Raw genomic sequence first — 56,075 nt, forward strand, 5'->3', positions numbered from 1 at the left:
TCCGGGCGCCCAGGCGCCCCCGTCGGCATCCTGCAGACGGTCGATGAACGCCGCATCCGACAGGACAGGCTTGCCCCCCGCCCCTGATGCCATCGCGGCCAGTTCCGCCATCGTGATGGCATGGGCCCCAGCCCCTATGCCGCACAGCACGCACATGCCCGCCCCCATCGCCCGAACCCCAAAAAAGGTAGCAGCCGGTGGCCGGCAGCAACAGCAACCGAAAGGATGTCCGCATCCTTTTTCAACCGCCGTCCGCGAAATCAGCAATCCCGACACGGCCCTTGTCTGCTAAATAGCCCCCGTGCAGCCACGGGAGACCTTACGCGCCATGACCAAGCCCGTCCTTTACCGCAACGCCCGCATCATCGACCCGGCCAGCGGCCTGGATCAGGTGGGCGACCTGCTGACGGTCGGCACCCGTGTCGCCGCCCTGGGACCCGATGCCACCGCCAACGGCGTGCCGGACGGGGCGGAGACCGTGGATGCCACGGGCCTGGTGCTGGCCCCCGGCCTGGTCGACCTGCGGGTGCAGGTGGGCGAACCGGGGCTGGAGCATAATGAGACGATCCTGACGGCCAGCCGCAGTGCGGCGGCCGGCGGCATCACCGCGCTGGCCACCCTGCCCAATACCGACCCCGTCATCGATGACGTGGCCGGGCTGGAATTCATCGCACGGCGGGCGCGGGAAACGCGGCTGGTCAAGATTTTCGCCTATGGCGCCGTGACGCGGGAAACCGCCGGCAAGGAACTCAGCGAGATCGGCCTGCTGGAGGAAGCCGGGGCCGTCGGCTTCACCGATGGCGGCCCCATTGCCGACCCGGCCCTGATGCGCCGTGCCCTGGCCTATGCCAACGGGTTCGGCCAGACCATCTTCCAGCATCCCAGCGAGCCACGTCTGGCCGGCGGCGTGATGAATGCCGGGGAGATCGCCACCCGCCTGGGACTGGCCGGCATCCCACCCATGGCCGAGGTGATCATGCTGGAACGCGACCTGCGGCTGGTGGAGATGACGGGCGGGCGCTATCACGCGGCCAACATCTCCACCGCGGAATCCGTGGCCGTCATCCGCCGGGCCAAGCAGCGCGGGCTGAAAATCACCTGCGACACGGCCCCGCCCTATTTCGCGCTGACCGAAGCCGACATCGGGGATTATCGCACCTTCTTCAAGCTGGCGCCGCCGCTGCGCAGCGAAACGGACCGGCGCGCCATCGTGGACGGGCTGGCCGACGGCACGATCGATGCCATCACGTCCGACCACCAGCCACATGACCAGGACAGCAAGCGCGTACCCTTCGCCCAGGCGGCTTTCGGCGCCGTCGGGCTGGAAACGCTGCTGCCGCTGACCCTGGAACTGGTCCATAAGGGCGCATTGCCGCTCGTCCGCGCGTTGGCGGCCCTGACCAGCATCCCGGCCGCCATCCTGGGCCGCGGCACGCTGGGCCGGCTGTTCGCCGGCGGCCCGGCGGACATCGTCCTGTTCGACGAGGGACGCCCCTGGAGGGTGGAGGCGGAAAAGCTGGTATCGAAATCGAAGAACAGTTGTTTCGACCGGCGACCGGTGCAGGGGCTGGTCTTGCGCACGATCGTGGATGGGCGCACGGTGTTCGCCCGCACCTGATACGCGCGCCAGTCGGCGCGGATACCGGGATCAGGATTTCCCGACCCCGGTATGACACGCATCCAGCCGACCAGACCGCCAGCCAACAAGAAGAACCATGCCCATGGCCGATCTATCCCTGCTCTCCTTGTCAATCGCTGCCATCGGCGGCTATCTGCTGGGCTCCATCCCCTTCGGCCTGGTGCTGACGCGGCTGGCCGGATATGGCGACATCCGCCAGATCGGCAGTGGCAATATCGGGGCCACCAACGTCCTGCGCACGGGCAACAAGCTGCTGGCGCTGGCCACACTGGTGCTGGACAGCGGAAAGGGCGCCATCGCCACGCTGGCGGCCTTGTGGCTGGGCGGGGTGGAAGCGGGGATCGCGGCGGCGGCCGGGTCCATGCTGGGCCACAGCTTCCCCGTCTGGCTGGGCTTCAAGGGTGGAAAGGGTGTCGCCACCTCGCTGGGCGTGCTGCTGGCCATTTCCTGGCCCGTGGGACTGGCGGCCTGCGCCACCTGGCTGCTGGCCGCCGCGATCTTCCGCATCTCGTCCCTGTCGGCCCTGATCGCCGTCGGGGCCAGCCCCGTGGTCGGCTGGTTCCTGGCCGGGCCGGCCATCGCGGGACTCTGCCTGTTCATCGCGGCACTGGTCTTCATCCGCCATCACGAGAACATCGCCCGGCTGCTGAAGGGTACCGAACCGCGCATCGGCGCCAGGAAGAAGGAAGCGGCCTGAACGGCTTCCCCCTACCTCCGGCGCCGGCCCCTCATCCCTTCGGCGTGCGATGGACGGACAAGGCCCCCGGCCCCTGGGTCGTGGGCATGATCTCTACCCGATTGACATTGAAGTGCGGCGGCAACGTCGCAACCCATGTCACTGTTTCAGCAACATCTTCTGGCGTCAGCGGCACCGTGTCGGCGTAGACCTTCGCCGCCCGTTCCGCATCCCCCTTGAACCGGACCAGGCTGAAATCGGTCTGGACCATGCCCGGTTCCACCGACGTGACACGCACGCCCGTGCCGGTCAGGTCCGCCCGCAGCGACAGGCTGAACTGGGTCACAAAGGCCTTGGACGCGCAGTAGACATGGCCGCCGGGATAGGGATAAGTGCCGGCAATGGAACTGAGATTGACGATATGGCCGGCACCACGGGCCACCATGCCGGGCAGCACCAGGCCGGTAATGATGGCCAGCGCCTTGTCGTTGGTGTCGATCATCACCTCCCAATCGTCCAGGTCGGCCTTGAAGGCCGGGTCGGCGCCCAGCGCCAGACCGGCATTATTGACCAGCAGGTCGATATCCGTGAAATCGGGCGGCAGGGCGGCCAGCGCCGCCTCCACCGCCTTGCGGTCGCGGACATCGAACTGCATCAGGTGGACCGGCACAGTCAGTTCGTCCAGCAAGCTGTTGAACTTGCTCAAATCCCGCGCCGTCAGGATCAGGCGGGAGCCCAGGGCCGCAAAGCGGCGGGCGAAGGCATGGCCGAAGGCGCCGCTGGCGCCGGTGATCATCACCACCTTCGGGGCATAGGGCACGCTGGTCATTCGGCTGTTCTCCATCTCTGCTGATGCGGCGGTCAGGCGCCGCGCTCGGCCTTCTTGGCCTGCCCCCACAACGCCTCCATCTCGTCCAGACTGGATGCTTCGGGGGTTTTTCCTTTTTCTGCAAGGGCCTGCTCGACGAAGCGGAACCTTCTGTCGAACTTAAAATTGGTGCCACGCAGGGCCGTTTCGGGATCGATGTCCAGATGGCGGGCCAGATTGACCAGCGCGAACAGCAGGTCGCCCAGTTCATCCTGCACACGGGCCTTCTCGGGCCGGGATGCCTTCATCTCGGCCCGCAATTCGCCGATCTCCTCCTCGATCTTGTCCAGGATCTCGTCGGCGCGGGCCCAGTCGAACCCCACGCGGGCGGCGCGCTTTTGCAGCTTCACGGCACGGGTCAGGGCTGGCAGGCCGGGGGTGATGCCGTCCAGGGCCGACGGGGGGATACCGCTGGCCGCGGCCTTTGCGGCCCGTTCCCTGGCCTTCAGTTCCTCCCAATGCCGGGTCTGGTCGTCGGCGGTCTGCACCGACACCTCTGCGAACACATGGGGATGGCGGCTGATCATCTTGTCGGCCGTGTGGGCGGCGATGGCGTCGAAATCGAACAACCCGCGCTCCTTGCCCATCTGGGCATAGAACACGGTCTGGAACAGCAGGTCGCCCAGCTCGTCCTTCACGGCCATCATGTCACCGGACAGGATGGCATCTGCCACCTCATAGGCTTCCTCGATCGTGTGGGGGGCGATGGTGGCGAAATCCTGCTCCAGGTCCCAGGGACAGCCGCCATCGGGATCGCGCAGCCTGGCCATGATGCCCAGCAGCCGGTTGGTATTCTCGGTCATCGCCCTTGCTCCCTCATCCATCCGCGGGATGTCAGGCGGCGACCTTATCGGACGGGGCGCGACGATGCCAGGATTGAACAGGGCATGAAATTCAACGGGGAACGCATGGGACAGGCATATCGCACGCATGGGCCGCGCGCACGGCCACCCCTTTGCGTTCGCCCTCTGTTCCGCCATAGTGCGCCCATGGAACCGCAGCCGACCGCGCCATCCGAAGACGACCTGATCCCCCCCGCCATCGCCGGCTGGTTCCGGGCGCAGGGCTGGGCGCCGCGCCCGCATCAGATCGGCATGGTGGCGGCGGCGCGCGACGGGATGCATGCGCTGCTGATCGCACCGACGGGGGCGGGGAAGACGCTGGCCGGCTTCCTGCCCACCCTGATCGATCTGGCCGAACGCCCGCGCGAGGGGCTGCACACGCTCTATATCTCGCCCCTGAAGGCGCTCGCCGTCGATATCCAGCGCAATCTGGAAGCGCCCATCGCCAGCCTTCGGCTGCCCATCCGGGCGGAGACGCGCACGGGCGACACGCCGGAGGCCAAGCGTGCCCGGCAACGCGCACGACCGCCGCACATCCTGATGACCACGGTGGAAAGCCTGGCGCTCATGCTTTCATACCCCGAGGCGGCGGAGATTTTCCGGCCCCTGCGTCGCATCGTGATCGATGAGCTGCATGCGCTGGCCGGCACCAAGCGGGGTGATCTGCTGGCCCTGGGGCTGGCACGCCTGTCGGGGCTGGCACCACACGCCCTGCGGGCCGGATTGTCGGCCACCGTGGCCGATCCCGACGCGCTGACAGCCTGGCTGTCGCCCACGGGTCGGCTGCATGATGATGAGGGTGAACTGGCGCCCGTGCGCGTGGTCCGCGGCCGGCCGGGCGCCCCGCCGCGGGTGGAAATCCTGGCCACCCGCGAGCATCTGCCCTGGGCCGGACATATGGCCCTGCACGCCATGGCGGAAATATATGATCGCATCCGCCGTCACGGCGTCACGCTGGTCTTCGTGAACACCCGCGCCCAGGCCGAACTGGCGTTTCAGGAACTGTGGCGCCTGAATGCCGACAACCTGCCCATCGCCCTGCACCATGGCAGTCTTGCCGTGGAACAGCGGCGCAAGGTGGAAGCGGCCATGGCGGCGGGCCGCCTGCGGGCCGTGGTGGCCACGTCGTCGCTGGATCTGGGCATCGACTGGGCGGAAATCGATCTGGTGGTGCAGGTGGGTGCGCCCAAGGGCGTGTCCCGCCTGTTGCAGCGCATCGGCCGCGCCAACCATCGGCTGGACGAGGCATCGCAGGCCCTGCTGGTGCCCGGCAACCGGTTCGAGGTCCTGGAATGCGCGGCGGCAGTCGCCGCCATCAAGGCCGGCACGCTGGATGGCGACCGCCCGCGTCCCGGCGCGCTGGACGTGCTGGCCCAGCACGTGACGGGCGTTGCCTGCTCTGCCCCGTTCAATGCTGATACGCTTTATGCCGAAGTGGTCCGGGCCGCGCCCTATGCCGATCTGTCGCGCGACGAATTCGATGATATATTCGATTTCGTGGCCCATGGCGGCTACGCGCTGGCGGCCTATGAACGGTTCAAGCGACTGGTCCAGGACCCGGAAACGGGCCTGTGGCAGGCCGCCAGCGGCATGGTGCAACGGCAATATCGCCTGAATGTCGGCACCATCGTGGAAGAGGTGATGCTGAATGTCCGGCTGAACCGGGGTGCCGTGCTGGGACGGGTGGAGGAATATTTCGTCAACGGCCTGGTGCCGGGCGACAGTTTCGTGTTCGCCGGCCAATTGCTGAAATTCGTCGGGATTCGCGACAATGACGTGATCGTGGCCAAGGGTGGGGACGGCACGCCCAAGGTGCCGGCCTATGCCGGCGGGCGGCTGCCGCTTTCCACCCACCTGGCCGACCGGGTACGCGCGCTTCTGGCCGACCCGGCCCATTGGGACGGGTTTCCCGATGCTGTACAGGAATGGCTGCGGCTGCAACAATACCGCTCCGTCCTGCCCGACCGGGCCGGGCTGCTGGTGGAAAGCTTTCCGCGGAACGGAAAGGAATATCTGGTCGCCTATTGCTTCGAGGGCCGCAACGCACATCAGACACTGGGCATGCTGCTGACCCGCCGGATGGAGCGGGCGGGCCTGCACCCGCTGGGCTTCGTGGCCACCGACTATGTGCTGGCCGTCTGGTCGCTGAAACCGGTGCAGGACCTGGAGGGGTTGTTCGACCAGGACATGCTGGGCGATGATCTGGAAGCATGGATGGAGGAATCATCCATGCTGAAGCGGCTGTTCCGCAATGTGGCCATCATCGCCGGCCTGATCGAACGACGTCACCCGGGACTGGAAAAGACGGGACGGCAGGTGATGTTCAGCGCCGACCTGATCTATGACGTGTTGCGCCGGCACGAACCGGGCCATGTGCTGCTGCGGGCCACCCGGGCCGATGCGGCGGCCGGCCTGACCGATGTGCGCCGGGTGGCCGACATGCTGGCCCGTGTCCGGGGACATATACGCCATCGCCGGCTGGACCGCATTTCCCCGCTGGCGGTGCCCGTCATCCTGGAAATCGGGCGGGAACAGGTGCAGGGCAGCGCCATCGACGCCCTGCTGGACGAGGCCGTGAACGAGATCCTGGAAGAGGCCGTGCCCGAACTGGTCGCCCCCGGCCCGAACGGCCCCTTCCAGGGGCGCCTTCTATAGAGGCGGGGTGATGCGCATCACAGGTGATGCTGCGACCGCATAACTGTTCTGCACTTGAAATCTGCGCAGTGTGGCGACGATCACAGGCATAATTGCGGCAGTGCATCATAAAGGATCACATGAAGTGGCGCGATGGCGCCCTTTCCCGCATGTGAAGAGAAAAGCGATGAGATCGATACTGACACTCGGCGCCATTCTTCTGGCGACCGCCCTTTCCATTCCGGCCCAGGCCGCCCCGGCCGATGATCTGGCCGCCCGTATCGACCGCGCCTGCGTTGCGCCGCTGGCTACTCCCGGCAGCCTGTCACTGACAGACCATGCAAGGGCCGTGGAAAGCTTCGCCGGCCGTACCGACGCCTACCAGAACTGCCTCTATGGCGAACTGAACCGCAACCGCGCGGCCCTGAGCCAGAGCGAGCAGGAAGTGATCGCCGCACGGCTGAGCCGTTCCAGCTACGCACTGCACGCCGCCCGCACGCAATATGCCTCCGCCCTGCGCGCCGCGCGCCTGCCGATGCAGGTGGCGGACAATTCCTGATCCTTTCCCAATCAATCTCCTTTCCCCATCGATCCACCGGGGGGAATGTAAAGGCCGGGTCCCGCGACAGGACCCGGCCTTTTTTCTTTATCGGCAAAGGGCGCCCAAGGGGCCACCCTTCTTCCGCGTCAGCCCAGCACGCTTTCAGCTGACACGACCCGGCCCAAATGCGCGATGCCGGCATGGGTCAGTTCGCCCTTGGCCACGTTCAGCCCGTTGCGCAGATGCACATCATCCTTCAGTGCCTGCACCCAGCCCTTGTCGGCCAGAGCCAGCACGAAGGGGGCCGTCGCGTTGTTCAGCGCGAAGGTGGATGTACGGGCGACAGCGCCCGGCATGTTGGCCACGCAATAATGGATCACGCCATCCACGACATAGGTGGGGTCGGCATGGGTGGTGGCGTGGCTGGTCTCGAAACAACCGCCCTGGTCGATGGCGACATCCACCAGCACGGCACCCTGCTTCATCCGCGCGACCAGATCGCGGCTGACCACCTTCGGCGCCTCCGCACCCGGCACCAGCACGGCGCCGATCACCAGATCGGCCTCCAGCACGGCCTGCTCGATCGTGTCCACATTGGCATAGACGGTGTTCAGGCGGCGCCCGAACTGCTGGTCCAGCTGGCGCAACCGGTCCAGGGACTTGTCCAGCACCGTGACATGGGCTTCCAGGCCCATGGCCATACGGGCGGCATTGGTGCCGACCACGCCGCCACCGATGATGGCAACCTTGGCCGGGGGCGTGCCGGGCACGCCGCCCAGCAGAATGCCGATGCCGCCATAGGATTTCTCCAGGCAATGCGCGCCGGCCTGGATGGACATGCGCCCGGCCACCTCCGACATGGGCGCCAGCAGGGGCAGTCCGCCATTGCGGTCGGTCACGGTTTCATAAGCGATGCAGATCGCACCCGACGCCTGCAACAGCTTGGTCTGTTCCGGATCGGGGGCGAGGTGCAGATAGGTGAACAGCACCTGACCGGGGCGCAGCATCCTGCATTCGCCTGGCTGCGGCTCCTTGACCTTCACGACCATGTCGGCGCGGGCGAATATCTCCTCTGCCGTGTCGACGATGCTGGCACCCGCGGCGACATACTGGTCATCGCTCAACCCGATGGCGGCACCGGCATCCTTCTGCACGATCACCTGATGGCCGTGTACCACGAGCTGACGCACATTGCCGGGGATCAGCCCGACGCGATATTCGTGATTCTTGATCTCTTTGGGAACACCGATGAGCATGGTTATTCTCCCTGTTCGGACGTGAAAAAAGAATACGCCCGAGGGCCGGTGAATGTCCTTGCAAAGACCGGTGCCGGCATGGCCCTATTTCGACGTTTCTTGCATGATTTTCCTGATACACGGTGGAATATGCGGCCAGCCGACCTGGATGCCATTGATCGTCGGATTTTAATCGAGGTACAGGCCGATGGTCGCGTCTCCGTCGCGGACCTGGCCGACCGGGTCGGGCTGTCCCCGTCGGCCTGCCATCGCCGGTTGAAGAAACTTGAGGATGAAGGGGTGATCGAAGGTTATGTCGCCCTGGTCAGCCCGGCCGCCCTGGGGCGCGGCACATCCGTTTTCGTGCAGATCACGCTGGACCGGCAGCAGGACCAGGACTTGCGCGCCTTCGAGGCCAAGGTGATGGAATGCCCGGAGGTGATGGAATGCTATCTGATGGCGGGGGATGCGGATTTCATGCTGCGTGTCGTCGTGGCCGACGGCAGCGATTATGAACGGCTGCACACGCAGACGCTGACCCGGCTGCCCGGTGTGGCGCGGGTGCGATCCAGCTTCACCCTGCGCACGGTGGCCAAGCGGACCACCGTGCCGATGCGATAGAAACGGCCTGCCGCAACCCTGCCCCCCCCGAACCAATGCACCATGGAAACAGTAGGTAACGATATGCAAATCCGCGTCGGCTGTGGCGCCTTCATCCAGGATGATCAGGGACGCCTGCTGCTGGTCAGGCGCCGCCGGAAGCCGGAGGCCGACCATTGGGGGCTGCCGGGTGGCAAGGTGGATTTCCTGGAACGGGTGCCCGACACGATCGTGCGGGAAATCCGGGAAGAACTGGACGTTGATATCGCGTTGACCGGCCTTCTGTGCGTCGTCGACCAGATCGACCCGGCAGGCCCCAGCCACTGGGTCAACCCCGTCCACCGGGCGCGGATCATCCGGGGGGCGCCCCGCGTGATGGAACCCGATGCGCTGGCGGACTGGGGCTGGTTCCATCCGGATGCCCTGCCCGGGCCGCTCACGCTGTCCACGCGCGTGGCGGTGGCGGCGGCCCGCGATGACGGGACGGCCGGTCACGACGACTGAATCCGCGCAACTCATACTATTTTGCGATGAGTTCTACTCATCGCAAGGTGATATCAGAACGCCTGTTCGTACTGGTCAGGCTTGAAGCCCACCAGCAGCCGGCCGTCGCCCAAATCCAACACCGGGCGCTTGATCATGCTGGGCTGGTCCAGCATCAGCGCGATGGCCTTTGCCTGATCGATATCCTGCCGGGCGGCGTCGGGCAGCTTGCGGAAGGTCGTGCCGGCGCGGTTCAGCAGAACCTCCCACCCGACCTGCGATGCCCAGGCCGACAGCCGTTCATGATCGATGCCCGACTGCTTGTAATCATGAAAGCGGTAGGCGACCCCCCGGGCGTCCAGCCAGGTCCGGGCCTTCTTCATCGTGTCGCAGTTCTTGATGCCATAGATCGTGACGTCGCCCGGCATGGGTCTTCTTCCTGTCTGGTTCATTGCTGTACGGGATTGCCGGCACGGGGCTTCCGGGCCCGCCGGCTGCGCGCCCTCTCCTACCCCGCCAGTTCGTCCCTGGCCAGATCGAGCATGGGTAGAAAGGCCGTGTGTTCCTGGGCGCCGGACAGGGCATAGCGCCGGTCGAAGATATAGCAGGGAACGGCCTGCACCCCGAGTTGCCGCGCCTGGCTGTCGCTGCCGCGCACGGCGGCGACATCGCCGTCACCTGCCAGATAATCGGCGACGGCATCACCATCCAGCCCGTTTTCGCTGGCGATGACGCGCAGTTCATCCCTGTCGCCAATGTCCCTGCCCTGCTGGAAATGCGCATGGAACAGGGCCAGGGTAAGGTTCGTCGCCTTGCCGAACCGCTCGGCAAAGCGGACCAGCCGGTGGGCCTGCAAAGTGCTGGGTATGCGCTTGACCAGATCCAGGCGCAGGGACAGGCCATCGCGCGCCGCCGCCTGTTCAACCACGGCACTCATCTGCCGCGCCCGCTCGACGCCACCGAACTTCGCCGTGAAATACAGGTCGCGGGACATGCCGGATGGCGGCAGGTCGGGGTTCAACTGGAACGGCATCCAGCGGATGTCCACGCGCACGCCCGGCCTTTCCGCCAACGCACGATCCAGCCGGACGGTGCCCAGAAAACACCAGGGACAGACAAGGTCGGAATAGATTTCGATCAGCATCGGGATAACCGCCCCTTCCAGATGGCCCAGCATAGGATACAAGGCCGCCCCCGGCGAGGGGGGATGGCCATGCGCATGGGAGATAACTTGCGCCACCCGCCGCCGGCGATCATGATGCACGTGACAGTTTCATGACATCCGAGGGGCGGATAACGGATGGGGCAGAAAGGCATGATCGCGCCGCAGGTGGCCGCCTGTTTCGTCAGCCATGCCACGATCCTTCTGGCGGTCAACCTCGCGCACGACCCTGATCCCGTGCTGGCCCGACACCTGCCGGCAACCATTCCGCCGGCCGAGGACCTGCTGGATGAACGGGTGCTGATCGATCAGGTGATCCGCGCGCCCCAGGGCGACAAGAGGCTGGACGGCACGCTGGCATGGCTGGAACAGGTCTGGTTCACGATGACCGACCAGGCATCGCTGCACCCTCTGGTCCTGTGTGAACTGGATAGGCGCCGCGATACACCGGTGATCTTCGAACTGGATGGCGACATGGCGCGCGCCGCGGACATGCTGCATCATCTGGCGCGGCAATGCCGGGGCTTATGCGATGTGACAGGCCTGACGGAGGTGTCTGACCTGGCGCGGCAATGGCTGGTGGATCGCCGGCAGGAAAGGCTTTCGCACCTGGCGCAGCAATGCCGCTTCCTTCTGGAGAAGGGGGAGGAACAGGATGGCGAAAGGCCGTCGGCCGAACTGCTGCGCCGTATCCTGCTGCTGGCCCTGGAAGGCACGATGCCGGCCGCCGACTATCTGGCCCTGCATGTCGGCCCCCAGGCCGGGGGCCGGTGGGACATGGCGGAACTGACGCGGCTGGTGCGCCGACGTTACCCGCTGCTGCGCCGGGCGGATGTGGAGGCCATGGCCGCAGCCCTGCCGCCAGCCCGGCACAGCGCGGTGGCCTGACCCATTCCATTCCGGCGCACTGGCACCTCCATGCCCCCTCTGGCCCCCCGCAACAATCCCCAACTGGCCTTGAAGCGCCGGCCCCGATGCCGTTTGCTGCCGAACTGGAACGGCTTTCCTTGGACTGCAAACCGATCCGGCGGCGACTGCCACAGCGCCGCTCGTGCGGCGTCGCCAAGCCAACGGATGTTGGCGCCGGCATTTGAGGGCGGTGATCAGAGCCAACAGGTTCTGGTCAGCGGAAATAAGCTCTGGAAAGCCAACGGAAGCGGAGGGAGACGAATTGCACAGGTTCGAAAAATGGGTGCGCCTGACATCACTGGCCGTCGGCATGATGGCTTCCTCCCTGCCAGTCCTCGCGGCAAAGGTGGATAGCGTCAAGCTCATGCAGAGCCGCGAGGCCGTCTCGGTCCAGGTCACCGACCTGTCACCGCGCTTCCTTGACTTCCACGGAGCGGCAGCGGGGCTGGATGGCGAGACACGCTGGGCCCTGTGGCAGGAAAGGTACGGTTTCGCTGCCATTCCGCCGACGCCGGAGGGGATGGCCATCGCACGGCGGCTGCTGGACGAAGCATGGAACCGTTATCCGGAAGCCATGCCCGCGATCCGGGCCGGCGCCGCCGGGATGAAGCCGTCACCGCTCGACATCCTGCTGGAAGTGACGCGCCTGTTTGATTGGCACGACCCCGTCCGTGTGGATGTCGTCGCCTTCGTCGGCGGATTCGAGGCCAACGCCTTCACCGCGGCCCGCAATGGCATCGCAATGGTGGCCATCCCGCTGGAGATCGATGGCGGGCAGCGTGATCTTCTGCTTCTGCACGAAATGACGCACGCCGCCCAGATCGCCATGGGCGTCATGTCCGGTGGCTGGGAGCGGGAGGTCGGGGTCACCGTCCTGACCGAGGGGCTGGCCTGCATGACCGTGAAACAATTGCGGCCAGGGCGGAAGGATGAGGATTACGTCGCCCATCGGCCCGGCTGGTATGACGAGGCGATGGCGAAGGCGCCCGCCATCCTGCGCGGCATCCGCGGCGCCCTTTCCGACAAGGACAGCGACAGCGTTTTCCGCTTCACCATGGGGACCGGCACGACGGGCACGGAGCGGGAGGCCTATATCGCCGGCTGGCTGGTCGTGAACCGGCTGCTGGCCGACGGCTGGACCTTCCCCCGTCTGGCCCGCGTTCCGGAAGCGGAAATGAGTGCGCTGGTCGCCGCCACGATCGACATGATCCTGGCGGATACGAACTGAGAATGGCAAAGACCGTCCCGCGGCCGCCCCCTGTCATTCGACAGGCGATGGCAGCGGGCCAGTCGCCGTTGCTGATCTTATCGTGGTTTAGGTGATTTACGGCGCGTTCAGGGCGGTGGCCAGGGCCTGCGCCTCCGGCCGGTAGAAATGCCGATCGACCAGAATGGCGCGCGGGCTGGTCTGCTGGCCATAGAACTTGTCGTTGAACTCCCGCCGCGGCGCGATGACGGACCCTTCGATGGCCATGCCGCCGAACAGGCCGCTGGTCTTTGAATAGACATAGATATCGGCCGACAGGCCCACGGCATAGGAGGCCCCCACGCCCGTGCCCAGTTCACCGATGGCGACATTGGCATCCGCACCCAGCTTCACCTTGCGGTCCAGCACGGCGTCCAGACCCTTCTGCGTCATGATCACCATCATCATTTCCGATGCCTGCCCCCCGAACTGAAGGCCGAAGCTGGCCTCTGCCAAGGTGTAGAAGGCCGGGCCGCTCCAGGCGCCATCATCGCCGCGGGCAACCATGACACCCGTGCCCCCGCCCCCGCCGATGAAAAAACCAGCCTGGATGACATTGGGCATGATCAGCACGGCCCGCGCCCGGCCGACCAGGGTCTTCAAATCCTTGTATTGCGGGTCCGTCAGCAGGGTCAGGGCCGTCACCCGCGCCCGCTCAACCATGAGTTCGGGTTCCGTCAGGGCCTGGGCCGGACGCACCAGGGCGGTAACCGCCAGGGTCAGGCCGAACAGGGCCATCACGAAACGCTTCATCTTGCTGCTCCCTTACTATAGGCAACCATCTTTTCATGCCCGCAATGCCTAGCCAAGGCAAGCGGCCCTAACAGGGCGGAATATTGGCACCGATAAGGCGCCATTGGCCATCCCCCCCGCCCTCCATAGCCATATGGTCCAACCGGAACAGGTGCCAGTGATCCACGGCAACGGCCAGCGCCGCCCCCGGCGTCAGGCCCAGCGCCAGCGCCAGGGCGGCACGGATGGGCCCGGCATGGCCGACCATCACGACATCGCGACCGGCAAGGGCCACCGTCTCCCGCCGGATGGCTGCCGCCACCCGCCCGGACAGGGCGGCGAAACTTTCGCCGTCCGGTGGCGCATTGCCGGCCGGGTCGTGCCAGAATCGTTCGGCTGTCGCCCGCTCGTTCTCCCAAACCTCCGCATGCGTCCGGCCCTGCCACCGACCGAAATCCTGCTCCGTCAGGTCGGCGACGCAGCGGGTCGCCACGCCGGGGGCCAGCACGGCAGCCGACCGGATGCTGCGCACCAGGGGACTGGTCAACCAGACAGCATCCGCAGGCAGGCGATGACGGGCGCCATTGATCATTTCGATATCGGAAAGATCCACATCCACGTCCAGCCGCCCCGCCATGGCGCCCGGGGGCAGCCGAAGGGGGGCATGCCGTATCCACCACCAGCGGGTGACCAAGCCGGCAAGGGTCATGTCGAAACCGGAATGAGCGCGGCCAGGCCCAGCAGGAAGGCGATTTCCGCCATTTGCTGCCCGGCCCCCAGCACATCACCGGTGATCCCGCCGATCTGCCGGCGGGCCAGCCGCGTCAGGGCCCAGACGGCAGCGGCCGAACCCGCCATGATCCCCAGGCTGGACAACCCGCTTTCAAGGTTCAGCTTGCCCAGCGCCGAACTGGCCAGGGTGAAACCGATCAGCAGGGCGACCAGGGCGCGGGCCCGGTCGGGCCGGCCCTGGCCGGCCGAGACACCCTGGCTCCTGGCATCGGGCAAGGCCAGCTTCATCAGCGGCAGCAGGCCACGCGAAAAGGCGTGTGCCCCGATCAGGGCCAGTGCGACGGTCCGGGGATCAGCCAGCGTGGCCAGCACACCGACCCTTGCCAGCACCGCCAGGATCAGCGCCATGGCGCCATAGGTCCCGACGCGGCTGTCCTTCATGATGGAAAGCTTCGATGCCGTATCGCGGCCGCCACCGAAGCCATCGGCCACATCGGCCAGCCCGTCCTCGTGCAGGGCACCGGTCAGCCAGGTCAGGGCCGCCACGGTCACCACGGCCGCCAGGGCCGGTGACAGGCCGGTCATGCAAAGCAACCAGAAGGACAATCCGCCGCCGGCCCCGATCAGCCCGCCAACGATCGGAAACCAGGGCAGCGCACGGCGATCCAGGTCCGCCGGCCACTCCCCCTTCCAACGCAGGGGCAGCCGGGTCAGGAAGATCACGGCGGCCATGAATTCCGCAAGCGGCTGTGGCCTGTGCTGCTTTGTTGCATCGCTCATGACATCGGTATAGGCCAGTGTGACTTTCACCGCCAGCACCGTTCCGGCCCCGGCCGGGAGGGCCAGCCGGTAACCATGTTCAGACACGTCACCCAGGAAGGCGCCATGTCCGGCCATCACGACCATTCCCATCACCATCATGATGACGGCCTGCCCAGCCTGGACGAAATCCGCCGCGTGCTGCCGGAACTGCCGGGACCCGACCTTGAATCCGCCACCGCCGCCCTGCAGCGCGAACAGACATTGCTGAAGCCGGCGGGCGCGCTGGGCCGGCTGGAGGAACTTGTGCAGTGGCTGGCCACATGGCAGGCCAAGGCGCCGCCGGAACTGACCCACCCCCGCATCGTAGTGTTCGCCGGCGCGCATGGCATCGCGGCCCAGGGCGTGTCAGCCTATCCCCCGGCCGTCACGGGCCAGATGGTGCAGGCCTTCATCAATGGTCACGCGGCCATCAACCAGTTGGCCGAATTGCACGATGCCGACCTGCGCGTGCATGAGATGGACCTGGACAACCCCACACAGGATTTCACCCAGGGTCCGGCCATGAACGAGGCGGCCTGCGCCCGTGCCGCCGCCTATGGCATGATGGCCGTGGAGCCGGGCCTGCACCTGCTGTGCCTGGGGGAGATGGGGATCGGCAATACGACATCGGCCGCCGCCTTGTGCGCCGCGCTTTTCGGCGGGCCGGCATCCGATTGGGTCGGCCCCGGCACCGGCGTGGATGCGGAAGGCGTGAAGCGCAAGATCGCCGTGGTGGAAGCCGGACTGGCCGCCAATCCGTCGGCGCTGACCGACCCGTTCGAAGCGCTGCGCTGTCTGGGGGGACAGGAACTGGCCGCCATCATGGGGGCCATCATCGCCAGCCGGCTGGCCCGCGTGCCGGTCGTGCTGGACGGTTTCGCCTGCACCGCTGCGGCGGCCGTGCTGTACAAGGCCGATCCGAAGGCGCTGGACCATTGCATCGTCGCCCATCGCAGCGCCGAACCTGGCCATACCCGCCTGCTGGCCGCCATCAACAAGCGTCCCCTGTTCGATTTCGACATGCGACTGGGCGAGGGCTCAGGCGCGGCCCTGGCCATTCCCGTGCTGAAATCCGCCCTGGCTTGTCACCTGAACATGGCCACCTTCGCCGAGGCGGGCGTGGCCCAGAAGGGTGAACGCCCGGCCGGCGCCATGCATTGACCCGGGGGGATCCAAGGCATGACCGGCATCGTCATCGACCGTGCCCTGCGGGCGCAATGCCAGACCTTCCTGCAGGGACACGGGGCCGTCACCCCACGCATCTGGATGGAACGGATGCTGGCCATGCCGGAAATGGACCTGCCCGGCGATGAATATGGTGCCGGCCCCACCGTCACCGCCCTTCAGGATCAGGTGGCGGGGCTTCTGGGCAAACCGGCAGCGCTGTTCTTTCACAAGGCGGTGGTGGGACAGCAGGCCGTGCTGTTCGCGCACCGGGAACGCACGGGCCGGCGACTGGTGGCCGTCCATCCGCAAAGTCACATCGCCATCGACGAGACCGATGCCGTGGAGCGGCTGAGCGACATCCGGCTGGCCCGCATCGGCCCGGACGATGCGCCTTTCACGCTGGCCGACCTGCAAGGAATACACGAGCCGCTGGCCGCCGTCGTCGTGGAACTGCCGCTGCGCAATGCCGGCTTCCGGGCCACGTCCTGGACGGAACTGGTGGCCATATCCCAATGGTGCCGCGATCAGGGCATCGCCTTCCACCTGGACGGTGCCCGCCTCTGGGAGACGCAACCCTGGTACGGCCGCACGCTGGCGGAAATCGCCGCCCTGGCCGACAGCGTCTATGTCAGCCTTTACAAGGGGTTGGGCGCGCCGGGCGGTGCCATCATCGCCGGCCCCGCCGATCTGCTGGCTATGGCGACGCCCTGGCGCAGCCGCATGGGTGGCAATCTCTACAGCGCCTTTCCCTATATCCTGGGTGGGCTGGACGGTTTGCGCCGGTTCCTGCCACGCATGGCCGATTACCATGCCCATGCCATGGCGCTGGCCGCCGCGCTGGACGAACGCGACGCACCCCGGGCCGCAGACCGGGTGATGTGCAATTCCTTCCGGCTGGTCTGGCCCGTGGATGCCTCCGCCCTGGCAGATATCCTGGCCATGACGGCCCGTACCGACCGGTTTTGGGCGTTCGGCCGGGTTGTGCCCTTGCCGGTACGGGATTATTGCTACACCGAAATGGTGGTTGGCGAGGCGGCGATGCTGCACGCGCCGTCTGCCCTTGCCGACCGGTTCGCAACCTGGCTGGCCGCCGCAAGGGCGGTATCCGCCAAGGCTGGGTGACCCGGCCGGCCCCGCATGCTAAGAACCCGCCGCCAGCCGGCAGCGGGGCCGGCAGCAGGGAGTGAGGGTGCGATGAAGATTCTGGTCGTGGGGTCCGGCGGTCGTGAACATGCGCTGTGCTGGGCCGTCAAGCGTTCGCCCCTGTGCGACCGGCTCTATTGCGCGCCCGGCAATGCCGGCATTGCACAGGTGGCCGAATGCGTGCCGCTGGCAGCCAACGACGTGGCCGGCATCACGGCCTTTGCCCGCGCGCAGAACATCGATTTCGCCATCGTGGGGCCGGAAGAGCCGCTGGTCCTGGGCCTCGCCGACAGCCTGCGCGAAGCCGGCATCCCCACCTTCGGGCCGTCCGCCGCCGCCGCCGCCCTGGAAGGGTCAAAGGGTTTCATGAAGGATGCGGTGGCCCGGTTCGGTGTGCCCACCGCCGCCTATGGCCGGTTCACCGATGTGGCTGCGGCCAAGGAATTCGTTGCCCGGCAGGGGGCCCCCATCGTCGTGAAAACCGACGGCCTGGCCGCCGGCAAGGGCGTGACCATCTGCCAGACGGTGGAGGAGGCCTTTGCCGCCATCGACGAGGCCATGGTGGGTCGCCGCTTCGGGGATGCGGGGACCGAGCTGGTGATCGAGGAATTCCTGGACGGGGAGGAAGCCAGCTTCTTCGCCATCTGCGACGGTGTCCGTGCCGTGGCCCTGGCCGGCGCACAGGACCACAAGCGCGCCTATGACGGCGACCAGGGCCCCAATACGGGCGGCATGGGCACCTACAGCCCCGCCCCCGTCCTGACGCCGGCACTGGAAGCCCGCATCATGGAAGAAATGGTGCTGCCCACAGTGCGCGGCATGGCGGCCGAGGGGAAGCCCTTCATCGGCGTGCTGTTTGCCGGCATCATGGTCGTGGCCGGCCCCGATGGGCAGCCCGTACCCAAGCTGCTGGAATATAATGTCCGCTTCGGGGACCCGGAATGCCAGGTGCTGATGCGCCGGCTGAAGTCGGATCTGGTGCCGCTGCTGCTGGCCGCCGCCAACGGCGACGTGTCGGGCCAGCAGCCGCAATGGCATGACGAGGCCGCGCTGTGCGTCGTCATGGCCGCCGAAGGCTATCCGGGTGATTATGCGAAGGGCACGCGCATCGGCAATCTGGACAGCGCTGCTGTGGTCGATGGCGTGGAAATCTTCCACGCCGGCACCAAGGAAGGGGCCGATGGTACCATCCTGGCCAATGGCGGCCGCGTCCTCGGCGTCACCGCCATCGCCCCGCGCGTGGCCGACGCCCGGACAAGGGCCTATGAGGCCGTGGACCGCATCGATTGGAAGGAAGGTTTCTGCCGCCGCGACATCGCCTGGCGGGCCATGGCCCGGGGGCTGTGAGCCCCCCTGCCCCGGAACGGAATGGCCCTGGCCAGGAATGAACGACAACGACCCCGCCGGTTTCGGCGGGGTTTCATTTTGCGATATTGGGATGGTGACGGCGTCGGCAAGCCTTGCGGCGAACGATCCCCATCAAAGGGTCCCCAATCGAACCCGCCGGGCCAATCGAACCCGCCGGGTCGGGGCAGGCGTCATTTCCGCTGCTGTGGAATAAAGCATCCCGTAGCTCTGGTCCCATTACAAGTCATTGATTTTGTTCACATCAAGCCTGGCTCAGAAATCATCTCACGGCGAAAATCGTATCAAAAAACCTTTGCAACGAACTCAAAAGAAAAGCCCGCCGAATTACCGGCGGGCATCAATCTTGAAACAAAATTTCACGCTCTCTGGAAGTCAGCCCTGAGGTAGAACGCCACCTCACCCACCCCGAACTTTATGGCCGGTTTCACAACTCCTCCCCGGAGTATCTGCCTGAGATATGTGGTTCCCAGTTCCTTGGCGGCCTGCCCAAACGTGACGTATGTTCGGCAGAAACTTTCCAGGTCATCCCGGTGAACAACGGCGCATTTGCGAGTGGTGACCGGATTGGTCAGGACCGCGTGCGGCAGCAGGCCCTTGGAAATAAGCGCCCAGGTAATCCCGTTTCCCCACTTCGTCTGTTCCCGGATCTGCTCCACGGTAAGGTATGGCCAGGGTTCCGTGCCAGGCGCCTCCCTGGCCAATACCCGGCGGACTTCATTTGGATCAACTGCCAGAGAACATTTGGACCCCGACGGCCACGGGGCGACACGGGAAAATCCCCCTTCCAGCAGGATCCGCATGACATGAGCATAAGGCGCCCTGCACCGTTTGGCGGCATCGAAGATTTCGACCATCCCATCCTCGACCGCCGGCATCGTCACCTGCATGGACAATCTTTTCAGGAAGTTGTCCAAATCCGCCTGAAGGAAGCCGTTGCAAAAGAAGCCTGCTTCAAGGCGGGAAAAGAACGGAACGACCAATCCTTCACGCATCAGCGCCAGGAACCGCGACCTGGGCATGCCCAAGTATGCCATCGCCTCGTTCTGGGGAACCATGGACCGGAGCTGTTCGATTAGGGGGTCGACTTTCTCCGCCGGGAACGTGGTCCTGTCATTTGACAAGTTTTCATGCTCGGCGGTGATCAGTCCTCGTGCCGAAAGATACTGCCTCATCCTTGAACTTTTCATGTAGCAGGCAGTCGCAACGGTGGTTACCGACCAGCACCGGCGCCGCCCGATCGGTACGTCAAAGAAGGTATGCAATTCGCCTACGGGCAACGATTCCGCCACTTCCTCACGGATTGCGTCTCGGGCCAGGTTAAGGGACGCCTCGTCCTTTTCCGCCCGTAGCCAGTCATAGAGCAAGCCGAAGAAACGCTTTCCGCCCAACTCCCCGGAATTTTTCCAATTGGCGGCCATGGTCTTTCGAACGAAACCCCTGAACGACTCCTCGCCGCTAAGCATGATATCGCAGCCAATCGACGCTACGTCCGCTACGACCTCATCGTCCAGATCCCGGGTGGCAACCTTGGGTCCGAAGCGGGAGACGGCACCGACGATCTCGCACAGGCGGACGGCCTTATGCATGGGGATGGAATCCAGCCACGGCGACGTTGAATCCCCCTCTCCATTCAGCCGGCGATACAGATACACCTCCATGGACGATGGCGCCCGGGCGACCCGGTCAATGTCCCCAGCCACGATTCGACCAACATGCGGAGCGACCGCCCTGGCAAAATCAGCGCATTCGATCATGTTCGTTTTAGCGCGACCGAGGGTAAGCAGTGCGACCCCGTGGACCGGGCATGACCTAAACCAAGAGAGTTGCCAATAAATGCGTTGAAACGGTGCAGACCGCCTTTGATCGATCTGGGCGGCAACATCCTCCGAGATGCAGTCAGGGCAGACACGCACGTGGGTGCGGAGCGAAGAAGCCACATTGACCATCTGGCCACGGAGCTGGAAACCGTGTCCTTCCCGCGATGTGAAGGAGTTGCGGCGTAAGGCGTGCGGGTCGGCACCGGAAACCGCTGCTAACTCCGCCAGCGCCTTCTCCTCTCCCGTCGCCACGGCCAGAAACTTGAACCCCATGTCCAGGCAGAAGCCATGGGCATCGCATCCGTTCCTGAATGCCAGCCGGGAGCAGAAGCTCGTCGGCGTCTCGTCTGGATGCAGCGGTACAGTCAAGGAAAGCATAGTCATGCCGTCTTCCCCCGCTTGCGCTTGGGACGGGCCGGCAGCGCGGCGTCCAGGCGGGAGTTGGACGGTACGATCTCCTGCCAATCGGCCGCGAAGAAGATGTTGCTGTCTGCCGAACAATCCCGTTCCTCGGCATAGATCTCCGCGAAATGTTCCACGCCGACCACAGCGTCCGCCCCGGCTTGGGAGTGTGCGAACAGGACTGCACGCCTGACGAGCGTGATCGCCGATCCCAATCCCCATTCGGAAGCAACGATCAGACGGTGGATGAATTCATCCGTCCCGATTTCGTCATGAATGGCCATTCCGGCATGGTTCGCCACGATTTCGTAGGCGATTTCCCGCACCAGATCCACATCGTCGGGAAATGCCAACGGCTGGAAGCGGAAAGTCTGGCTGCGACGCTCAACCTGGCGGTCGCCACTGATGAACGCCGACAGCACCGGGAGACCAGACAGAATCAAGCTGACGGCCCATTCCCTCTGCTGCATCGTGCTTTTCAGAACATCTCGCAGCTTGGTCAGCTCAGAGTCGCTCCCCCTTCCCAGGATATGGTGGGCTTCGTCGAGCCAGATGAACCGAACGCCATGTTCCTTCAAATGATACCTGATCATTTCCCAGATGCGATGATCCGCAAGCTCCCGCTGCAACGGGTATCCAAGCCGTTCCAGGACTACCCGGCCAAGCTGCTTCAGCGTGCATGGGGAAGGCGTCGTCAGCCTCAGGAAGTTGCTGTCATCCAAGCCGTTGACGTGCTTGATGGCCTTCTCCATCGTCAACGTCTTTCCCGCGCCGGACCCACCAACGAGCGCCAGCATCCGACCCTCGGGGTGCTGGCTGGCGACCGCTACGGACATGTCGTCGATGAAGTCCTGCAGGACTTGACGAAAGCGATCATCGCGGTCGGTGCTGAAATACTTGTCGACGATCCGCGCTGCCAGTGCCGTACGCCCGCAGGCGGTCTTCACGGGCGACGATGCGGTATAGTTTGTCATGTTCATTCCTCCGTCGTGAATCGTTTTGAAGCTGCGGGGCGATGGGCGCGATGGGTTCCGTCAGCGGCAGGTGTTGGGGAAAAGGCAGGCCGGCCAATGGGCGGCGAAGTTTCAAAGCGCATTTCGGTGTCGCCCGGCTGCTCACCCTCAGCCTCCATGCCGGGGAGTTCCCTGGCCTGGCCGCCCCTTGCCTTGAAGTCGAACTTCATGAACAGGCGCTTTTCGATGCGCTCCAACTCGTCGGTGCCAAGGATGGCGCTTCCCAGTTCGGCGGCGTCGGCGGCCTCGTCCGCCTGCCCCCGGATGGAGCGGATGGCATCGGCGACGATGTGCGAAGACAGGTGTTCCATGTCCGCGTTGCGCCGACCGAGGTCCCTCGCGGCGGCCGTCCATTCCCACCAGGTCACGCCATCAAGCGCTAGGCCGTCCATGGCCGGCGGAACGCTGATCCAACCATCCGGCGTCTGGACGGAGACCCTTCCGAGGTCCCAGCGGCCAACTTTTACAGTCACCTCGCCCAGACCTGCCTTGCGACGCAGTTCCTGGAGTTCCCGCGACTGGTAGTGGATCCCCAGGATGCGGACGCCCTGGTTGGAGATCCGGCGCTGGCACGGAATGCCGAAGACGCAACGACGGGTATCGTCATCTGGAGGCGGCAGCACCCCGAACTGGGCGACCAGCCGATTCCAGGTCTGAAGCGGCGTTGCCCCCGCCAGTTCAGCATGCGGGCGATTATGATAGGCATCGACTACATAGCGGACGAGGGTGCGGTTAAGGGTTTCCAAGTTGACGCTGGCATGGCGTTCGGCGTCGTAGTCCCCCTTCTCCACGGGATTGGAAAAGGTCTGGCCCTGGAAGTACCGGGCGAACTCGCGCTGGAAAGTCCCGAAGACCCGTTCAATCCGACCGCGCAGTTCGGGGACACCCGCTGGCGGGTAATGGTCACCTGCACCAAGTGCCGCGATGGCCAGTTTCACCTGTTCCGCCCGGAAAGACGGGCCATTGTCCATGCTGACCGTCTCCGGAATGCCATGCATGTTCCACGGTGACCGGCAGCCGACCGCACCGGCGATTTCGGACTTGTCACGGACGACCATCTCCAACGTGGCAATGGCGCTCGCCGACGATGGCGCTGTCGTGAAGCGCATGGCCAGGATGCAGCGTGTCGCGCAGTCAATTGCGACCGACACCCAGACCCGGCCGATTGCGCCGATCTTCTCCCGCTGTTCGTCCGTCAGCAACTCCCAGATGCCGGACTTTGAGAGCAATACCTGGAGAGACACCTGCCATTCATCCATCTCCACGACTTCAAGGGGACGCCCCAAGGGGTCACGGCTATAGATAATGTTGAACTTCTGGCGTGCGGCTTCCGCACCGTACCGACCGGCGGTTACCGTGAACGGATCAAGGGTCCGGTTCAGATGCTTCCAGAATGTCTGGTAACTGATGCTTTCGATCGGCTCTAGGTTCGCGACCGACCGTTCCCGGTTCTTCTCGTCCAGGGCCATCCGATAGTCGCGGTAAATCATGATCTTGCTGTCACGGTTCGCGCTGGCATAGCGCCCGACATGTTGGTTAACCAGGGCCCAGGCATCGCCAGACTTCCGCGGAGTTCTGTTGCCGCGCCCCTTCGTGTTCGAGCAGAGCGCGACGGCGACGAAGCCGCCGTCGCGGAAATCGCGCAGCCAACGGCGCAGGGTGGACGGTGTAGGAGGAAGCGAGACATTGACCTGAACTTCGCATGAAGCCCGGCGGCCGGGACGACTGCCGGAACTGGTCGTACGGGTTGCCGTTGCCTCATCCCTCACGATCTGGGCATGGATTTCGGCAATGGCGATCTTCATCGAAACGTCAGATCGGGTGACGTCCTTCCGCTTCGCCTCCATTTCCATGAACATCTCGCAGTAGGCCTTGCGGCGCAGAATCCGGCGCTGTTCATCCTGGGGAAGGTCGAACAGCGCCACGTCCCGGCCCTTGGCACGGCGCGCTGCCGTTTCGGGAAGGTAGAACCCCTGCTTCACGATGAGGGTGCCGGCCTGGGCGAAACGGGCGATTTCGTCATGAGGCAGGAACTCGCGGACGTCGTTGTCCTCGACGCGGGCCAGGTGGTGGCCGCGATCGCTGGTGGAGACAGGCCGGTAGGCCTGGCCGTTCAGCAAGACCTGGTCATGCTTGGTGAGCCGATAGTGAACCACTGAATGCTGCATCATCATGATCCTTTCTGCTCAGGCAGCCATGGCGGGACGGTGGAGGCGGACCATCGCCAGGTCGCCGATATGCGTTCCGTCGGCGAGTTCCAGCCCACCCTCGTCGATCAGGTTGACGACGGCGTTCAGGGCACGGGCGGGCGGGAGGCCGGACATCGCAACCAGGCTGCGGATCGGCACGGTCCCCCGGACACCGGCGGCGACCTGCGACGTCACCTGCACATCCTCATCGTTGCGGCAGGCCCGTGCCCTGAGGATGTGGCGGGCGTCGGCGACCTTCGCCCGCGGAACGTGCTGTTCGGTACAGATCTCGAAACGGTCAGCGAAGCCGTCGCCCGTCTGCCGGCGGATAAGGGCGATGGTGTCCTCAATCCCGGAGGACCCGACCTTGGCGAGCGGCTTGACGGCATATGCGATCCGCGCGCCGGACACGGTCTCGACCAGAAAGTCGAACGTGTGCCGCGCAGCACGACCGTCCCGCCGGACATAGGCGATGGCGGGCGGCTGGTCATGGACGGCGACGATGCGCCGGTCCGTCAGCAGCAGGTAGGCGAGGTCGCGTTCGAGGGCGCTCTCATAGACGACCGCCCTGCCCGACACGGGATCGTGGATCGATCCACGGCACGAGAAGCGGCTGTTGGCTGCCGGCTTCCTCGACGCGATGGAAGGGAGCGGCGGGTTCCATACCCCGTCCGCGGTCTTGCCACCGACCGGCTGGTCGGGACGGAGAGCGTTGTCCTGATCGGAGGGCCTGATCGAGAAGAGATCCAGGCCGGCACGCTTGGCATGGAGATGTTGGGAAACGAGATACTGGCGCATGATCGCCTCATCGGGCTGCCGGCAACCGCATCACGGTTTGAACCGGCCGAACATTGGGGCCATCGAGGCAAAGGGAGGGCGGCGCTGTCAGAAACGACGGCGTTCGGAAACCCAGACCCCGACGGTGGCGGGCAGGCAGAGCAAGGCTCAGCCTATGAGGCGCGCCGGACGACCGTCGGTGGAATGGATGGTGGCGTGAGGGGCGGTGGGGGCCGTGCTCATTGCACGGCCCCAGCGTCATGCGACATGGAGGCGACGATCTCCTCCACCTCGGCCCCGGTCAGGGTACCGCGGTCGAGCAGCAGGTCGGCGACGGCATCCAAGGCAGAGCGGTGGCGGTGGAGCAGATCCTTGGCCGCCTTGTACTGTACTGAAAGCTCGGCCTCGACCTGAGCGGCGAGGGTCGGATCCTGGCGCAACATCGCGGCGACGTTCTGCGGGGAGACCTCGCCCTTCCAGGCCAGACCGTCGCCGAAGCCGTAGGAGCCCAGCATCTGCGCCGTCAGGGCGGTCGCCTTCGCCAAGTCGCTATCGGGATGCCCGCCGGAACCGTTCGCGGGCATCCCGTAGACGATCTCCTCGCCGGCGCGGCCGGCGAGCGTCACGCGGATAAGGGCCCGCATCGACGCGCCTGTTTCCAGGCCGGACGACCGGAAATGAGCGCCGGAGTGGTTCGGCAGGACGGTGACCGACCGCAACTGGCCGGGCAGTTCAAGCGCACCGGCCACAGCATGGGCCGCCTCATGGACGGCGATCCTGCGCTGATGGTGGATCGGCAAATTCAGCGCGGGAGAAACCTGGGCGAGAAGGTCCGCGATGATCATCTGGCGGCCTGCCCGGCGCGCGAGACGTTTGGCATTTCGCACCCAGAACTCGACATCGGCGCCAGTCCCGCCCAAGCCTGCCGCCGCGACATCGGAGAGGTCAGCGTCAGGAAGATGGCGGTGGCCGAGATGCTCCCTCAGGATGCCCGCCAATGCGAGTTGGTCCGGCGGAAATACGGGGATAACGCGGTCGAAACGGCCGGGCCGGAGAAAGGCCGGGTCGATATTCAGCGTATTCGCCACCCCCAGGATGATGACACGGTGTTTGACCGCTTCGTCAATCCTTTGCAGGGCCTCGTTGACGACCTGGATACTGTACTCCCTGTTCCGACCTTCCATCTTGTCCCGGACGCCGAATGAGTCGGCTTCCTCCAAAAGGAACAGGCAGCCGCCGAGAGCTTGCGCCTGCTCGAAGCTTTCGCGCATTGCTTTGAGCATGTGGCCTTGGTGACCTGCCGACTGCCACTGTCCGTAGGAACCGATCACCAGCGGGAGCCCCGCGCTTCTCGCCAGGCGCGCCGCAAAGGTGCTCTTGCCAGTACCAGGCGGTCCGACAAGCATGCATCCCTTGTCAATCTCGTCGGCGGACAGGATCCCGGCGTTATAATCGGCCAAATCCTTGATCAGGTTACGGGCCCACTCCACTGCCTCGTCCATGCCGCTAAGCCCGTCCAGGGTCGGGCCGTCGATGACAGGCATTCGAACCTTCGCCTCCGCCAAGCGCGCCAGGCGTTCGATCCACTGGTCGGCACCTTCGTCGAACCGGTGAGCGAAGCGGAGGTCGGTAGGCGTCAGAAGCCGGCACAGCCGATCCGGTACGGAAACATCCGGCCGAACGCCGAACGCAGCCGCCGCCGCGTCAGCCAACACGGCAGCGTCGACCAAGGGGATCGAAACCTGATGATCGGCACCGTTCCGGACGATCTCAGGGGCCTTGGCTTCAGGCGGAACCAATACGAGAACGCCCTTTCCGTCATCGAGGGCCCTGATGATGCCAAACTCGACGGAGTTGTCGCCCAGGGAGGCCCTGTCGAGGTCGTCGACGATCAACCACTCGTCGTACACCCGCTGCGACTGAAAAACGTCAGCAGGCCCCTCGGCATCGGTGTTAGGAATGCCATCCTGCCCCTCCCGCAATTCTGCAGCGGCTGCCTCCATTTCACGTTGAATGGATGCATTCACGCGATCACGAAACGCCTGGGAAATCGCCGGCACCCATGCCGGCGAACCAATGTTCACGACAACGACTTGCCCCGGCTGTTCAATGGCGGCCGCCGCCTCCGGCTTGCTGGCAAGAGCGCGATCCAATAGGACGGATGCCGTGGCGGCGTATGGGGTCGGCCGATCGGCATTGTCGGGCTCGACCGCGTCGGCGGCCTTCTCGGCGTCGAGATGCTCAACGATCTGCTTGTTGTAAGCCTTTGATAAAGCAGACAGCGTGGTGGGCGGTCGGTCAAGCTGCGAAGACATGGTGATACCTGCCTTGTCCAAAGTCGTCGGACCTTCGGCACAGAAGTGCGAAGGCGGCTACGCTTTGCGCAGGTCACAAGGACGGATGTCAGGAAACGACCGTGTTCCTTGCGCCTACGCGGCGCAGCATATCTTTCCCGACGCCAAGGACATGGCCGGAGCCATCGTGGCGTTCACGTCGAGGTGGAGGTGGAGGATATGTGAGGAAGCATTTGTCATAGCCATATAGTTGCTTGAGCGGGGTAGGATGTCAATCCCAGAATTCCGGAACGGTTGAAAAACTCTATCCGCCCTGCCCTGCACCGGATTCCAGGGCTGCCAGGGGCCTCTCCTGGCAGCTGTTGTCCTACCCATGCGGCCGGACAGGGCAGCGATTACAACGGTTACGTGGCCGGCAACGGGATCGGGCGGTGAAGCAGTTCACCACTGACATTGACTAAATAGGATAACATAAAATAATAAATACAATTATGGAGAGTCTAATGCCGCCACTAAGCCGCCGTCGCACGATTATTACAAACGATGATCCCGCGTTGGACGAAATGAGGCTGGGGCAGGCGTCTGAAATCCATAATGTCAACGTTGCCGGCAAGCGGACCAGCCTTCGGCTGCGCGGAATTGAATGGGAGAGCCTGCGCCTCATCGCCCAGCGTGAGGGTTGCGACCTCTCCCACGTCGCCACGGAGATCGACAAGCGCCGCGGCGATACGTCCCTTGCCGGTGCGCTGCGGCTGTTCGCGATCGCCTATTTCCGGGAACTGCTGCGTCTCAAGGAGGATGTTGCAGGTTTCAGCCCGGTCCAGATCCTCCAGGCGCTGGCAGGGCCCCAGGACAATATCGGGGCGGATGCGGTACACGGCGGTCGCGACCTGGCACCGGCCTGATCACGGCGATGATCAGCCCCAGTCCCAGATCATCGGCCTTGCCGGCTTGGCGGTGGAGACATGTTCCTGTACCGGAATCGGGGGCGGGCCTCCGGCGTTTGGCAGCGACCAGCCGGAAGGGACTGCCGACGAAGTCTTCCCCCGATATGGTATGCGGTACCGTCGTGCCTTTCTCCTCGAACTCGTCCATGGCGATCTCCGTATATTATAGAACAAAAATGGAACATCTGCCAAGCGCCAGAAAAAACGCGGCCCGCGGTTGAACGGTCACGGAATAACCGGTAGCCCTGGCTTACGCCATCGCCTGGGAGATCCGCATGCGCCGCCTGCCCCTGCTCGCCGCCGTCCTGGCCGCTACGTTGCCGGTCGCCGCGATGGCGAAGGACACCGTCAAGATCGCCACGTTCATCCTTGGCGGCCCCGTCGCGCGCCACGCCAAGGAAGGTTCCTTCGGGGTCCTGGTCTATTCCGAAACGTCCAGGGACGATAAGAAGCGGGTCAGCGACCACTGCCCTGTTTCGATCGAGATTCGATGAAGTTTCCGCCCCGTATATCCGGCGCAGCCGGTGCGCTGGCAATCGCGTCCGTTGTGGCCTTCGTCGTCGGCGTTGCTGCGCTGCTGGCGTCGATCTTCTGGATGGGATCGGTGCTCTTGCCGTTGGGGATCGCGGGCATCGTGGGCGGATGGCTGCTGTTCGAACATTCGATGCAGCACATCGCCAGGGAGAACGGCATGGATGCCGGTAGATGATAGTAGCGGCTGTATTTCACGGCAGGTCGGTTAATGGGGGCTTTACAGCCCCCATTTGTGCCGCGGGTTTACTGGACGACTACCCAACCTGAATCAGCCCGTGTGAATTTCATTTCCGTCGTACCTCCCGCGTTGTTGAGCCAAGGTCCATCAACACGAACCGTAACCGTGCAGGCGAAGACGGCGCTTCCATTGACCTTGGCACAACTCAGTTTCTTGAATTCACGCAGCACCATCTGCTGCCCACCTCCAGCTGCCTGGGTCGCCTCATTCGCCTTGTCGAACTGGGCCCGGATCGCATTGCGCATGTCATCCTCCCCCGGCTCACCGTTGCCGCACCCCGCCATCGTCAGCAGCGGCACCAGGGTCAGCACCCGGCAGTATTTCAAAATATTGCTCATTTCATCTCCTTCATTCGTGGTCAGTGGTCGAATTGAACCGGCCCCACTTGCCTGGTCATCGCCAGGCCCGTCGGGACGTTGTGAATGCGGTGGTCGGAAGTCGGCCCTCGACTGCAATGTCTGGGGCCTACCTCAATCAGCCGAACGAATGGCCGCACGCCTTGAGGTTCGTCGCGAACTCGTCGTAGATCGTCTCCACAAGGTCCTCGTGAAGACCGGAAACAAGGGTTTCTCGCCGAGATCCATAAATCAGGTAGATGCAATAGCCATATTGGCGCACGAAATCCGCATTAGCGATTTGGCTGGCGTTTTGGGTACCGGCGGCGAAGGCCCCAGCCGCACCGGAACCATAGAAGGCGGCCGATGGTGTTCCCTTAGGCGGGGTAGTCAAGCCCCATCCAATGGCCCGCACATGATCAACATCGAAAAGTTTCTCTGCCTGCGGGATGGAGATCCGTTGGGCATTGATCTCAATTCGGGTCGTTGCAATGTGACCGCCCCGTTTAAAGAGCAGCCAAATAATATAGAACACGCCCACAAAAGGCATGATTGCTGAAATAAAGGCCAGACCAGAATATGGAGATGCTGTTGAGGCTACAACGATGGGCAGAATGATCAGAAAAATCAAGGAAAGAAAGATTTTCCCTCTCCTTGATTTCTTTACGAATACATCCATGATGATCTTGTCACCTTCCTTTGTGGTCTTGTAGTCATAGGCCGGCTCAGTGGCCTGCGGCGTGCGGGCGGGATCGCGGAGAGACATCTGATGCATCCTTGGGCTAAGGCTTCTGATGGCTGGTGGTCGCCGTTGCGCGCCGATCAGCCGGAATAGGTCCATTCCAGGCCACCATCGTTGAACGCCAGGAACTCGACGTTCAGGTATGTGTCCGCGTCGTTGCCGCCGGAGACCTTCAATCTGTCGTAGGGCTGACGGACGATGGAATGGGCGCCACGCGAACCGGACAAGCCGCCGACATCTACGCCTCGCCTGCTGTCAACGTAATAATTGTAGTTCAGCGTCACCGCCGATCCGACCCCAACGCCGAACGGGTAGTAGCGCGTCGGCGGCGCACCGGGGGTCGCGCGCGTTTGGTCGGTGGAGGATGAGCCCACGCAGCATGGGCAGCCACCCGGGTGGGGCGGTAACGAATCGTTCTCGTTGGTAGGCAAGACTTGTACCTCCTTTGCAAAAGGACAAGCGCAACCGTCCGCCGCCGGCCTGGCGCCGGGACGGTAGATACGTACAGCAAAGGTTGCACGCCCAGCCTATTCCCCCCGCCCGGGTAGCTACTCCCAGGTGTTGGTGGGGTGTTTTATTCAGCTGGCCGCCCGACATAGGGGCTGTGCCTTTGCTTCACGCGCAGTTGCGCCCCCACCTCCGGTATCTAGCCGGGTGTAGGTGGTACATAATATGCCACGGATGGGAACGCACATGGAACAGGTTTCCATGGGGGAACGGCCATGTCGCCGCCGGACGGTGAAGCCGTTCATAGGATGCCACGCCGGTATCAGCCTATGCTTCCTGCAGTTCGGGAGTGGAGGTCCATATGTTCCGACAGGCGGTGTTCGGCTTCCTCGTCCTGTTTCTTGGCGCCTTCCCCGCCGGCGGGGAGCAGCCTGCCCGCCCGCTGGCGAATTTCGACAAGGCGAAGGTCGTCGCCAGGGACAGCATCTATGCCGACCGTCGCATCGACTATTACTGCTCGTGCAGCTACACGCCGAAGAACGCATCGGGGGGCGTGATCGACAAGGCCAGCTGCGGCCTGGTCAGCAGTTCGTCCATCGCGACGCGCCTGGACTGGGAGCACGTCGTCCCTGCCTGGTTCTTCGGCAACAAGCGGTCCTGCTGGGCTAAGGTCGGGTGCAAGCCCGGCGTCGAGGGGCGGGAATGCTGTGAACGGACCGATCCCGAGTTCAAGCAGGTGGAGGCGGACCTGCACAACCTCGTCCCGTCGGTCGCCCTGCTGAACGTCGTCCGGTCCAACCACGCCTACGGCATGGTGGAGGGCGACCCGAGGAAATACGGCCGGTGCGAGTTCGAGATCGGCGGGAACCCGAAGCGGGTCGAGCCGCCCCAATCCGTGCGCGGCGACCTGGCCCGCGTCTGGCTCTACATGATCGACACTTATGGCGTTGAGGTCACGGAGGCCGACCTGGCCGTCCTAAAGCTGTGGTCGCTCGCCGATCCGGTGGACGAATGGGAACGGCTGCGCGACCGCCGGATCGAGGCCGCCCAGGGCAACTTCAATCCCTATGTGCGGAATGCCGCGCCCTGAACCTAGCGGCTGGAAAGGATGGACGACGATGCGGATTTTATTGGCCGGCCTACTGGGTGCCATGCTGACTATCCCGACGCTCCCAGCCGCGGGCCTCAGCCAGACCGACGAGCAGGTCCGGCAGGCGCTGATCCAGCAGTCGATCGCCAGCTATCCCGGCAACTGCCCCTGCCCTTACAACACTGCCGCCAACGGCAGCCGGTGCGGGAAGCGCAGCGCCTACAGCAAGCCAGGCGGCCACGCGCCGCTGTGCTTCCCCCAAGACGTGACGGACAAGATGGTCGAGGACTATCGGCGGGCGAACGGGGCCAAGCCGAAGTAACGCCCACATCGGTTCGTCGGATTCCGATTGAAATAGCCGCCGAACGAAGAAAGTTCGGTCATAGGGCTGATGCGCGTTCGCATACGACAGGATTTGTCGTCCCGCTCATCCACAGTGCAGTCAGCGGCCAAGGTGAGCCGTGTCATGGCAAGAGGATGAAGCATGAGTAAGGGCAGTAAAGGCGGCGGTAGCTACCGCAGCGCAATCAGCGGGCGGTACGTCACCGCCAAGCACGGCAAGGCCAGCCCCCACACGACGGTGCGCGAAAGCGCCGGTTCGGGTGGCGGCAACGGCAGCCACTACCGGAGCGCCATCTCGGGGCAGTACGTCACCGACGCCTACGGGAAGGCCCACCCCAAGACCACCGTCAAGGAGAGCTAACCATGGCCAAGCGCTATGTCCGTGCCACCGGCAAGAACTCGCAGGGCGACATCACCTCCCTGTGCAACTCCGGTGAAACCTGGTCGCCCCGCAGCAAGGCGAACGCGATCAGCGACATCGAGACCGGGACCCACGAATACTGGGTCAACTGGTTGAACTCGCCGGAGACGCAGATCAGGGTGGTGAACGGCCCCTCGGGCAAGTACCTCAGGACTGATCGCGACAGCACGTCGCGCAACAACCTGGACGACCTGCCCGACTGCTGATCGACATCTCGGGGCCGAAGCATCGCTTCGGCCCCCGTCTTCTTTAAGGGCTGGTGTCAAGGCAACGCAGCAAAGTCAGAACGCCGATAGCCATCCACCATCTTTACGAGTTCAGGAGGGGAGATCACCTCCACGGCGTCCCCCCACATATATAGGTGCCAGCACATTTCCAGCAGGCCGGCCGCGCGGAACTTCACGATGAGGGATCCATCGGCTTCGAACTCGACGGTCTGCGCCGGGTGGAAAACAAAGCCTTGCGCCTGCTGTGCGGCCTTCGGAGCGAATTTCCACACCACGTCATGTATACCGTGGGGATCTTCATAGGAGCCGAAGCAGCGTTGCGCGTGCTCAGCGAGATCGAAACCCTCCTTCCTCAGGAAAGGGTCCGACAGGACGGTCGCCTCTTCTATGCAATCGACGCGATAATGCTGCACATCGCCGCCGGATTTTCCCAGATCGATCGCGACGAGATAGCGTCGGGCCCCCAATAACAGCCCGTGCGGGGCAACTATCCTGTCCCGCGCCGCGATGTCCTTCTTACCCCGATAACGGATGCGCAGCTTGGACGCCCCCTTGAGGGCGGTGGAGATCGCAAGGTCTACAGCCTCCTCGCTGGTAGGCCTGGGACCGGGGCGTGCCGCATGGCCCAGAGCCATGAGCAGCGCTTCCTCGTCGGCCTCGATGCGTCGACTGCGGTCGGTCGGGATGAGGGCCAGTATCTTGGCGTGCAGGCCCCGCAGAGCCTTGGCATGATCGATTCCCGCGCTTTTGGCCAGGGAGGCTTCTGCCAAACTCAATGCCGCGAGTTCCTCAGCCGTGGGATTCAAGAGCGGCGCGATACCGGACCTTGGCAGGTACCAGCGTGAGCATCCCGGGTCATCGTCATCGTTGCGCTTTTCGAGTTCCGGGAAGAGGTCGCCCAAAGCCTGGATCAACCTCTGCGCGGTCCGATAGTTGCGTTCCAGCATCGCCTCGATCTCTTTCAGGCTGACGCCCCTCATCGATGTTGCCTTCGCTGCAACCCTCAATAGCTCGACCGCATTCCGGTAAGACATTCCCTGCTCCTGAACACGCGGTACTTTCAGCCGCCTGCTGCAATCATGATGCGGGATTGGTAGGATGGAGTCGAGATTGAGGTAGCCCGTTTGGGGAGAGCGGTAATGCTGAACTACCAGGGAAGGACGATCTTCTCGGCGAGTGATCTCGTCAACTTCATGGGCTGCTCACACGCGACGGTACTGGATTCCCGCAACCTCGTCACGCCGACCACGTTCGCTCCGGATGACGAAACGGCCGTCCTGCTCCAGGAGAAAGGCATCGAGCACGAGCGCACCTATCTCCAGCGCCTGCGCGACGAAGGGCGCACGGTCGTGGAGATCCCAGCGGACGGCACCTTGGAGGAACGTGCCCAGGCAACGCGGCGGGCGATGCGCGCAGGCCCCGACGTCATCTACCAGGGTGCCTTCCTTGCAGGGCGCTGGCATGGCTATTCCGACTTCCTGCTGAAGGTCGACGGCATCGACTCATCGCTGGGGTCGTTCGCCTACGAGGTGGCCGATACCAAGCTTGCCCGGACGGCGAAGCCGAAGCACCTGATGCAGCTCTGCGTCTACGCTGAGATGCTGGCAGCCGTGCAAGGCGTCATCCCGCCGCGCATGCACGTCGTCCTAGGGACCGGAGTGGTCGAAACCTTCCGCACGGACTCGGTGCTGCATTACTTCACCTTCGCCCGGCGCCGCTTCGAGGCGTTCGTGGACGCCCTGCCCGCCGTGTCAAGCGGCGACCCGTGCAGCCACTGCACCTTCTGCCGGTGGGCCGACCGCTGCGACGCCGAGTGGGAGGCCGCCGACCACCTCTCGATCGTGGCCGGCATGGGACGCAGCCAGGTCGCGGCCCTGCGTGAAGCGGGCATCAACGACATCAGCGCGCTGGCAGCGCTGCCCGCCGGTACCAGGATCCCCGGCATCCAGCCCGGCACGGTCGCCAAGCTCTCTGCCCAGGCCCGCCTCCAGGCTCACTACCGCCGGACCGGCGAGCAACAGTTGGAGTTGCTTCCGCCGGCACCGGGCCGTGGCTTCGCCCGCCTCCCCCAACCCAGCGAAGGCGACATGTTCTTCGACATGGAGGGGGACCCGCTGTTCGACGGCGGGCTGGAGTACCTTTTCGGGATCGTCGCCATGGATGGCGGCGTGGACCGTTTCGATGCCTTCTGGTCCCATGACCGCGACGGCGAGAAGGTGGCGTTCGAGCAGGCGGTCGATTTCATGACGGCCCGCATCGCGCGGTATCCCGGCGCCCATATCTACCATTACGCCTCGTACGAAGAGACGGCCCTGAAGCGGCTGGCCATGTACCACGGGACCCGCGAGAACGAGGTGGACGACATCCTGCGCGGCAACCGGCTGGTAGACCTCTACAAGGTCGTGGCGGAATCCGTCCGCACGTCGGAACCCCGCTATTCCATCAAGAACATGGAGGCCTTCTACCTGCCCGGCGGTCGCCAGGGGGAGGTCAAGACCGCCGGCGACAGCATCGTCATCTATGAGCGCTGGCGGCGCCTCGGCGGCGACCAGCTGCTCCGGGAGATCGCCGACTACAACGAGGTCGATTGCCGATCCACGAGAGGGTGCCGCGACTGGCTGCTATCGCTCCGGCCGCCGGGGACGCCGTGGTTCACCGGACGTACGGTGACGCCCATCACCCCTGAGAAAACGATGGAGCGGCAGGAAGCGGAAGAACGCACGCAGCGCCTGGCCGACGCCTTGGTGGCTGGCAACGATGAGCCATGGCGGCAGCTGCTCGCGGACCTGTTGGAATTCCATCGGCGGGAGGCGAAGCCAACCTGGTGGGCCATGTTCGCGCGCCAGGACATGGACCATGACGCCCTGCTTGAAGACGCGGAATGCATTGCCGGCCTCCAGCCGCATCCGACGATCCGGCCCCGGGCAGAAGGAAAGTCTGCCGTCTACGCCTTCACCTTCCCGGCGCAGGACTTCAAGATACGTGTCGGTGACAAGCCGGTACGTTCGGGCACCCTTGAGCCGGCCGGCGAGATCATATCGCTCGACGAGGACAACGGCGTCATCGAGTTGAAGCTGGGGCCCAGTAGGTCACCTATAGTGCCGGGAAGCGCCCTGATCCCCGAGGGTCCCGTGGGCGACAAGGTCCTGCGCGCCGCGATCTACCGATACGCGGAGGATGTCGCCAGGGGCGGCGTAAAGTATCCCGCCGTAACCGCGATCCTGCGCCAGGATCGGCCGCGGTTCATGGGCAGGCCGCCGAACCAGGCCGTCGTGCCGGAGGGGATGGACGCCACCACCGGGATGGTTGAAGCCCTTCGGGTATTGGACGACAGCTACCTGCTTGTGCAGGGCCCTCCGGGCGCGGGCAAGACCTATTCGTCGGCCCAGGCGATCGTCGCGCTCCTCGCCGCCGGGAAGCGCATCGGGGTGGCGTCCAATTCGCACAAGGCAATCAACAACCTGCTGAAGGAGGTGGAGGCGATGGCCACCGCCCAAGGGCTGCGTTGCCAGGGCATGAAGAAGTCGTCGCGAGAGGACCAGGTGCTCGGCACCGGGGGCTGGATCGAGGACGTGATCGGCGGAAGCGGCAGCGGGGTGCTTCCCCACCATCGGCTGGCCGCCGGCACGGCCTGGCATTTCGCGCGGGAGGAGTTGGACCAGGCGTTCGACTACCTGTTCATCGACGAGGCAGGCCAAGTGAGCTTGGCGAATATCGTGGCCATGGGCATGGCCGCCCGCAACATCGTGCTGGTTGGGGACCAGATGCAGCTCTCCCAGCCGATCAAGGGCACGCATCCCGGCGGCAGCGGCCAGTCGGCACTTGATCACCTCCTGGAGGGACATGCGACGGTGCCGGCCGACCAAGGGGTGTTCCTGCCGATCACCCGCCGCATGCACCCGGACTTGTGCCGGTTCATATCCGAGGCGATGTACGACCGGCGGCTGGAAGCTGAGCCGAGCACGGCCAACCAGCGTGTCGAGGTCGACGTCTCGAAGGACCCGGAAGCGCTTGCCCCGGCGGGGCTGCGCTTCGTCAAGGTCGAGCATGCTGGATGTACTCAGCGGTCGGAAGAGGAAGCGGCTCGGTTGGATACCACCTACCGGGCGCTGCTCGGCGGCCACTGGACCGACCGAAATGGAAGACGCCATTACATCGGGGTGGACGACATCCTGGTGGTCTCTCCCTACAACATGCAGGTCGATCTGTTGAAGCGCGTCCTGCCGGAGGGGGCACGGGTGGGCACGGTGGACAAGTTCCAGGGCCAGGAGGCGGCTGTCGTCTTGGTGTCGATGGCGACATCGTCTGGAGATGACCTGCCGAGGAACATCGAGTTCCTTTACAGCCGGAACCGGCTCAATGTGGCTGTGAGCCGAGCACGATGCTTAGCGGTCATCTATGCAAATTCACGGCTGCTTGAGGTTTCTTGTTCGAAGATAAGGCAAATGGAGCTGGTAAATGGTCTTTGCTGTGCCCAGCAATTCGCTACCATGACATTCAGATAGAAAGTATTTTTCCCTGACAGCGCGAGGACAAACGCCAAGGATCTATTTGGCCACTGCTAATGTCATTCACGAAAAACGCTATTAACTCTCATATCTGGAAACTCCCGATATATAGCGCTAACCAACTGGGTAAAACCAAGAGAAACGATCCACTTACCGAGTTGGTGGAAGTAACTCAAAAAAGCCGGCTGGAGCCGGTCGGCGATTATTGCAGCTTCAGCCTTACCCTCACTCGTCAGCCGATACGTGCGCGGACGTCCAGTCGCTACACTCACCAACCCCTTGGTTGCCAAATTATCAATAGCGTCGTATACGCTGCGGTCGAATGGCCCGTAGTCGTAAGGAACAAAATTGAATTTTGGACCGCCAAATGCGGGTGAGGCCTTTCGGTCTATCAGGAAAAGCATTTTCATGATCTGGATGGGAGACGCGCTACCATCGGGCATGGCGGCGAGAGCCACCAAAGCAGCATCTTCCTGTGAAAAATCTGTCATTCCTCCCGAGCCTCTGGGCGTTGCATGGATGCACCCTATATGTGATAACGTCAGGCTTCAATAGTATCTAGGACAGGGCAAAATGTCTCTCACAGAGAATGCAAGCGGTAGAGATAATGCTGCCAGCTGGCTCTCCGACACAATGCGAATTACCCTTTTTGGTGAGCCTCAACGGTGGGAGTTCCCAAACGGGAGCCTGACAGAGATCTTGTTTGGCTCACCTCCAGAAATGGAGCAGACCTCACGCCGGGGCGCAACGGAGACTCGGCTAGAGGCCACTAAGCATGAGGGCTTCCAAATTAACATCGTCCGTCAAGGCGGGCGAATAGATATTCACGTACTGACAGATGAAGTATTCGACGATTCATCATCAATGATAAGGCCAATTAATGATTTTGCCCCTGTCATTAATAGAATAACAAAAGAAATAAATAAGATTTCCACATCATTTTCTCGAGTTGGAGCGGGGGCTAGTCTTATTCAACCACAAAGCGATACTGTTGAAGTGTATAAAATCTTGAAGCAGCGATTTCCATGTTTATTAGTTGATACAGATAACTGTGATGATTTTCTATATCAAATCAATCCTTATACCATTGATGAAGATATTAGACTTAATCATTTGGAGCGATGGTCACACGGAGTTTTTGAACGCATTGACATCCCTGTTATGGGGGGGGGCTTTGAGGGCGGGAGCATCCAAAGCCGATTGGTAGGCGTAAAACTTGACCTTGATTATAACACCGGAGTCGATTTACGATTGAATCTCGATGCCAATCGAGCCTCTTCATTACTAGAGAAGCTCGTCGTATCAATGTTCGAGCGGATGGATGGGTTATGATGCTCGGAATTGGGACTTTACTTGGACCTAAAAGTCGTTTTATTAACCGATCCCCGCAGCACGGCACCTTCCGCGCGCTTCGTGATGATGAGGCGTATGCTTCTGACGTGGACGACATCGTCTCGTTCACTCATGTTTATTCGGGAGGAGTGCAGCGTATTTTTAAGTCGTCTCCCGAATTTTCTACTTTTTTAGTTGGAGAGGTGCGCGATACTGCAATTAACTGGTCTTTCAACGACGTCAGCTTCTCGTCAGCATTGGGTTCTTACAACACGAAGGTCCCAGCGTGGGTTTCCGCAATGTACGATGCGAGCCTTCAGTCAGTTGAGGACGAAGATATTCTCGCGATGTTCGATGCACTAGAGGAAGCAATTTACACGGATCTCGCCAAGCTTGACCGGGAATTGGCATATATTGACGTTCACCGGTTGGCGCCGGAATTCATAGTCGGTATACCTCGAGCTCTTTTTCCGTTGAATGGACACCTTCTAAATTGGCAGCCTTACGTTAAGAGAGCTTGGTTTGCCTTGGCAAATAGAAAATTGGACGTGAGCGAGCTCCTTCAGGGACTTCTTTGACCAGATGCTGAACAACCCCACTTCTATCCCCTTTGATCGAGCTGATTCGATTGGCTTTGTTATCCGTCGAATCTCGGGTGATCAGTGGCATACGGGTATGCTCTACATCCATGAAGGCAAAGCTCGTTTACGGCATCTATGCAGCCACAATCACCTTGAGGATGAGCCTGCGGAAGAGCTGCACTATCTCTGGACAGAGGTAGCGGCTATTGGTTCGATAAATAAACGGCTCATCGCATTGCGTCTTGGAAAAGGAGGAAAAAACAAAGTACCTTATGGTGTAGGTTTTCTGGATAATGGCCATTACTTGGACAAACAAACTCTTCATTACACTAAGACCGAACTAGGTATGGGCCTCACTTGTGCAACGTACGTGATGGAAATTTTGCATACATTCGGATTCAAACCATTTACCATATCCGAGTGGACTCCAAATGATGGTGACGTTCATTGGCAGCGATCTATTTTGCAATACTTTAAACAATGCCATCCGGATGCTGAAAAGCATTTTGAGACGGAACAACAAAATATCGGTTCGCCGCGATTTCACCCACAACATGTGACGGGCGCAGGGCATGCAGAAGAATGGCCTGTTTCCAAAACAGACGCGGAGCTTTTAGCAACACAAGTGACCATTAATTACAATGCAGTATTTCCCCAACCGCTAATGCATTAACAGTATGCTGCCCGTCACTCAAATTAATACTTGCTGGATACACCATACTAAAAAATCTGAACGGATGTACCACAAATGGCCGCTGACTGGACTGACGCGGAGAACGACGCCACCGTCGCGGACTACTTCACGATGCTCGATGCCGACATTGCCGGCCGGCCCTACAGCAAGGCCGATCACAATCGCCGGCTCCGAGCGGTGATCGACCGGCCGCGCGGCGCCATCGAGTTCAAGCACCAGAACATCAGCGCGGTCCTGGTGGGCCTCGGGAAGCCATGGATTCCCGGGTACAAGCCAGCGTCCAACTACCAGATGTCGCTCGAACCCGCGGTGGTGCGATGGCTGGAACGACATCCGAAATGGCTTATGCCGACAGCCCCGGACATGACGGTCGAGTTCCAGTCCTTGCCGATCAGCGAGAACGACATCCTGCGGATTCTCCCGCCGCCCACGCACAGCAACGCGCCCCCGCTCCCCGAGATTGGCCGGATGGCTGCCATCGCCAGGAAGTACGACGTGGCAGGGCGCGACGCGCGCAACCGGGACCTTGGCGAAGCGGGCGAACAGCGCGTGCTGGCCCACGAAAGGGCCGCCCTGCTCTCGGCTGGCAGGACGGACCTGGTGAACGGGATCCGCTGGGTATCCCACCTCGACGGCGACGGGGCCGGCTATGACATCAGGAGCTTCGACGCCGACGGCCGCAACCGGCTGATCGAGGTGAAGACGACCAACGGCTGGGAGCGCACGCCCTTCCACGTCACGCGCAACGAACTGGCCGTTGCCGACGAACGCCGCGACGAATGGTGCTTGGTGCGGCTCTGGAACTTCGCGCGGGAGCCCAAGGCGTTCGAACTGCGCCCACCACTGGAGGCGCACGTGTCGCTGGTGGCGACCAGCTTCCAAGCAAACTTCCTGTGAAGCTTCTGGGACCGACGCGCTAGAATATCCGACGCACGAAGAAATCGACCCGGTTCACGCCGTGCCAGGCCGGCAGCGGATGAGTCGACGCAGGGAAGACGGGGCTGCCGCGTAGGCCGTCCACATAATTCCTTAGGCTGTCGGCCGCCCTTGATCCCTGCCAGTGCAGGAAGGCCAGCACGAAGAGGCCATGCGTGGCGAGGCCGGCCCCCTGCATGGCCTCCAGCCCGGCGATGTTCCTTTCCCAGTCCCGGACCTGCTGGGCGGGCCTGCTGGACGCCTCCTTCCCGGCCCAGGCGATCTTGACCCCGATCGCGATCCTGTCGTCGCGCCGGACGGCCAGCATGTCGCACCGGGCATCGCTGCCCGCCGGCGACACACCGGCCTGGACCGTCCAGTCGTCCTCGCTCAGCGAACGGTACAGGGCGAACTTGAGCTGCTCCTCGGTCGGTCTCGTATCCCGGTGCCCAACCATGGGAACGAAGCGAAAGTCGCTGACCGCGCGCCCTATGCCGGCCCGGATCGCGTCGACCGGGAGCCCCTGCGCCGCCTCGACGGCGGCGGCCCTGGCGCGGGACGCAGCCTCGATGTGTTCTCGGGCGAGCATTTCGCCGAAAATGCGGGCGAGCTTGCTGATGCTCTCCTCCGCTGCGGCGGCGTCGTAGCCCTCGTCGCAAAGAATAAGGTTCAGACGCGACTCGTCAGCCATGGATCGCCCCCGTGTCGTCGTCGATGTGGCCGTGGCCTAGCCAGTTACAGCGCGGGAACGGGCATGCGGAAGAAGGCCGTCGGTACGTACGCCGTCAGCGCCGTCCGAGCCGATGGGCTTCGCGGGCGATGTACCCAATTTCCGCCTTCGCGGATAACGCCCTCCTCGGGCAGGCGCCACCCTCCTGGCGCTTCGCGCGCCGAAAACAAAACGCAATGAGGCCGGTTACAGACTTCGCCGCGGTCAAGGGAGCAGGGAAGCGCCCCATTTCCAATCAGGCAACCCAAATGTCCCTGCGCCTCCACCGGATCATCGCCGACTACGTCCGCCTTCGGCTTGAACCCATCATGCCGCCGCGGGAGGTCATGGCCCTGCGCGACCACCTGCTGGGGCTGGCGCGGGAAAGGCGCTGGCCGGCCAGGTCGGGCGGCGGCTTCGACTACCAGGCCATCGCCGCGGCGGCCGGCGTCCCTCCTTCCACGCTGCTCGACGCCAGGGCGCAGCTGAAGCCGCTGCTGGACGCCATCGTGCGGGAACTGCCCAGCCCGGCCGTCGCGAAGCCGAAGCGGGCCGTCCGGAAGGTGGCACGCAAGCTGGCCCTGGCCATTCCGAGGGCGAAGCCCTTGGCCGCCCCAACGCAGGAGCCGCCGAGGGCAAAGACGCCGTCCGTGCCGCCGGCCCCGGCCCGGAAGCGCGGGCGGCCGAGGAAGGATGCGCCGGTCGTCGCGCCGGTGGCCAAGGCCCGGCGCCGGGGGCGCCAGCCCGCCCCGGTTGTCCAGTTTCCACCCGCGCTGTGGCCCGAGGCGCGCACCTTCGCCGACTTCCATCGGGAGCTGGACCAGCAGGCCCGGCGGCATGACGACAACAACCATGTGCTCCAACGGGCCCTCGCCGCCGCCGGCGTCGCGGTCAATGTCTCCACGATCCGCAACTGGCGCAGCGGGGTCCGCCATCCCAGGACCGTCCGCAGCATGCAGGCCATCGCGATCCTTGAGCAGCGGTACCGGCTACCTGACGGGCACCTGTCGGGCCGCCTGCCCCATCCTGCCCGCGCCATCGCCGGCAACAACGTCCATGGGATCACCAACGCCGAGCACCGACGGCTGGCCTGGCACCTGCCCGACGACTTCACCACCCGGCCCCCAAAGGAACGGGAGGAGATCCTGCGATGGGTGCGGGAGGTGGTCGTGCGCGGGTCCACCGCCTACAGGGCGTACCAGGCCGCCGCCATGAAGACGCCCTTCGCCCTCCGGCTGCCCCATGCCGGCGCCTTGGTGGATGCACGCTGGAAAGACCAGGGAGGCCGGCGTTCGGAAAGTCCGAGGTTCGACGTCGCCACCATGGCCGACGAAGAGCTGGACCGCGAGATCGCCGGCCTGGTCGGGTTCAAGAGCGCCACCCTGACGCCCTTCGGGTACCAGCGGTCCGGTGCCTGGGGCCGGGAGATGGCCTTGCAGCAGATCGAGCACCTGGGCCTGATGTTCGGGGCGCTGGCCGCTCCCGCCGCCGGGCCGGTCCGCGGCCTCGGCGCCGACAAGGGGAGCCTGTGCTTGGCGCTGCTCGCCTTTCCCCAGACCTGGGGCTGGTACGTGGACTGGCGGGAGCGCCGTCGCGGCTTCTACACCAGCTGGGAGAGTGGCGCGCTGTCGGTGGCGGCGGCATTGACCCGCCCCGAGACCGGATGGCTGTGGCAGAACCCCGGTCTGGCCCAGCGCCTTCAGCCTGTCCCGGGCCTGCTGGCCCAGGACGACATCGACAGGGCCCTGGCCGACTGGCGGGCCGCGTGCCAGGCCGCGCACCGGTACGCCGTCAGCCGGGGCAAGGAGGTGAAGCGGGTGGCCAAGGTCCACCGCGACCCGTTCGAGCCGATCCTGCCGGTGCTGGAGGCGGATAGTCCGTTGACTGAATACAAGAAGATCGCCGACGAGATCGTCCGGCTCATGCCGAGGGCCGACCGCTATCCCGTGGCTGCGGCCGAGGCGACGCGGGCGCTTTTGATGGTCCGCCTGGGCCTGCACCTGGGCGTGAGGCAGAAGAACCTGCGCCAGCTGCTCTGGAAGCCCAGGGGCGCCATGCCCTCCACGGCGCGGCACCTCAGCGACCTCCGCCGGGGCGAACTGCGCTGGAACAGCCGCGACGGCGGCTGGGAGGTCTACATCCCCGTGGAGGCCTTCAAGAACGCCGGCTCCTCATATTTCCGCGGCCAGGCCTTCCACCTCCGCCTGCCGGACCTGCACGGGCTGTACGACCTGATCTCCGGCTACCTGGACCGGCATCGCCTTCTGCTGCTGGGCGCCGCCGCCGATCCGGGCACGTTCTTCGTGAAGACGGCGAAGCGGACCTCGACCGGTGCCGAATACGGTCAGACGACCTTCTACGAGGCCTGGCGCCTGATCATCCAGCGCTACGGGATCTACAACCCCTTCACCAAGCGCGGCGCCATAGAGGGCCTGTTGCCCCACGGCCCGCACAACGTCCGCGACGTACTGGCGACCCATATCCTGAAGAAGACGGGCTCGTACGAGCAGGCCAGCTACGCCATCCAGGATTCGCCGGAGACGGTCCAGGAGCACTATGGGCGGTTCCTGCCCGGGGACAAGGCGGCGCTGGCGGCCAAGGTGCTGAACGAGGTGTGGGAGGCGGCGTGATCGGCCGTGGACGGCACCTTGCGGCGAATAGCGATCCTATTCGCCGCAAACGATGCGGTGATTGTCGTCCTTGCACGTATCGGACTTAGGCGAACCCCAAAGGCTACACCGAGAAGCAGCCATATCTGGGAAGACTAGCAGCCCGAACCTCGCATATGTCAGCGAGCCGCAGAGGGATTAGAAGGGGCCAAAAGCGGCGCCTAATATTATCAATAACTTAGCTGAATGCATAAACGTTATCGTGTCAGATTGGCATACCATAGCCCTTCTAGGGAAAAGATATGCCACCATCGACAGCTGCCATTTCAAAAGGGTGGTGATCCCGCTGGGACTCGAACCCAGGACCCCATGATTAAAAGTCACGTGCTCTACCGGCTGAGCTACGGGATCGCCCCTTGAAGTGGCGCGCACCATAGGCGGGTGAAACGGCCACGTCAACACAGGTCATGTGGCATTGCACCCTTGCGGAACGCAGGGGTGCCACCGCCATCGTCAGGTGGGGCCGGCCTTGCGTTCCGCTTCGAAACGGGCAGCCAGGCTGGCTGCGACGCGCGGGCTGACGAACTGGCTGATATCGCCGCCCAGACGCCCGATCTCCTTCACGAAGCGCGAGGAGATGAACTGGTGGCGATCGGACGCCATCAGGAACACCGTATCGACGGCGGGGTTCAGCCGCGCGTTCATGCCGGCCATCTGGAATTCATATTCGAAATCCGAAACCGCGCGCAGGCCGCGAATGATGACGCTCGCCCCGCAATCAACGGCGAACTTCATGAGCAACTGGTCGAAGGGGCGCACCTCCACGCTGCAGCCCTGCTGGCTGAGCGTGGCCAGTTCGCCGGCCACCAGCGCCACGCGCTCCGCCGTGCTGTAAAGCGGACCCTTGCCCGCATTGCTGGCCACACCCACGATCAGATGATCAACCATCCGCACCGCGCGCTGGATAATGTCGAAATGGCCGTTGGTGATCGGGTCGAACGTGCCCGGATATACACCGATACGCGATGCCACCATGTTGGAAATCCTCTCCCCTTACCCCCAGCAGGACCGGCTCCATCGCCCGGACCCTGTTTTAGCCGCCGGAGATCGATCGTCCCCGGCGGTCCGTCCCCCGGTGCCGGTCAGCCGGCGGCACCATCGGCATCGGCTGCCCCGGCTTCGGCTCCCCCCTCGCCGGCACCGTCATCCTCCAGCCGGGCCACGGACACCACCTTTTCCTCCCCCGCCAGGCGGAACAGGGTGACGCCCTTGCTTTTGCGGCCCGTCAGCCGGATGTCATGCACGGGCATGCGGATGACCTGGCCGCTGTCGCTGACCATCATCACCTGGTCGGTCTCATGAATGGGGAACACGGCAGCGATCGCCTTGTTGCGGTCACCCATGTCCATGTTCCAGATGCCCTGGCCGCCGCGGCCCGTCAGCCGGTATTCATAGGCCGAGCTGCGCTTGCCAAAGCCCTGCTCCGACACGGTCAGGATGATCTCTTCCCGCGCCTGCATCTCCGCAAACTGTTCCGGCGACAGGGCGGCCTCTCCGGCCACGGGCTCGGCATCGACATCAACCGAATCGTCCGCCTCCTCGCCCAGGGCGCGGCGCAATTCGCGGGCCTGCTTCAGATAGGCCGCCCGCTCCTCCATCGTATAGTCGGTGTGATGCAGGATCGACATGCCGATCACACCATCGCCCTTGGCCAGACGGATGCCGCGCACGCCGGTGGAAGTGCGGCCGCTGAACACGCGCACCTCGGTCACGGGGAAGCGGATGCAGCGGCCCAGGCGGGTGGCCAGCAGCACATCATCCTGATCGGTGCAGGTCCGCACGGCGATCAGGGTCTCCCCCTCTTCCTCCAGCTTCATGGCGATAAGGCCGTTGGCGCGGATATTCTGGAAATCCGACAGCTTGTTGCGCCGGATGCCCCCGCCGGACGTGGCGAACACGATCTCCAGATCGCCCCAGGTCGCCTCATCCTCCGGCATCGGCATGACGGTGGAAATGGTCTCTCCGTCCGTCAAGGGCAGCAGATTGACCAGCGCCTTGCCGCGGGTCTGCGGCGTGCCCTGCGGCAGGCGCCAGACCTTGAGCTTGTGGACGATGCCGCGGCTGGTGAAGAACAGCATGGGCGTATGGGTATTGGCCACGAACAGGTCGGAGACATTGTCCTCCGCCTTCAGGCTCATGCCCGACCGTCCCTTGCCGCCACGCGCCTGGGCGCGATAGGTGGAAACCGGCACGCGCTTGATATAGCCGCCCTGGGTGACGATGACGACCATGTCCTCGCGCTGGATCAGGTCCTCGATATCGGACTCGAACTCCGATTCCTCGATCAGGGTGCGGCGCGGCGTGGCAAAGCGGGCCTTCATCTCGCCCAGTTCGTTGCGGATGATGTCCAGCAACAGCGCACGATCGGCCAGCACAGCCAGGAAATGCCGGATCTGGTCGGTGACGCCGGTCAATTCCTCGCCGATCTTGTCACGCTCCAGCCCGGTCAGCCGGTGCAGGCGCAGATCCAGGATGGCGCGGGCCTGCGCTTCCGATACGCGGTAGGTTCCGGTTTCCGACAGGCCGCGGCCCGGCTCGTCGATCAGCGCGATCAGCGGGGCGACGTCGGCCGCCGGCCAGTCGCGGGCCATCATCTGCTCACGCGCAGTCTGCGGGTCGGGCGCGTTGCGGATCAGCGCGATCATCTCGTCCAGGTTGGCGACCGCGACGGCCAGACCGACCAGGATATGGGCGCGTTCGCGCGCCTTGCCCAGTTCGAACTCTGTCCGGCGGGTCACAACCTGTTCGCGGAAGCGGACAAAGGCCGCGATGATGGCCTTCAGGTCCATCAGTTCCGGCCGGCCGCCATTCAGGGCCAGGGCGTTGACGCCGAAGCTGGTCTGCAGCGCGGTGTGCCGGAAAAGCTGGGCCAGGACGACATCGGCCACGGCATCGCGCTTCAGTTCGATCACGACCCGCACACCGTCGCGGTCCGACTCGTCCCGGACGTCGCTGATCCCCTCGACCAGCTTCTCGGTCACGCATTCGGCGATGCGCTCCAGAAGCTTGCCCTTGTTCACCTGATAGGGGATCTCGGTGGCGACGATGGCCCAGCGATCCTTGCGGATCTCCTCCACATCCGTCTTGGCGCGCATGATCACGCTGCCACGGCCGGTATGGAAGGCCGAGCGGATGCCCGAGCGGCCGAGGATCACGGCACCGGTGGGGAAGTCCGGACCCGGCACGATCTCGATCAGTTCATCGATCGAGATGTCCGGATTGTCGATATAGGCTAGGCAGGCATCCACCACCTCACCCAGATTGTGCGGGGGAATGTTGGTCGCCATGCCGACGGCGATGCCGCCGGCCCCGTTGATCAGCAGGTTCGGGAACTTGGCCGGCAGAACCGTCGGCTCTTCCTCCGACTCGTCGTAGTTCGCCTGGAAATCGACCGTTTCCTTGTCGATGTCATCCAGCATGAACTCCGCCACCTTGGCCAGGCGCGCCTCGGTGTAGCGCATGGCCGCCGCGGCATCGCCGTCCATCGACCCGTAATTGCCCTGGCCGTCGATCAGCGGCAGGCGCATGGAAAAATCCTGCGCCAGGCGGACCATGGCATCATAGATCGCGCTGTCGCCATGCGGATGGTATTTACCCATCACGTCACCGACGATACGCGCCGACTTCTTGTAAGGCTTGGTACTGTCGTACCCGCCTTCCTTCATGGCGAAGAGGATGCGGCGATGCACGGGCTTCAGGCCGTCGCGCACATCGGGAAGCGCCCGGCTGACGATCACGCTCATCGCGTAATCGAGATAGGAGCGCCGCATCTCATCTTCGATGGTGATGGGCGAGATATTGGACGGCAGAGCGGGTGTGGATGTCACCGAGCGGAACTCGTCATTACGGGGCGGACAGAAACGGCCGGGGTGACCGGCCGCTTGGCGCCCCTTGTAGCATCATTCGCGGGTGCGAACAATCAATGGGGGCGGGACCCCGCCCCACCTGCCCCGATCCCCTGCCGCGACAGCCACCAGAACCGCACGGACAGGAAAGTGACCGACACGAAGCTGGCGACGAAGATGCCCTGGTACAGGCCCAGCACGCCCTGGCCGAAGCGAAAGGCCAGCAGATACGCGACCGGCATCATGATGGCATAGTAGGAGCAGAAATGCAGGATGGTCGGCACCCAGGTGTCGTTACGGCCGCGCAAGGCATGGGCCATGACGACCTGCCCGCCATCGGCCACCAGCAGCCAGGCCGTCAGCGCGATCAACGGCGCGGCCAGGGCGGTCACGGTGGCATCGTGCGTGAACTGGCCCGCTATCTCCCCCGGATAATGCAGGAACAGCACACCGACCAGTGCAAGGCAGACCGTTGACACACCCAGCCCCGTCCAGCCGGCAAGCCGGGTTTCCCGCGCGTCACCGGCGCCGAAGGCGTTGCCCACCCGTACCGACGTGGCGGATGCAAGACCCAGGGCACACATGAAGGGCAAGGCGGTCAGGTTCAGCGCAATGGTATAGGCGCCCATGGCTGCGGCCCCCAGCCAGCCGGCGAACAGCCCCAGCCCCGCGAAGGCCGACCCCTCCAGCCCGTTGGAAAGGCCCGCGGCATAGCCGACCTTGCGCTGTTCGGCGGCGTGGCGCCACCACCCGGCGAAACCGCCGCGGATGCCCCATTCCACCCGCCTCGGATGCCACCAGACATAGGCGACCAGACCAATCGCGCCCAGCCAGCGGAGCACCGTGGTCGACCATGCCGCCCCCTGCGCGCCCATGGCCGGGAAGCCCCAATTGCCCCAGACCAGCAGCCAGTTCAGCCCCACATTCAGCACATTGCCGATCAGCATGGCGACCATGCCGGGCAGCGGCCGCTTCATCCCTTCCAGATAGAGGCTGGTGGCCAGGTGCAGCGCCGCCGCCGGCATGCCCAGCGCCACCACCCGCATGATGCCGGCACCGCCATGGGCCAGTTCCGGGTCCTGTCCCGTCAGCAGCAGGAAAGCCTCCCCCGTCAAGCAGGCACCGGCGACCGTAAATCCTATCAACAGGGCGTAGGGCAGCGACCGGCGCCAGATGCGGCCGGTCAGATGATCCTCGCCCCGGCCCACGGCCTGCGCGGAAAGGACCAGAACCCCCATCAGCAATCCGATCATTACGCCCAGCATGACGCCGACCGGCATGTTGCCCAGCCCGTAATAGGCCAGTTCCCGGGCATCGTAGCGGCCGACCATCACGGTATCGACCAGCGCCATGGTCATCACCCCGGCCTGGGCGATGATCACAGGAACGGACAGGCGGACCAGCTCCCCGACATGACGGCGGATGCGGCGGAACGCGGTTTCCCGCTTGGGGGCGATAAGGGTCATGATGGGTGCGACGGGAAAGGGCCGGAATCGGGTTTGCAGGGGGCGCGACGATACATCCGATATCGGAAATGTCCAGCCCGGTGATGTCGCCGGAACAATTCAGCCCGCCTGAGGGTTGGATAGGGGTAGAGAACAGATCGAAGGGAGACCCCAGCATGGGCATCGTTCCGCCGCTTCCCGGTTCCACCCCACCCGACGAGACGGAAGTGCCGCCGCCCGGCGAGACGCCGACGCCGCAGCCGGGCGGCCCGCCGGATGAACCGCCGCCGGTTCCCATCCATGATCCCGCGCAGGACCCAAGCCGCAGGCCGCCGCCGCAACACTTGTCCGGGGGCCCATGCGCGCTGGGGGCTTGACGGATGGGCGGGGCCGCGCGAAACCGTGGCCCCATGACCCAGCACGCCCCCATCCACGTCATCGGTGCCGGCATGGCCGGCAGCGAAGCCGCCTGGCAGATCGCTCAGGCCGGCATCCCCGTCATCCTGCACGAGATGCGGCCCGTCCGGAAAACGGACGCGCATCAGACGGATTTCTTCGCGGAATTGGTCTGTTCCAATTCCTTCCGCTCCGACGATGCCGAATACAACGCCGTCGGCCTGCTGCATGAAGAGATGCGGCGGTGCGGATCGTTGATCCTGACGGCAGCCGACACGCACAAGGTGCCTGCCGGCGGTGCGCTGGCCGTGGACCGCGACCATTTCGCCGAGCATGTGACGCAGACCCTGACCAGCCACCCCCTGGTGACCGTTGAACGCGGCGAGGTCGATGGTATTCCGCCCGAGGAGTGGGACAGCACCATCATCGCCACCGGCCCGCTGACCAGCATGAAGCTGGCCGAAGCCATCCGCGCATTCACGGGCGAGGAGCAGTTGAGCTTCTTCGATGCCATCGCGCCCATCGTGCATACCGACAGCATCGACCTGTCCAAGGCATGGTTCCAGTCCCGCTATGACAAGGTCGGGCCGGGGGGCACGGGCGAGGATTACATCAACTGCGCCATGGACAAGGAGCAGTACGAGGCCTTCATCCAGGCGCTGATCGATGGCGAGAAGGGCGATTTCAAGGAATGGGAGAAGAACACCCCCTATTTCGAAGGCTGCCTTCCCATCGAGGTGATGGCCGAGCGCGGCCGGGACACCCTGCGCTACGGCCCCATGAAGCCCGTCGGCCTGACCAACCCGCATGAGGGCAAGCGCCCCTATGCCGTGGTGCAATTGCGCCAGGACAATGCGCTGGGCACGCTCTACAATCTGGTCGGCTTCCAGACCAAGCTGAAATATGCCGAACAGGTTCGGGTGTTCCGCATGATCCCCGGCCTGGAGAATGCGGAGTTCGCGCGGCTGGGCGGCCTGCACCGCAATACCTTCATCAATTCCCCGCGTCTGCTGGACGGGTCCCTGCGCCTGAAGGCCATGCCGCGCCTGCGCTTCGCCGGGCAGATCACGGGCTGCGAGGGATATGTGGAAAGTGCGGCGGTGGGCCTGCTGGCCGGCCGCTTCGCGGCCTGCGACCGGCAGGGATCGCTGCCCGCCCCGCCGCCCCGCACCACGGCGCTGGGCGCCCTGCTGGCCCATATCACGGGCGGGGCGGAAGCAGAGACGTTCCAGCCCATGAACGTCAATTTCGGCCTGTTCCCGCCCGTGACGGAACGCCAGCCCAATGGCAAGGAACTGCACGGCAAGGACCGGAAGAAGGCCTATACCGGCCGCGCGCTGCGCGACCTGACAGGCTGGCTGGATACACCGGCGGCCTGACGCGCGCCGGCCGAATCGCGCCGGCCCTGATCCCCCCGACCTGGATCGTCAGAACACCATCTTCCCGGCCGGAACCGGGAAGATGGTGTGCTTCATCAGGCCTGCAAGGCCTCCACCACCGGCAGGTGACGGAGGCGCTTGCCTGCCAGAACCGACAGGGCATTGGCCACGGCCGGGGCCGTCGGCGGCAGGCCGGGTTCGCCCACGCCACCCAGCGTTTCACCCGACGCGATGAAATGCACATCCACGACGGGCGCCTCGGCATGGCGCATCAGGCGATAGGTGTCGAAATTGCGCTGTTCGGCACGGCCAGCCTGCACCGTCACCGCCTCGTACAACGCTGCCGACAGGCCCATGATCACGCCGCCTTCCATCTGGCTTCTGGCGCCGTCGGGCAACACGACATCGCCGCAATCCAGCACGGCTGTCACCTTGTGGATGCGGGGCGTGCCGCCGTCGAGCGACGCTTCGACCACATGGGCCGACAGCGCACCGAAACTGGCGAAGAAGGCGATGCCATGGGCGTGGCCATCGGGCAGTTTACCGCCCCAGCCCGCCTTTTCCGCCGCCATGTCCAGCACGGCCAGGGCCCGCCGGTCATCACGCAGCAGGTGGCGGCGGAACGCCACCGGGTCCTTGCCGGCCGCCGCCGCCAATTCATCGATGAAACATTCCAGGAAGAAGGCGTTCTGCGTCGCCCCCACGGCACGCCAGGGTGCCGTGGTGACCCGCACGTGCCGGCGCGCCCAATCCAGCCGGAAATTGGGCAACTTATAGCGCAGCGCTGTCAGGTCCTGGACGGAGGAACCATCCAGCTCCCCTTCCTTCAGACCGGCCGGCGTGAACTCCGCACGCATGGACGGGCCGGCGGTGCGAATGGTCATGGCGGTCACCTCGCCCCCGGCATCCAGCGCCGCCGACAGGCGGGCCATCTGCGCCGGACGGTAATAGCCGCGGTCGAACTCGTCCTCCCGCCGCCAGAAGAACTTCACGGGCGTGCCGGCCAGTTCACGGGCCACGATGGCCGTGCCGGGAATACCCTCATCCGTCAGGCGCCGGCCGAAACCGCCCCCCAGCATCAGCGTATTCACCGTCACAGCCGCGTCATCCAGCCCGATGCTGGCCGCCGCGGTGCGGCGGGCACGGTCCTGAACCTGGATGGGGGCCCAAAGCTCCAGCCTTCCATCCTTGAGCAGCCCGGTGCAGCTCCACACCTCCATGGGCGCGTGGCAGATATAGGGAACACCGTAATCGGCCGTCACCACCTTCGCCGCCTTCCTGAAGGCATCGTCGGGATTGCCGGTCGCGGCCGCCTGGATGGCATCGGCGGCACCCAGCCCTTCCCGCATGGCGTCGACCAGGGCCGCACTGGTGATCCCGTCCTGGGGAGAGGGGGCAAGGGTCACCGCCACCGCGTCGGCCCCCTTGATGGCTGCCCAGACGCTGTCCGCAACCACGGCCACCCCGCCGGGGATCCGCACCACCTTGCTGACACCCTTCACCTTCAGGGCCGGCGCCGCGTCGAACGTGGCGATATCCCCATGGAAGACGGGGTTCAGCCGGGCGCAGGCGTAAAGCATGCCCGGCAAGCGGAAATCCATGGAATAGACGGTTTCGCCCGTCACCTTGGGCGGGATATCCAGGCGGGGCACGCCTTTGCCCACATAGCGGCGGGTCGCCGGATCACGCAGCGGCGGATTGTCGGGCGGGGTCAGCATGGCCGCATCGTCTGCCACCTCACCGATCCCCAGGCTGCGGCCGGAAGCGGCATGCGCCAGCCGGCCATTGTCCAGGGTGATACCCGCCGGATCGACCTGCCAGCGGTTGGCCGCGGCCTGGATCAGAAGGGCGCGGGCCTGGGCCGCCCCCTTGCGCAGATGGTCGTTCCAGCGCCGCACGCCCCAGCTTCCGCCCGAACTCATGGCCCCGCCGAAGCGGTAGGCATCGGCGGGAATGGCGGTCTGGACGCCGACATCGGCGATATCGACACCGATTTCATCGGCGATGATAGCGGCGTGGGCCGTCTGGCTGCCCTGCCCCATTTCCGTGGTGGGGGAGATGATGACGATCTTGCCGTCCTTCATGACGACGACATGCGCCGTCAACATGCCTTCGCGGGCGTTGGCCCCCGCCGCATCGCGGCCCAACGCCGGATAGGGCGGCGGCGCGGTCTGAGCCGGCACCGGCAGCGGAAGCGACACGGCAACGGCAAGGCCGCCAAGACCGGCCAGAATGGCACGGCGGGACAGGGCGGCGTGGATGATGTCATGGTGTGGCAGGCTGTCCATGGTCATGTCCTTTCCCGTCAGGCGATGCCGGCGGCGCGCTTGATCGCCGTCTTGATGCGCGGATAGGTGCCACAGCGGCAAAGATTGCCATCCATCGCGGCATCGATCTCCGCATCGCTGGGCTTCGGTGTCTCGGCCAGCAATGCGGCGGCCGACATGATCTGCCCGGACTGGCAATAGCCGCATTGCGGCACCTGCTGTTCGATCCAGGCCTTCTGCACGGGATGGTCGCCGCCCAGCCCCTCGATCGTCGTGATGGTCGAACCGGCCACCGCCTCCAGCGGCAGGACACAGGCGCGCGTTGCCACACCGTCCACATGCACCGTGCAGGCCCCGCACTGCGCCACGCCGCAACCATATTTCGTGCCCGTCAGCCCGGCGATATCCCGGATCGCCCACAGCAGCGGCATGTCCGGATCGGCATCCAGCCGGTGCATCTTGCCGTTGATGGTCAGTTCGATCATGTCACGCATCCTTCCGCCAAGGAATTGATTATCCACAAGATAGGGTGACCGGTATCATACCGCGCCCCCGTTTTTGTTTCTGTTCGGTAAATAGGAATGTCAAAAGATGTCAGCCGGCTGACTGCCGGATACTGGACACCGTCACGTTATATTCTATTGAATATTTCGACATGAACCGGACAGGCGCGCCGAAACGCGGCAAGCCTGCTGGCCTGCCACCGCGATCAGAAGAATTCCAGCCGCACGGCGAACATCTTCTCCACCTTCTTCACCTGCCCCACCTCGGCCAGGATGATGACGCGGTCGTTCGGCTTGATGACAGTGCTGGGCCGGGGGATGATCACCTTGCCGTCACGCACGATGGCGCCGACAATGATGCCGTGCGGCATCCGGATGTCCTTCAGCGGCAGGTTCACCAGGGTGGAGGTTTCCAGCGCCTCGGCCTCGATCACCTCGGCGAAATTCTCCCGCAGGCTGTGGACGGCCTTGATGCGGCCCCGCCGCACATGCTGGAGGATGGAGGAAACGGTGATGGAACGGGGGCTGACCACCGCATCGATGCCCAGCGGCAGCACCAGCGGCTGATAGGTCGTCTTGTTGATCAGCGTGATGGCCCGCTGGCAACCATGGCGCTTGGCCAGCAGGCTGGCCAGAATGTTGCCCTCGTCGCTGTTGGACACGGCGACGACCGTCTCGCTGGCGCCGACATTGGCTTCTTCCAGGATGGCGGGGTCCAGGCCGTCGCCATGCAGCACCATGGTGCGTTTCAGCTTCTGCGCCACATGGGTGGCCCGGCGGCGGTCCACCTCGATGATGCGGACCGACACACCGGGCTGGTTCTGCTCGATCTCCTCCGCCAGGCAGAGCCCGATATTGCCGCCGCCTACGATGATCACCCGCCGCGCCTGCCGCTCCTCATGCCCGAAGGCGGCCATGGCGCGGGCGACATGGTTGGTATCGGCGACGAAATAGACCTCATCACCCGCCAGCATCTGGTCGTTGCCGTCGGGGATGAACTGCCGGTCGCCACGGATGATGGCCACCACCTCGATCGCCAGGTCGGGGAACAGGCCGGTAAGCTGGCGCAGGGGCGTGTTGATGATAGGACAATTCTGGGTGCAGACCACCCCGATCACGCGCACCAGCCCATCGGCCAGCGGGATCATGTCGAAGGCGCCCGGCACCTGCAGGCGACGCGACACCGCGCGCGCAACCTCGATCTCCGGCGAGATGATGACATCGATCGGCATGTGTTCGCGCGCGAACAGATCGGCCCAGATGGGCTGAAGATAGGATTGGTGGCGGACACGCGCGATCTTGGTCGGGACGCTGAACAGGCTGTTGGCGACCTGACAGGCCACCATGTTCACCTCATCCGCCAGCGTCACGGCGATCAGCATGTCGGCATCGGCCGCCCCAGCCGCCTCCAGCACGTTGGGGTGCGAGGCGAAACCCACCATGGCCTGGACATCCAGCGTGTCGCTGATCTTCTGGATCAGTTCCGGCGACTGGTCGATGACCGTCACATGGTTGCCCTCGGAGGCGAGGTACTTGGCAATGTTGGAGCCGACCTGCCCGGCACCGCAGACGATGACTTTCATGGGAATACGGACCTGATCCGGCAGCCACGGGCATCGGGCGGCCGATGGGCAACCGGTGCCCGGTCCATGCCGCCCGGTCTGTTCTGCCGCGTCCATCTTCCCAGATCAATAGCGGAATGGTCACGCTGCCAGGGCAAAGGCCTTCGGCGGAACCCGCCAGGGGTGGAACCTCATGATCATAAATGAGATTATCTGCATGATAAGGCGCTTTTTATTCTTTAACAGTCATATAACTTTTATAATTGAAAGCGCACTAAATTGTGTATTTAATCCCGCCGATACACGGACGGGAGGAAAGCCATCATGCATGTACGGATGGGTACGGCCTTGCTGGCGCTGGCGATGCTGGCAGGATGCGCGACGCGGAGCCCGGACAGCGGCGGGGCACCGCAGCACGTCGCAACGCTCAGCCCGGCCCAGCTTTATGCCGCTTCCCTGAATGCCGTGGCCGTGCCGGGTCCCGATGACATCGGTCCCGGATTGCTGCGGATCACCCCCGACAATCCCGACCTTGTCTGGCGCGACACACCGGCCGGCCGACAGGTGCTGGTTGCCTCCACCATGTCGCAGGCGGCCTATGAGAAATATTACCAGGGCAAGACGACCGGCGGGCCCAACGGCTGGGGCCAGATTTGGGTGACCGCCGTGCCACAGCT

General features: G+C 64.2%; 52 protein-coding genes and 1 tRNA gene (2 of these 53 cut by a window edge). 26 read left to right on the forward strand and 27 right to left on the reverse strand.

The window, feature by feature from the left end:
* Window positions 1-156: the start of a M10 family metallopeptidase C-terminal domain-containing protein gene (locus ACM9LZ_RS00230; protein ID WP_416617320.1), read on the reverse strand. Its footprint begins 2,382 nt before the window's first position; the window shows 156 of its 2,538 coding nt (coding positions 1-156); the start codon lies at window positions 154-156; its stop codon lies off the left edge, out of view.
* 172 nt (window positions 157-328) lie between these two features.
* Between ACM9LZ_RS00230 and pyrC the strand changes: the two genes are divergently transcribed.
* Together pyrC and plsY are read left to right on the forward strand one after the other, a co-directional pair.
* Complete coding sequence (gene pyrC, locus ACM9LZ_RS00235) at window positions 329-1,618, forward strand: dihydroorotase (protein ID WP_416617321.1); 1,290 nt, start codon at window positions 329-331, stop codon at window positions 1,616-1,618.
* Between the two features lie 103 nt (window positions 1,619-1,721).
* Complete coding sequence (gene plsY, locus ACM9LZ_RS00240; protein WP_416617322.1) at window positions 1,722-2,336, forward strand: glycerol-3-phosphate 1-O-acyltransferase PlsY; 615 nt, start codon at window positions 1,722-1,724, stop codon at window positions 2,334-2,336.
* A 31-nt stretch (window positions 2,337-2,367) separates the two neighbouring features.
* On the opposite strand, the gene ACM9LZ_RS00245 is transcribed toward plsY, so the two are convergent.
* Window positions 2,368-3,144: an SDR family NAD(P)-dependent oxidoreductase gene (locus ACM9LZ_RS00245; protein ID WP_416617323.1), complete on the reverse strand. Its 777-nt coding sequence runs from the start codon at window positions 3,142-3,144 to the stop codon at window positions 2,368-2,370.
* A gap of 32 nt (window positions 3,145-3,176) precedes the next feature.
* The gene (gene mazG / locus ACM9LZ_RS00250) at window positions 3,177-3,986 is read right to left on the reverse strand and encodes a nucleoside triphosphate pyrophosphohydrolase (RefSeq protein WP_416617324.1); all 810 of its coding nucleotides are present in this window, start codon (window positions 3,984-3,986) and stop codon (window positions 3,177-3,179) included.
* A gap of 186 nt (window positions 3,987-4,172) precedes the next feature.
* On the opposite strand from mazG, the gene ACM9LZ_RS00255 reads away from it, so the two are divergent.
* Window positions 4,173-6,680 (forward strand): ligase-associated DNA damage response DEXH box helicase, encoded by a 2,508-nt coding sequence (locus ACM9LZ_RS00255; RefSeq protein WP_416617325.1) that lies wholly within the window; start codon window positions 4,173-4,175, stop codon window positions 6,678-6,680.
* A 166-nt stretch (window positions 6,681-6,846) separates the two neighbouring features.
* Window positions 6,847-7,218, forward strand: coding sequence for a hypothetical protein (locus ACM9LZ_RS00260; RefSeq protein ID WP_416617326.1), 372 nt, complete (start codon window positions 6,847-6,849; stop codon window positions 7,216-7,218).
* 128 nt (window positions 7,219-7,346) lie between these two features.
* Here ACM9LZ_RS00260 and ald read toward each other — a convergent pair whose 3' ends face one another.
* Window positions 7,347-8,456, reverse strand: a complete 1,110-nt coding sequence (gene ald / locus ACM9LZ_RS00265) for an alanine dehydrogenase (protein ID WP_416617327.1) — start codon at window positions 8,454-8,456, stop codon at window positions 7,347-7,349.
* 129 nt (window positions 8,457-8,585) lie between these two features.
* Between ald and ACM9LZ_RS00270 the strand changes: the two genes are divergently transcribed.
* Complete coding sequence (locus tag ACM9LZ_RS00270) at window positions 8,586-9,056, forward strand: Lrp/AsnC family transcriptional regulator (RefSeq protein ID WP_416617328.1); 471 nt, start codon at window positions 8,586-8,588, stop codon at window positions 9,054-9,056.
* A 63-nt stretch (window positions 9,057-9,119) separates the two neighbouring features.
* Window positions 9,120-9,539: an NUDIX domain-containing protein gene (locus tag ACM9LZ_RS00275; protein ID WP_416617330.1), complete on the forward strand. Its 420-nt coding sequence runs from the start codon at window positions 9,120-9,122 to the stop codon at window positions 9,537-9,539.
* 53 nt (window positions 9,540-9,592) lie between these two features.
* Here the strand turns inward: ACM9LZ_RS00275 and ACM9LZ_RS00280 are convergent, their stop codons facing one another.
* Both ACM9LZ_RS00280 and ACM9LZ_RS00285 read right to left on the reverse strand, forming a co-directional pair.
* A complete protein-coding gene (locus tag ACM9LZ_RS00280) occupies window positions 9,593-9,946 on the reverse strand; it encodes an ArsC family reductase (protein WP_416617331.1) in 354 nt (117 codons plus the stop codon).
* Window positions 9,947-10,026: 80 nt separating this feature from the next.
* Window positions 10,027-10,662, reverse strand: coding sequence for a DsbA family oxidoreductase (locus ACM9LZ_RS00285; protein WP_416617332.1), 636 nt, complete (start codon window positions 10,660-10,662; stop codon window positions 10,027-10,029).
* 171 nt (window positions 10,663-10,833) lie between these two features.
* On the opposite strand from ACM9LZ_RS00285, the gene ACM9LZ_RS00290 reads away from it, so the two are divergent.
* On the forward strand, window positions 10,834-11,568 hold the full coding sequence (locus ACM9LZ_RS00290; RefSeq protein ID WP_416617333.1) for a hypothetical protein: 735 nt from the start codon (window positions 10,834-10,836) through the stop codon (window positions 11,566-11,568).
* 283 nt (window positions 11,569-11,851) lie between these two features.
* Window positions 11,852-12,817 carry a hypothetical protein gene (locus ACM9LZ_RS00295; protein ID WP_416617334.1) on the forward strand — a complete coding sequence of 322 codons (966 nt, stop codon included), beginning with the start codon at window positions 11,852-11,854 and terminating at the stop codon, window positions 12,815-12,817.
* 96 nt (window positions 12,818-12,913) lie between these two features.
* On the opposite strand, the gene ACM9LZ_RS00300 is transcribed toward ACM9LZ_RS00295, so the two are convergent.
* The 3 genes from ACM9LZ_RS00300 to cobS form a co-directional block, all read right to left on the reverse strand.
* Window positions 12,914-13,588: a lipid-binding SYLF domain-containing protein gene (locus tag ACM9LZ_RS00300; protein WP_416617335.1), complete on the reverse strand. Its 675-nt coding sequence runs from the start codon at window positions 13,586-13,588 to the stop codon at window positions 12,914-12,916.
* A gap of 67 nt (window positions 13,589-13,655) precedes the next feature.
* Window positions 13,656-14,276 carry a histidine phosphatase family protein gene (locus ACM9LZ_RS00305; RefSeq protein WP_416617336.1) on the reverse strand — a complete coding sequence of 207 codons (621 nt, stop codon included), beginning with the start codon at window positions 14,274-14,276 and terminating at the stop codon, window positions 13,656-13,658.
* On the reverse strand, window positions 14,273-15,196 hold the full coding sequence (gene cobS / locus ACM9LZ_RS00310; protein ID WP_416617337.1) for an adenosylcobinamide-GDP ribazoletransferase: 924 nt from the start codon (window positions 15,194-15,196) through the stop codon (window positions 14,273-14,275). Before cobS ends, ACM9LZ_RS00305 begins: the two co-directional genes overlap by 4 nt.
* On the opposite strand from cobS, the gene cobT reads away from it, so the two are divergent.
* From cobT to purD, 3 genes are all read left to right on the forward strand, one after another.
* The gene (gene cobT, locus ACM9LZ_RS00315) at window positions 15,185-16,261 is read left to right on the forward strand and encodes a nicotinate-nucleotide--dimethylbenzimidazole phosphoribosyltransferase (RefSeq protein ID WP_416617338.1); all 1,077 of its coding nucleotides are present in this window, start codon (window positions 15,185-15,187) and stop codon (window positions 16,259-16,261) included. The genes cobS and cobT overlap by 12 nt on opposite strands.
* 18 nt (window positions 16,262-16,279) lie before the next feature.
* Window positions 16,280-17,389 carry a threonine aldolase family protein gene (locus tag ACM9LZ_RS00320; protein ID WP_416617339.1) on the forward strand — a complete coding sequence of 370 codons (1,110 nt, stop codon included), beginning with the start codon at window positions 16,280-16,282 and terminating at the stop codon, window positions 17,387-17,389.
* Between the two features lie 72 nt (window positions 17,390-17,461).
* Window positions 17,462-18,757: a phosphoribosylamine--glycine ligase gene (purD, locus tag ACM9LZ_RS00325; RefSeq protein WP_416617340.1), complete on the forward strand. Its 1,296-nt coding sequence runs from the start codon at window positions 17,462-17,464 to the stop codon at window positions 18,755-18,757.
* A 377-nt stretch (window positions 18,758-19,134) separates the two neighbouring features.
* On the opposite strand, the gene ACM9LZ_RS00330 is transcribed toward purD, so the two are convergent.
* The 5 genes from ACM9LZ_RS00330 to ACM9LZ_RS00350 form a co-directional block, all read right to left on the reverse strand.
* A complete protein-coding gene (locus ACM9LZ_RS00330) occupies window positions 19,135-20,979 on the reverse strand; it encodes a TniQ family protein (RefSeq protein WP_416617341.1) in 1,845 nt (614 codons plus the stop codon).
* Window positions 20,976-21,971, reverse strand: a complete 996-nt coding sequence (locus ACM9LZ_RS00335) for an ATP-binding protein (RefSeq protein WP_416617343.1) — start codon at window positions 21,969-21,971, stop codon at window positions 20,976-20,978. The genes ACM9LZ_RS00330 and ACM9LZ_RS00335 overlap by 4 nt, the downstream gene beginning before the upstream one ends.
* Window positions 21,972-21,973: 2 nt before the next feature.
* Window positions 21,974-24,184, reverse strand: coding sequence for a Mu transposase C-terminal domain-containing protein (locus ACM9LZ_RS00340; RefSeq protein WP_416617344.1), 2,211 nt, complete (start codon window positions 24,182-24,184; stop codon window positions 21,974-21,976).
* 12 nt (window positions 24,185-24,196) lie between these two features.
* Window positions 24,197-24,997: a PDDEXK family nuclease gene (locus ACM9LZ_RS00345; RefSeq protein ID WP_416617345.1), complete on the reverse strand. Its 801-nt coding sequence runs from the start codon at window positions 24,995-24,997 to the stop codon at window positions 24,197-24,199.
* Between the two features lie 218 nt (window positions 24,998-25,215).
* A complete protein-coding gene (locus tag ACM9LZ_RS00350) occupies window positions 25,216-27,291 on the reverse strand; it encodes an AAA family ATPase (protein WP_416617346.1) in 2,076 nt (691 codons plus the stop codon).
* Window positions 27,292-27,833: 542 nt separating this feature from the next.
* On the opposite strand from ACM9LZ_RS00350, the gene ACM9LZ_RS00355 reads away from it, so the two are divergent.
* From ACM9LZ_RS00355 to ACM9LZ_RS00365, 3 genes are all read left to right on the forward strand, one after another.
* Window positions 27,834-28,175 (forward strand): ribbon-helix-helix domain-containing protein, encoded by a 342-nt coding sequence (locus tag ACM9LZ_RS00355; protein ID WP_416617627.1) that lies wholly within the window; start codon window positions 27,834-27,836, stop codon window positions 28,173-28,175.
* Window positions 28,176-28,492: 317 nt separating this feature from the next.
* Window positions 28,493-28,711: a hypothetical protein gene (locus ACM9LZ_RS00360; protein WP_416617347.1), complete on the forward strand. Its 219-nt coding sequence runs from the start codon at window positions 28,493-28,495 to the stop codon at window positions 28,709-28,711.
* Window positions 28,708-28,926: a hypothetical protein gene (locus ACM9LZ_RS00365; RefSeq protein ID WP_416617348.1), complete on the forward strand. Its 219-nt coding sequence runs from the start codon at window positions 28,708-28,710 to the stop codon at window positions 28,924-28,926. The genes ACM9LZ_RS00360 and ACM9LZ_RS00365 overlap by 4 nt, the downstream gene beginning before the upstream one ends.
* Window positions 28,927-28,994: 68 nt before the next feature.
* On the opposite strand, the gene ACM9LZ_RS00370 is transcribed toward ACM9LZ_RS00365, so the two are convergent.
* The 3 genes from ACM9LZ_RS00370 to ACM9LZ_RS00380 all read right to left on the reverse strand — a co-directional run bounded on the left by ACM9LZ_RS00370 (window position 28,995) and on the right by ACM9LZ_RS00380 (window position 30,497).
* Window positions 28,995-29,327: a hypothetical protein gene (locus ACM9LZ_RS00370; protein WP_416617349.1), complete on the reverse strand. Its 333-nt coding sequence runs from the start codon at window positions 29,325-29,327 to the stop codon at window positions 28,995-28,997.
* A gap of 136 nt (window positions 29,328-29,463) precedes the next feature.
* Window positions 29,464-30,090 carry a hypothetical protein gene (locus ACM9LZ_RS00375; RefSeq protein ID WP_416617351.1) on the reverse strand — a complete coding sequence of 209 codons (627 nt, stop codon included), beginning with the start codon at window positions 30,088-30,090 and terminating at the stop codon, window positions 29,464-29,466.
* Window positions 30,091-30,146: 56 nt separating this feature from the next.
* On the reverse strand, window positions 30,147-30,497 hold the full coding sequence (locus tag ACM9LZ_RS00380) for a hypothetical protein (protein WP_416617352.1): 351 nt from the start codon (window positions 30,495-30,497) through the stop codon (window positions 30,147-30,149).
* Between the two features lie 377 nt (window positions 30,498-30,874).
* Between ACM9LZ_RS00380 and ACM9LZ_RS00385 the strand changes: the two genes are divergently transcribed.
* The 4 genes from ACM9LZ_RS00385 (at window position 30,875) to ACM9LZ_RS00400 (ending at window position 32,572) form a co-directional block, all read left to right on the forward strand.
* Window positions 30,875-31,603, forward strand: coding sequence for an endonuclease (locus ACM9LZ_RS00385; protein WP_416617353.1), 729 nt, complete (start codon window positions 30,875-30,877; stop codon window positions 31,601-31,603).
* 28 nt (window positions 31,604-31,631) lie between these two features.
* Window positions 31,632-31,925, forward strand: a complete 294-nt coding sequence (locus ACM9LZ_RS00390) for a hypothetical protein (RefSeq protein WP_416617354.1) — start codon at window positions 31,632-31,634, stop codon at window positions 31,923-31,925.
* Between the two features lie 162 nt (window positions 31,926-32,087).
* Window positions 32,088-32,306: a hypothetical protein gene (locus tag ACM9LZ_RS00395; RefSeq protein ID WP_416617355.1), complete on the forward strand. Its 219-nt coding sequence runs from the start codon at window positions 32,088-32,090 to the stop codon at window positions 32,304-32,306.
* A gap of 2 nt (window positions 32,307-32,308) precedes the next feature.
* The gene (locus tag ACM9LZ_RS00400; protein ID WP_416617356.1) at window positions 32,309-32,572 is read left to right on the forward strand and encodes a DUF3892 domain-containing protein; all 264 of its coding nucleotides are present in this window, start codon (window positions 32,309-32,311) and stop codon (window positions 32,570-32,572) included.
* Window positions 32,573-32,628: 56 nt separating this feature from the next.
* Here ACM9LZ_RS00400 and ACM9LZ_RS00405 read toward each other — a convergent pair whose 3' ends face one another.
* On the reverse strand, window positions 32,629-33,627 hold the full coding sequence (locus ACM9LZ_RS00405) for a helix-turn-helix transcriptional regulator (RefSeq protein ID WP_416617358.1): 999 nt from the start codon (window positions 33,625-33,627) through the stop codon (window positions 32,629-32,631).
* A gap of 105 nt (window positions 33,628-33,732) precedes the next feature.
* On the opposite strand from ACM9LZ_RS00405, the gene ACM9LZ_RS00410 reads away from it, so the two are divergent.
* The gene (locus ACM9LZ_RS00410; RefSeq protein ID WP_416617359.1) at window positions 33,733-37,098 is read left to right on the forward strand and encodes a TM0106 family RecB-like putative nuclease; all 3,366 of its coding nucleotides are present in this window, start codon (window positions 33,733-33,735) and stop codon (window positions 37,096-37,098) included.
* Between the two features lie 62 nt (window positions 37,099-37,160).
* Here the strand turns inward: ACM9LZ_RS00410 and ACM9LZ_RS00415 are convergent, their stop codons facing one another.
* Window positions 37,161-37,592, reverse strand: coding sequence for a hypothetical protein (locus tag ACM9LZ_RS00415; protein WP_416617360.1), 432 nt, complete (start codon window positions 37,590-37,592; stop codon window positions 37,161-37,163).
* An 82-nt stretch (window positions 37,593-37,674) separates the two neighbouring features.
* Here ACM9LZ_RS00415 and ACM9LZ_RS00420 point away from each other — a divergent pair, with 82 nt between their 5' ends.
* From ACM9LZ_RS00420 to ACM9LZ_RS00435, 4 genes are all read left to right on the forward strand, one after another.
* On the forward strand, window positions 37,675-38,433 hold the full coding sequence (locus ACM9LZ_RS00420; protein ID WP_416617361.1) for a hypothetical protein: 759 nt from the start codon (window positions 37,675-37,677) through the stop codon (window positions 38,431-38,433).
* Complete coding sequence (locus tag ACM9LZ_RS00425; protein WP_416617362.1) at window positions 38,430-39,011, forward strand: hypothetical protein; 582 nt, start codon at window positions 38,430-38,432, stop codon at window positions 39,009-39,011. The genes ACM9LZ_RS00420 and ACM9LZ_RS00425 overlap by 4 nt, the downstream gene beginning before the upstream one ends.
* 4 nt (window positions 39,012-39,015) lie before the next feature.
* Window positions 39,016-39,687: a hypothetical protein gene (locus tag ACM9LZ_RS00430; RefSeq protein ID WP_416617363.1), complete on the forward strand. Its 672-nt coding sequence runs from the start codon at window positions 39,016-39,018 to the stop codon at window positions 39,685-39,687.
* Between the two features lie 75 nt (window positions 39,688-39,762).
* Window positions 39,763-40,605 carry a protein NO VEIN domain-containing protein gene (locus ACM9LZ_RS00435; protein WP_416617365.1) on the forward strand — a complete coding sequence of 281 codons (843 nt, stop codon included), beginning with the start codon at window positions 39,763-39,765 and terminating at the stop codon, window positions 40,603-40,605.
* Between the two features lie 19 nt (window positions 40,606-40,624).
* On the opposite strand, the gene ACM9LZ_RS00440 is transcribed toward ACM9LZ_RS00435, so the two are convergent.
* Window positions 40,625-41,314 (reverse strand): hypothetical protein, encoded by a 690-nt coding sequence (locus ACM9LZ_RS00440; protein WP_416617366.1) that lies wholly within the window; start codon window positions 41,312-41,314, stop codon window positions 40,625-40,627.
* 287 nt (window positions 41,315-41,601) lie between these two features.
* Between ACM9LZ_RS00440 and ACM9LZ_RS00445 the strand changes: the two genes are divergently transcribed.
* Window positions 41,602-43,962 (forward strand): hypothetical protein, encoded by a 2,361-nt coding sequence (locus tag ACM9LZ_RS00445; protein WP_416617367.1) that lies wholly within the window; start codon window positions 41,602-41,604, stop codon window positions 43,960-43,962.
* Between the two features lie 314 nt (window positions 43,963-44,276).
* Here the strand turns inward: ACM9LZ_RS00445 and ACM9LZ_RS00450 are convergent.
* The 4 genes from ACM9LZ_RS00450 to ACM9LZ_RS00465 form a co-directional block, all read right to left on the reverse strand.
* Window positions 44,277-44,352, reverse strand: a tRNA-Lys gene (locus ACM9LZ_RS00450).
* Between the two features lie 102 nt (window positions 44,353-44,454).
* The gene (gene coaD, locus ACM9LZ_RS00455; RefSeq protein ID WP_416617368.1) at window positions 44,455-44,976 is read right to left on the reverse strand and encodes a pantetheine-phosphate adenylyltransferase; all 522 of its coding nucleotides are present in this window, start codon (window positions 44,974-44,976) and stop codon (window positions 44,455-44,457) included.
* Between the two features lie 107 nt (window positions 44,977-45,083).
* Window positions 45,084-47,771, reverse strand: coding sequence for a DNA gyrase subunit A (gyrA, locus tag ACM9LZ_RS00460; protein ID WP_416617628.1), 2,688 nt, complete (start codon window positions 47,769-47,771; stop codon window positions 45,084-45,086).
* A 149-nt stretch (window positions 47,772-47,920) separates the two neighbouring features.
* Window positions 47,921-49,312 carry an MATE family efflux transporter gene (locus tag ACM9LZ_RS00465; protein WP_416617369.1) on the reverse strand — a complete coding sequence of 464 codons (1,392 nt, stop codon included), beginning with the start codon at window positions 49,310-49,312 and terminating at the stop codon, window positions 47,921-47,923.
* Between the two features lie 389 nt (window positions 49,313-49,701).
* On the opposite strand from ACM9LZ_RS00465, the gene trmFO reads away from it, so the two are divergent.
* Window positions 49,702-51,066, forward strand: a complete 1,365-nt coding sequence (trmFO, locus tag ACM9LZ_RS00470) for a methylenetetrahydrofolate--tRNA-(uracil(54)-C(5))-methyltransferase (FADH(2)-oxidizing) TrmFO (protein WP_416617370.1) — start codon at window positions 49,702-49,704, stop codon at window positions 51,064-51,066.
* Window positions 51,067-51,161: 95 nt separating this feature from the next.
* Here trmFO and ACM9LZ_RS00475 read toward each other — a convergent pair whose 3' ends face one another.
* The 3 genes from ACM9LZ_RS00475 to trkA all read right to left on the reverse strand — a co-directional run bounded on the left by ACM9LZ_RS00475 (window position 51,162) and on the right by trkA (window position 55,419).
* Complete coding sequence (locus ACM9LZ_RS00475) at window positions 51,162-53,360, reverse strand: xanthine dehydrogenase family protein molybdopterin-binding subunit (protein WP_416617371.1); 2,199 nt, start codon at window positions 53,358-53,360, stop codon at window positions 51,162-51,164.
* Between the two features lie 11 nt (window positions 53,361-53,371).
* Window positions 53,372-53,818 carry a (2Fe-2S)-binding protein gene (locus ACM9LZ_RS00480; protein ID WP_416617372.1) on the reverse strand — a complete coding sequence of 149 codons (447 nt, stop codon included), beginning with the start codon at window positions 53,816-53,818 and terminating at the stop codon, window positions 53,372-53,374.
* A gap of 224 nt (window positions 53,819-54,042) precedes the next feature.
* Window positions 54,043-55,419, reverse strand: a complete 1,377-nt coding sequence (trkA, locus tag ACM9LZ_RS00485; protein WP_416617373.1) for a Trk system potassium transporter TrkA — start codon at window positions 55,417-55,419, stop codon at window positions 54,043-54,045.
* Between the two features lie 303 nt (window positions 55,420-55,722).
* Here trkA and ACM9LZ_RS00490 point away from each other — a divergent pair, with 303 nt between their 5' ends.
* Window positions 55,723-56,075, forward strand: the start of a protein-coding gene (locus ACM9LZ_RS00490; protein ID WP_416617374.1) for a hypothetical protein. Its footprint extends 487 nt past the window's final position; only the first 353 of its 840 coding nucleotides appear in the window; its start codon is at window positions 55,723-55,725; its stop codon lies beyond the right edge, outside the window.

Origin of the sequence: Niveispirillum fermenti, assembly GCF_048066175.1 — a bacterium.
GTDB classification, from domain to species: Bacteria; Pseudomonadota; Alphaproteobacteria; order Azospirillales; family Azospirillaceae; genus Niveispirillum; species Niveispirillum fermenti.

Excerpts from the sequence above, each read along its gene's own strand:
- ACM9LZ_RS00425 (WP_416617362.1), top strand. The coding sequence starts at position 38,430 with ATGATGCTCGGAATTGGGACTTTACTTGGACCTAAAAGTCGTTTTATT.
- ACM9LZ_RS00350 (WP_416617346.1), bottom strand. The coding sequence starts at position 27,291 with ATGTCTTCGCAGCTTGACCGACCGCCCACCACGCTGTCTGCTTTATCA.
- ACM9LZ_RS00395 (WP_416617355.1), top strand. The coding sequence starts at position 32,088 with ATGAGTAAGGGCAGTAAAGGCGGCGGTAGCTACCGCAGCGCAATCAGC.
- ACM9LZ_RS00285 (WP_416617332.1), bottom strand. The coding sequence starts at position 10,662 with ATGCTGATCGAAATCTATTCCGACCTTGTCTGTCCCTGGTGTTTTCTG.
- ACM9LZ_RS00275 (WP_416617330.1), top strand. The coding sequence starts at position 9,120 with ATGCAAATCCGCGTCGGCTGTGGCGCCTTCATCCAGGATGATCAGGGA.
- ACM9LZ_RS00475 (WP_416617371.1), bottom strand. The coding sequence starts at position 53,360 with ATGACCATGGACAGCCTGCCACACCATGACATCATCCACGCCGCCCTG.
- ACM9LZ_RS00410 (WP_416617359.1), top strand. The coding sequence starts at position 33,733 with ATGCTGAACTACCAGGGAAGGACGATCTTCTCGGCGAGTGATCTCGTC.
- ACM9LZ_RS00330 (WP_416617341.1), bottom strand. The coding sequence starts at position 20,979 with ATGACTATGCTTTCCTTGACTGTACCGCTGCATCCAGACGAGACGCCG.
- ACM9LZ_RS00360 (WP_416617347.1), top strand. The coding sequence starts at position 28,493 with ATGCGCCGCCTGCCCCTGCTCGCCGCCGTCCTGGCCGCTACGTTGCCG.
- trkA (WP_416617373.1), bottom strand. The coding sequence starts at position 55,419 with ATGAAAGTCATCGTCTGCGGTGCCGGGCAGGTCGGCTCCAACATTGCC.
- ACM9LZ_RS00415 (WP_416617360.1), bottom strand. The coding sequence starts at position 37,592 with ATGACAGATTTTTCACAGGAAGATGCTGCTTTGGTGGCTCTCGCCGCC.
- ACM9LZ_RS00245 (WP_416617323.1), bottom strand. The coding sequence starts at position 3,144 with ATGACCAGCGTGCCCTATGCCCCGAAGGTGGTGATGATCACCGGCGCC.
- trmFO (WP_416617370.1), top strand. The coding sequence starts at position 49,702 with ATGACCCAGCACGCCCCCATCCACGTCATCGGTGCCGGCATGGCCGGC.
- plsY (WP_416617322.1), top strand. The coding sequence starts at position 1,722 with ATGGCCGATCTATCCCTGCTCTCCTTGTCAATCGCTGCCATCGGCGGC.
- ACM9LZ_RS00420 (WP_416617361.1), top strand. The coding sequence starts at position 37,675 with ATGTCTCTCACAGAGAATGCAAGCGGTAGAGATAATGCTGCCAGCTGG.
- ACM9LZ_RS00390 (WP_416617354.1), top strand. The coding sequence starts at position 31,632 with ATGCGGATTTTATTGGCCGGCCTACTGGGTGCCATGCTGACTATCCCG.
- ACM9LZ_RS00365 (WP_416617348.1), top strand. The coding sequence starts at position 28,708 with ATGAAGTTTCCGCCCCGTATATCCGGCGCAGCCGGTGCGCTGGCAATC.
- ACM9LZ_RS00435 (WP_416617365.1), top strand. The coding sequence starts at position 39,763 with ATGGCCGCTGACTGGACTGACGCGGAGAACGACGCCACCGTCGCGGAC.
- mazG (WP_416617324.1), bottom strand. The coding sequence starts at position 3,986 with ATGACCGAGAATACCAACCGGCTGCTGGGCATCATGGCCAGGCTGCGC.
- ACM9LZ_RS00280 (WP_416617331.1), bottom strand. The coding sequence starts at position 9,946 with ATGCCGGGCGACGTCACGATCTATGGCATCAAGAACTGCGACACGATG.
- ACM9LZ_RS00300 (WP_416617335.1), bottom strand. The coding sequence starts at position 13,588 with ATGAAGCGTTTCGTGATGGCCCTGTTCGGCCTGACCCTGGCGGTTACC.
- ACM9LZ_RS00270 (WP_416617328.1), top strand. The coding sequence starts at position 8,586 with ATGCGGCCAGCCGACCTGGATGCCATTGATCGTCGGATTTTAATCGAG.
- cobT (WP_416617338.1), top strand. The coding sequence starts at position 15,185 with ATGTCCGGCCATCACGACCATTCCCATCACCATCATGATGACGGCCTG.
- coaD (WP_416617368.1), bottom strand. The coding sequence starts at position 44,976 with ATGGTGGCATCGCGTATCGGTGTATATCCGGGCACGTTCGACCCGATC.
- ACM9LZ_RS00255 (WP_416617325.1), top strand. The coding sequence starts at position 4,173 with ATGGAACCGCAGCCGACCGCGCCATCCGAAGACGACCTGATCCCCCCC.
- ACM9LZ_RS00355 (WP_416617627.1), top strand. The coding sequence starts at position 27,834 with ATGAGGCTGGGGCAGGCGTCTGAAATCCATAATGTCAACGTTGCCGGC.
- ACM9LZ_RS00405 (WP_416617358.1), bottom strand. The coding sequence starts at position 33,627 with ATGTCTTACCGGAATGCGGTCGAGCTATTGAGGGTTGCAGCGAAGGCA.
- ACM9LZ_RS00335 (WP_416617343.1), bottom strand. The coding sequence starts at position 21,971 with ATGACAAACTATACCGCATCGTCGCCCGTGAAGACCGCCTGCGGGCGT.
- ACM9LZ_RS00400 (WP_416617356.1), top strand. The coding sequence starts at position 32,309 with ATGGCCAAGCGCTATGTCCGTGCCACCGGCAAGAACTCGCAGGGCGAC.
- ACM9LZ_RS00375 (WP_416617351.1), bottom strand. The coding sequence starts at position 30,090 with ATGTCTCTCCGCGATCCCGCCCGCACGCCGCAGGCCACTGAGCCGGCC.
- ACM9LZ_RS00345 (WP_416617345.1), bottom strand. The coding sequence starts at position 24,997 with ATGCGCCAGTATCTCGTTTCCCAACATCTCCATGCCAAGCGTGCCGGC.
- ald (WP_416617327.1), bottom strand. The coding sequence starts at position 8,456 with ATGCTCATCGGTGTTCCCAAAGAGATCAAGAATCACGAATATCGCGTC.
- ACM9LZ_RS00340 (WP_416617344.1), bottom strand. The coding sequence starts at position 24,184 with ATGATGATGCAGCATTCAGTGGTTCACTATCGGCTCACCAAGCATGAC.
- ACM9LZ_RS00385 (WP_416617353.1), top strand. The coding sequence starts at position 30,875 with ATGTTCCGACAGGCGGTGTTCGGCTTCCTCGTCCTGTTTCTTGGCGCC.
- ACM9LZ_RS00290 (WP_416617333.1), top strand. The coding sequence starts at position 10,834 with ATGATCGCGCCGCAGGTGGCCGCCTGTTTCGTCAGCCATGCCACGATC.
- ACM9LZ_RS00465 (WP_416617369.1), bottom strand. The coding sequence starts at position 49,312 with ATGACCCTTATCGCCCCCAAGCGGGAAACCGCGTTCCGCCGCATCCGC.
- cobS (WP_416617337.1), bottom strand. The coding sequence starts at position 15,196 with ATGGCCGGACATGGCGCCTTCCTGGGTGACGTGTCTGAACATGGTTAC.
- purD (WP_416617340.1), top strand. The coding sequence starts at position 17,462 with ATGAAGATTCTGGTCGTGGGGTCCGGCGGTCGTGAACATGCGCTGTGC.
- gyrA (WP_416617628.1), bottom strand. The coding sequence starts at position 47,771 with ATGCGGCGCTCCTATCTCGATTACGCGATGAGCGTGATCGTCAGCCGG.
- pyrC (WP_416617321.1), top strand. The coding sequence starts at position 329 with ATGACCAAGCCCGTCCTTTACCGCAACGCCCGCATCATCGACCCGGCC.
- ACM9LZ_RS00430 (WP_416617363.1), top strand. The coding sequence starts at position 39,016 with ATGCTGAACAACCCCACTTCTATCCCCTTTGATCGAGCTGATTCGATT.
- ACM9LZ_RS00445 (WP_416617367.1), top strand. The coding sequence starts at position 41,602 with ATGTCCCTGCGCCTCCACCGGATCATCGCCGACTACGTCCGCCTTCGG.
- ACM9LZ_RS00480 (WP_416617372.1), bottom strand. The coding sequence starts at position 53,818 with ATGATCGAACTGACCATCAACGGCAAGATGCACCGGCTGGATGCCGAT.
- ACM9LZ_RS00320 (WP_416617339.1), top strand. The coding sequence starts at position 16,280 with ATGACCGGCATCGTCATCGACCGTGCCCTGCGGGCGCAATGCCAGACC.
- ACM9LZ_RS00305 (WP_416617336.1), bottom strand. The coding sequence starts at position 14,276 with ATGACCCTTGCCGGCTTGGTCACCCGCTGGTGGTGGATACGGCATGCC.
- ACM9LZ_RS00260 (WP_416617326.1), top strand. The coding sequence starts at position 6,847 with ATGAGATCGATACTGACACTCGGCGCCATTCTTCTGGCGACCGCCCTT.
- ACM9LZ_RS00440 (WP_416617366.1), bottom strand. The coding sequence starts at position 41,314 with ATGGCTGACGAGTCGCGTCTGAACCTTATTCTTTGCGACGAGGGCTAC.
- ACM9LZ_RS00370 (WP_416617349.1), bottom strand. The coding sequence starts at position 29,327 with ATGAGCAATATTTTGAAATACTGCCGGGTGCTGACCCTGGTGCCGCTG.